The sequence below is a fragment of the Halobellus sp. genome (genome assembly GCF_042218505.1).
In the GTDB taxonomy this organism is placed as follows: Archaea; Halobacteriota; Halobacteria; order Halobacteriales; family Haloferacaceae; genus Haloquadratum.
In genome coordinates, this window is the sequence record NZ_JBDGQZ010000041.1 from 1 (window position 1) to 44,903 (window position 44,903).

54 protein-coding genes, 2 tRNA genes and 2 pseudogenes are annotated in these 44,903 nt (G+C 65.5%); 32 read left to right on the top strand and 26 right to left on the bottom strand.

Going from position 1 to position 44,903, the window contains the following annotated elements:
* From ABEI27_RS11020 to ABEI27_RS11035, 4 genes are all read right to left on the bottom strand, one after another.
* A tRNA-Gln gene (locus ABEI27_RS11020) sits at positions 1-73 on the bottom strand.
* Positions 74-146: 73 nt separating this feature from the next.
* Positions 147-350 carry a hypothetical protein gene (locus tag ABEI27_RS11025; protein ID WP_375799455.1) on the bottom strand — a complete coding sequence of 68 codons (204 nt, stop codon included), beginning with the start codon at positions 348-350 and terminating at the stop codon, positions 147-149.
* Positions 351-426: 76 nt separating this feature from the next.
* The gene (locus ABEI27_RS11030; protein ID WP_375799456.1) at positions 427-879 is read right to left on the bottom strand and encodes a metal-dependent transcriptional regulator; all 453 of its coding nucleotides are present in this window, start codon (positions 877-879) and stop codon (positions 427-429) included.
* A 31-nt stretch (positions 880-910) separates the two neighbouring features.
* The gene (locus ABEI27_RS11035) at positions 911-1,405 is read right to left on the bottom strand and encodes a ferritin-like domain-containing protein (RefSeq protein ID WP_375799457.1); all 495 of its coding nucleotides are present in this window, start codon (positions 1,403-1,405) and stop codon (positions 911-913) included.
* Between the two features lie 182 nt (positions 1,406-1,587).
* On the opposite strand from ABEI27_RS11035, the gene ABEI27_RS11040 reads away from it, so the two are divergent.
* From ABEI27_RS11040 to ABEI27_RS11055, 4 genes are all read left to right on the top strand, one after another.
* Positions 1,588-2,019: a DUF5791 family protein gene (locus ABEI27_RS11040; RefSeq protein WP_375799458.1), complete on the top strand. Its 432-nt coding sequence runs from the start codon at positions 1,588-1,590 to the stop codon at positions 2,017-2,019.
* Positions 2,019-2,930 (top strand): SDR family oxidoreductase, encoded by a 912-nt coding sequence (locus ABEI27_RS11045; RefSeq protein ID WP_375799459.1) that lies wholly within the window; start codon positions 2,019-2,021, stop codon positions 2,928-2,930. Before ABEI27_RS11040 ends, ABEI27_RS11045 begins: the two co-directional genes overlap by 1 nt.
* A gap of 76 nt (positions 2,931-3,006) precedes the next feature.
* Positions 3,007-4,197 carry a bifunctional oligoribonuclease/PAP phosphatase NrnA gene (locus tag ABEI27_RS11050; protein ID WP_375799460.1) on the top strand — a complete coding sequence of 397 codons (1,191 nt, stop codon included), beginning with the start codon at positions 3,007-3,009 and terminating at the stop codon, positions 4,195-4,197.
* A gap of 79 nt (positions 4,198-4,276) precedes the next feature.
* Complete coding sequence (locus tag ABEI27_RS11055; protein WP_375799461.1) at positions 4,277-5,371, top strand: aldo/keto reductase; 1,095 nt, start codon at positions 4,277-4,279, stop codon at positions 5,369-5,371.
* Positions 5,372-5,406: 35 nt separating this feature from the next.
* Here ABEI27_RS11055 and ABEI27_RS11060 read toward each other — a convergent pair whose 3' ends face one another.
* Positions 5,407-5,577, bottom strand: coding sequence for an HVO_0758 family zinc finger protein (locus ABEI27_RS11060; RefSeq protein ID WP_375799462.1), 171 nt, complete (start codon positions 5,575-5,577; stop codon positions 5,407-5,409).
* 125 nt (positions 5,578-5,702) lie between these two features.
* Between ABEI27_RS11060 and ABEI27_RS11065 the strand changes: the two genes are divergently transcribed.
* The 4 genes from ABEI27_RS11065 to ABEI27_RS11080 all read left to right on the top strand — a co-directional run bounded on the left by ABEI27_RS11065 (position 5,703) and on the right by ABEI27_RS11080 (position 9,586).
* A complete protein-coding gene (locus ABEI27_RS11065; RefSeq protein WP_375799463.1) occupies positions 5,703-6,830 on the top strand; it encodes an MFS transporter in 1,128 nt (375 codons plus the stop codon).
* 323 nt (positions 6,831-7,153) lie between these two features.
* Positions 7,154-8,365: a glycosyl transferase family 2 gene (locus ABEI27_RS11070; RefSeq protein WP_375799464.1), complete on the top strand. Its 1,212-nt coding sequence runs from the start codon at positions 7,154-7,156 to the stop codon at positions 8,363-8,365.
* Positions 8,362-8,910 (top strand): hypothetical protein, encoded by a 549-nt coding sequence (locus ABEI27_RS11075; protein ID WP_375799465.1) that lies wholly within the window; start codon positions 8,362-8,364, stop codon positions 8,908-8,910. Before ABEI27_RS11070 ends, ABEI27_RS11075 begins: the two co-directional genes overlap by 4 nt.
* A gap of 76 nt (positions 8,911-8,986) precedes the next feature.
* Positions 8,987-9,586 (top strand): NUDIX hydrolase, encoded by a 600-nt coding sequence (locus ABEI27_RS11080; RefSeq protein WP_375799466.1) that lies wholly within the window; start codon positions 8,987-8,989, stop codon positions 9,584-9,586.
* Between the two features lie 25 nt (positions 9,587-9,611).
* Here ABEI27_RS11080 and ABEI27_RS11085 read toward each other — a convergent pair.
* The 6 genes and pseudogenes from ABEI27_RS11085 to trpC all read right to left on the bottom strand — a co-directional run.
* Positions 9,612-10,019, bottom strand: a pseudogene (locus ABEI27_RS11085) (Hsp20/alpha crystallin family protein); the annotation flags it as partial.
* Positions 10,016-10,174, bottom strand: a complete 159-nt coding sequence (locus tag ABEI27_RS11090; protein WP_375799467.1) for a hypothetical protein — start codon at positions 10,172-10,174, stop codon at positions 10,016-10,018. The gene ABEI27_RS11090 and the pseudogene ABEI27_RS11085, both read right to left, overlap by 4 nt.
* 59 nt (positions 10,175-10,233) lie before the next feature.
* A complete protein-coding gene (locus tag ABEI27_RS11095) occupies positions 10,234-11,028 on the bottom strand; it encodes a 2-amino-3,7-dideoxy-D-threo-hept-6-ulosonate synthase (RefSeq protein ID WP_375799468.1) in 795 nt (264 codons plus the stop codon).
* A gap of 27 nt (positions 11,029-11,055) precedes the next feature.
* A complete protein-coding gene (gene trpA / locus ABEI27_RS11100) occupies positions 11,056-11,907 on the bottom strand; it encodes a tryptophan synthase subunit alpha (protein WP_375799469.1) in 852 nt (283 codons plus the stop codon).
* A gap of 1 nt (position 11,908) precedes the next feature.
* On the bottom strand, positions 11,909-13,156 hold the full coding sequence (gene trpB / locus ABEI27_RS11105; protein ID WP_375799470.1) for a tryptophan synthase subunit beta: 1,248 nt from the start codon (positions 13,154-13,156) through the stop codon (positions 11,909-11,911).
* Positions 13,153-13,983 carry an indole-3-glycerol phosphate synthase gene (gene trpC / locus ABEI27_RS11110; RefSeq protein ID WP_375799471.1) on the bottom strand — a complete coding sequence of 277 codons (831 nt, stop codon included), beginning with the start codon at positions 13,981-13,983 and terminating at the stop codon, positions 13,153-13,155. The genes trpB and trpC overlap by 4 nt, the downstream gene beginning before the upstream one ends.
* 106 nt (positions 13,984-14,089) lie before the next feature.
* Between trpC and ABEI27_RS11115 the strand changes: the two genes are divergently transcribed.
* On the top strand, positions 14,090-14,542 hold the full coding sequence (locus ABEI27_RS11115) for an MGMT family protein (RefSeq protein WP_375799472.1): 453 nt from the start codon (positions 14,090-14,092) through the stop codon (positions 14,540-14,542).
* 29 nt (positions 14,543-14,571) lie between these two features.
* Here the strand turns inward: ABEI27_RS11115 and ABEI27_RS11120 are convergent.
* The 4 genes and pseudogenes from ABEI27_RS11120 to lonB all read right to left on the bottom strand — a co-directional run.
* Positions 14,572-14,796 (bottom strand): annotated as a pseudogene (locus tag ABEI27_RS11120) (LamG-like jellyroll fold domain-containing protein); the annotation flags it as partial.
* A 12-nt stretch (positions 14,797-14,808) separates the two neighbouring features.
* Complete coding sequence (locus tag ABEI27_RS11125; protein WP_375799473.1) at positions 14,809-15,327, bottom strand: hypothetical protein; 519 nt, start codon at positions 15,325-15,327, stop codon at positions 14,809-14,811.
* A 302-nt stretch (positions 15,328-15,629) separates the two neighbouring features.
* Positions 15,630-16,514, bottom strand: coding sequence for a lysostaphin resistance A-like protein (locus ABEI27_RS11130; protein ID WP_375799474.1), 885 nt, complete (start codon positions 16,512-16,514; stop codon positions 15,630-15,632).
* A gap of 9 nt (positions 16,515-16,523) precedes the next feature.
* Complete coding sequence (lonB, locus tag ABEI27_RS11135) at positions 16,524-18,692, bottom strand: ATP-dependent protease LonB (RefSeq protein ID WP_375799475.1); 2,169 nt, start codon at positions 18,690-18,692, stop codon at positions 16,524-16,526.
* A gap of 166 nt (positions 18,693-18,858) precedes the next feature.
* On the opposite strand from lonB, the gene ABEI27_RS11140 reads away from it, so the two are divergent.
* Positions 18,859-19,422, top strand: a complete 564-nt coding sequence (locus ABEI27_RS11140) for a nicotinamide-nucleotide adenylyltransferase (RefSeq protein WP_375799476.1) — start codon at positions 18,859-18,861, stop codon at positions 19,420-19,422.
* A gap of 7 nt (positions 19,423-19,429) precedes the next feature.
* The gene (locus tag ABEI27_RS11145) at positions 19,430-20,242 is read left to right on the top strand and encodes an S-adenosyl-l-methionine hydroxide adenosyltransferase family protein (protein ID WP_375799477.1); all 813 of its coding nucleotides are present in this window, start codon (positions 19,430-19,432) and stop codon (positions 20,240-20,242) included.
* Positions 20,243-20,278: 36 nt separating this feature from the next.
* Here ABEI27_RS11145 and thsA read toward each other — a convergent pair whose 3' ends face one another.
* The gene (gene thsA / locus ABEI27_RS11150; RefSeq protein WP_375799478.1) at positions 20,279-21,835 is read right to left on the bottom strand and encodes a thermosome subunit alpha; all 1,557 of its coding nucleotides are present in this window, start codon (positions 21,833-21,835) and stop codon (positions 20,279-20,281) included.
* Between the two features lie 156 nt (positions 21,836-21,991).
* Here thsA and ABEI27_RS11155 point away from each other — a divergent pair, with 156 nt between their 5' ends.
* Positions 21,992-22,822 (top strand): amidohydrolase family protein, encoded by an 831-nt coding sequence (locus tag ABEI27_RS11155; RefSeq protein WP_375799479.1) that lies wholly within the window; start codon positions 21,992-21,994, stop codon positions 22,820-22,822.
* A gap of 29 nt (positions 22,823-22,851) precedes the next feature.
* On the opposite strand, the gene ABEI27_RS11160 is transcribed toward ABEI27_RS11155, so the two are convergent.
* Both ABEI27_RS11160 and ABEI27_RS11165 read right to left on the bottom strand, forming a co-directional pair.
* Positions 22,852-23,754 carry a glycosyltransferase family 2 protein gene (locus ABEI27_RS11160; RefSeq protein WP_375799480.1) on the bottom strand — a complete coding sequence of 301 codons (903 nt, stop codon included), beginning with the start codon at positions 23,752-23,754 and terminating at the stop codon, positions 22,852-22,854.
* A 181-nt stretch (positions 23,755-23,935) separates the two neighbouring features.
* Complete coding sequence (locus tag ABEI27_RS11165) at positions 23,936-24,667, bottom strand: class I SAM-dependent methyltransferase (RefSeq protein ID WP_375799481.1); 732 nt, start codon at positions 24,665-24,667, stop codon at positions 23,936-23,938.
* Between the two features lie 193 nt (positions 24,668-24,860).
* Between ABEI27_RS11165 and ABEI27_RS11170 the strand changes: the two genes are divergently transcribed.
* The 5 genes from ABEI27_RS11170 (at position 24,861) to ABEI27_RS11190 (ending at position 27,952) form a co-directional block, all read left to right on the top strand.
* On the top strand, positions 24,861-25,133 hold the full coding sequence (locus tag ABEI27_RS11170) for a MarR family transcriptional regulator (RefSeq protein WP_375799482.1): 273 nt from the start codon (positions 24,861-24,863) through the stop codon (positions 25,131-25,133).
* Positions 25,134-25,313: 180 nt separating this feature from the next.
* Positions 25,314-26,117, top strand: coding sequence for an MBL fold metallo-hydrolase (locus tag ABEI27_RS11175; protein WP_375799483.1), 804 nt, complete (start codon positions 25,314-25,316; stop codon positions 26,115-26,117).
* Positions 26,118-26,170: 53 nt separating this feature from the next.
* Positions 26,171-26,896, top strand: coding sequence for a YkgJ family cysteine cluster protein (locus ABEI27_RS11180; protein WP_375799484.1), 726 nt, complete (start codon positions 26,171-26,173; stop codon positions 26,894-26,896).
* 116 nt (positions 26,897-27,012) lie between these two features.
* Positions 27,013-27,399: a hypothetical protein gene (locus ABEI27_RS11185; RefSeq protein WP_375799485.1), complete on the top strand. Its 387-nt coding sequence runs from the start codon at positions 27,013-27,015 to the stop codon at positions 27,397-27,399.
* Between the two features lie 61 nt (positions 27,400-27,460).
* A complete protein-coding gene (locus ABEI27_RS11190) occupies positions 27,461-27,952 on the top strand; it encodes a TIGR00725 family protein (RefSeq protein WP_375799486.1) in 492 nt (163 codons plus the stop codon).
* 176 nt (positions 27,953-28,128) lie between these two features.
* Here ABEI27_RS11190 and ABEI27_RS11195 read toward each other — a convergent pair whose 3' ends face one another.
* Together ABEI27_RS11195 and dph2 are read right to left on the bottom strand one after the other, a co-directional pair.
* On the bottom strand, positions 28,129-28,935 hold the full coding sequence (locus tag ABEI27_RS11195; protein ID WP_375799487.1) for a glycosyltransferase: 807 nt from the start codon (positions 28,933-28,935) through the stop codon (positions 28,129-28,131).
* Between the two features lie 182 nt (positions 28,936-29,117).
* The gene (dph2, locus tag ABEI27_RS11200; protein ID WP_375799488.1) at positions 29,118-30,152 is read right to left on the bottom strand and encodes a diphthamide biosynthesis enzyme Dph2; all 1,035 of its coding nucleotides are present in this window, start codon (positions 30,150-30,152) and stop codon (positions 29,118-29,120) included.
* 155 nt (positions 30,153-30,307) lie between these two features.
* Between dph2 and ABEI27_RS11205 the strand changes: the two genes are divergently transcribed.
* The 3 genes from ABEI27_RS11205 to ABEI27_RS11215 all read left to right on the top strand — a co-directional run bounded on the left by ABEI27_RS11205 (position 30,308) and on the right by ABEI27_RS11215 (position 32,072).
* Positions 30,308-30,682, top strand: coding sequence for a YlbF family regulator (locus ABEI27_RS11205; RefSeq protein ID WP_375799489.1), 375 nt, complete (start codon positions 30,308-30,310; stop codon positions 30,680-30,682).
* Positions 30,683-30,815: 133 nt separating this feature from the next.
* Complete coding sequence (locus ABEI27_RS11210; RefSeq protein ID WP_375799490.1) at positions 30,816-31,421, top strand: MinD/ParA family protein; 606 nt, start codon at positions 30,816-30,818, stop codon at positions 31,419-31,421.
* A gap of 24 nt (positions 31,422-31,445) precedes the next feature.
* On the top strand, positions 31,446-32,072 hold the full coding sequence (locus tag ABEI27_RS11215) for an RAD55 family ATPase (protein ID WP_375799491.1): 627 nt from the start codon (positions 31,446-31,448) through the stop codon (positions 32,070-32,072).
* A gap of 33 nt (positions 32,073-32,105) precedes the next feature.
* On the opposite strand, the gene ABEI27_RS11220 is transcribed toward ABEI27_RS11215, so the two are convergent.
* Together ABEI27_RS11220 and ABEI27_RS11225 are read right to left on the bottom strand one after the other, a co-directional pair.
* On the bottom strand, positions 32,106-32,393 hold the full coding sequence (locus ABEI27_RS11220; RefSeq protein ID WP_375799492.1) for a hypothetical protein: 288 nt from the start codon (positions 32,391-32,393) through the stop codon (positions 32,106-32,108).
* Positions 32,394-32,444: 51 nt separating this feature from the next.
* A complete protein-coding gene (locus tag ABEI27_RS11225) occupies positions 32,445-33,419 on the bottom strand; it encodes a peptidylprolyl isomerase (RefSeq protein WP_375799493.1) in 975 nt (324 codons plus the stop codon).
* A gap of 134 nt (positions 33,420-33,553) precedes the next feature.
* On the opposite strand from ABEI27_RS11225, the gene cyaB reads away from it, so the two are divergent.
* From cyaB to ABEI27_RS11260, 7 genes are all read left to right on the top strand, one after another.
* Positions 33,554-34,153, top strand: a complete 600-nt coding sequence (gene cyaB, locus ABEI27_RS11230; RefSeq protein WP_375799494.1) for a class IV adenylate cyclase — start codon at positions 33,554-33,556, stop codon at positions 34,151-34,153.
* Positions 34,154-34,251: 98 nt separating this feature from the next.
* Complete coding sequence (locus ABEI27_RS11235; RefSeq protein WP_375799495.1) at positions 34,252-35,457, top strand: methionine adenosyltransferase; 1,206 nt, start codon at positions 34,252-34,254, stop codon at positions 35,455-35,457.
* Between the two features lie 133 nt (positions 35,458-35,590).
* Positions 35,591-36,748: a tRNA sulfurtransferase gene (locus ABEI27_RS11240; protein ID WP_375799496.1), complete on the top strand. Its 1,158-nt coding sequence runs from the start codon at positions 35,591-35,593 to the stop codon at positions 36,746-36,748.
* A 125-nt stretch (positions 36,749-36,873) separates the two neighbouring features.
* Complete coding sequence (locus ABEI27_RS11245) at positions 36,874-37,137, top strand: hypothetical protein (RefSeq protein ID WP_375799497.1); 264 nt, start codon at positions 36,874-36,876, stop codon at positions 37,135-37,137.
* A gap of 189 nt (positions 37,138-37,326) precedes the next feature.
* A complete protein-coding gene (locus ABEI27_RS11250; RefSeq protein WP_375799498.1) occupies positions 37,327-37,785 on the top strand; it encodes a DUF5804 family protein in 459 nt (152 codons plus the stop codon).
* A gap of 123 nt (positions 37,786-37,908) precedes the next feature.
* On the top strand, positions 37,909-38,226 hold the full coding sequence (locus tag ABEI27_RS11255; protein ID WP_375799499.1) for a PRC-barrel domain-containing protein: 318 nt from the start codon (positions 37,909-37,911) through the stop codon (positions 38,224-38,226).
* A 97-nt stretch (positions 38,227-38,323) separates the two neighbouring features.
* The gene (locus tag ABEI27_RS11260; protein ID WP_375799500.1) at positions 38,324-38,752 is read left to right on the top strand and encodes a hypothetical protein; all 429 of its coding nucleotides are present in this window, start codon (positions 38,324-38,326) and stop codon (positions 38,750-38,752) included.
* A gap of 5 nt (positions 38,753-38,757) precedes the next feature.
* Here the strand turns inward: ABEI27_RS11260 and ABEI27_RS11265 are convergent, their stop codons facing one another.
* On the bottom strand, positions 38,758-39,879 hold the full coding sequence (locus ABEI27_RS11265) for a glycosyltransferase (RefSeq protein ID WP_375799501.1): 1,122 nt from the start codon (positions 39,877-39,879) through the stop codon (positions 38,758-38,760).
* Between the two features lie 224 nt (positions 39,880-40,103).
* The gene (locus tag ABEI27_RS11270) at positions 40,104-41,210 is read right to left on the bottom strand and encodes a glycosyltransferase family 4 protein (RefSeq protein WP_375799502.1); all 1,107 of its coding nucleotides are present in this window, start codon (positions 41,208-41,210) and stop codon (positions 40,104-40,106) included.
* A gap of 209 nt (positions 41,211-41,419) precedes the next feature.
* On the opposite strand from ABEI27_RS11270, the gene ABEI27_RS11275 reads away from it, so the two are divergent.
* The 3 genes from ABEI27_RS11275 to ABEI27_RS11285 all read left to right on the top strand — a co-directional run bounded on the left by ABEI27_RS11275 (position 41,420) and on the right by ABEI27_RS11285 (position 42,960).
* Positions 41,420-41,701: a ribonuclease P protein component 4 gene (locus ABEI27_RS11275; RefSeq protein ID WP_375799503.1), complete on the top strand. Its 282-nt coding sequence runs from the start codon at positions 41,420-41,422 to the stop codon at positions 41,699-41,701.
* 102 nt (positions 41,702-41,803) lie between these two features.
* Positions 41,804-42,052, top strand: coding sequence for a YhbY family RNA-binding protein (locus ABEI27_RS11280; protein WP_375799504.1), 249 nt, complete (start codon positions 41,804-41,806; stop codon positions 42,050-42,052).
* Positions 42,049-42,960 carry a mechanosensitive ion channel family protein gene (locus ABEI27_RS11285; protein ID WP_375799505.1) on the top strand — a complete coding sequence of 304 codons (912 nt, stop codon included), beginning with the start codon at positions 42,049-42,051 and terminating at the stop codon, positions 42,958-42,960. Before ABEI27_RS11280 ends, ABEI27_RS11285 begins: the two co-directional genes overlap by 4 nt.
* A 15-nt stretch (positions 42,961-42,975) precedes the next feature.
* On the opposite strand, the gene ABEI27_RS11290 is transcribed toward ABEI27_RS11285, so the two are convergent.
* Entirely contained in the window at positions 42,976-43,794 is an 819-nt protein-coding gene (locus ABEI27_RS11290) for an HD domain-containing protein (protein ID WP_375799506.1), read from the bottom strand.
* A gap of 54 nt (positions 43,795-43,848) precedes the next feature.
* Positions 43,849-44,328: a redoxin domain-containing protein gene (locus tag ABEI27_RS11295; RefSeq protein WP_375799507.1), complete on the bottom strand. Its 480-nt coding sequence runs from the start codon at positions 44,326-44,328 to the stop codon at positions 43,849-43,851.
* Positions 44,329-44,440: 112 nt separating this feature from the next.
* On the opposite strand from ABEI27_RS11295, the gene tatA reads away from it, so the two are divergent.
* Complete coding sequence (gene tatA, locus ABEI27_RS11300) at positions 44,441-44,698, top strand: twin-arginine translocase TatA/TatE family subunit (RefSeq protein WP_375799508.1); 258 nt, start codon at positions 44,441-44,443, stop codon at positions 44,696-44,698.
* A 72-nt stretch (positions 44,699-44,770) separates the two neighbouring features.
* Positions 44,771-44,844, top strand: a tRNA-Arg gene (locus tag ABEI27_RS11305).
* The last annotated feature ends 59 nt before the right edge of the window (positions 44,845-44,903 follow it).

Genomic DNA, 44,903 nt, shown 5'->3' on the forward strand with positions numbered 1-44,903 from the left:
TAGTCCCGGGCGGATTCGAACCGCCGTCGTGGGCTCCAAAGGCCCATATGATTGGCCGCTACACCACGGGACTGCACGCGTTACTCACGCCGCAGCGCTTGAAAAGCCATCGGGTTGTACTCGCCGGCCCCACCGTCGCCTCGGCATCAGTCCGACTGGGTACCCCACCGTTCGGCCTGCGGTTCGACGCTAAACCCGCCGCACTCGGGGCAGACGTGGTGCTGCACGTCGAACGTCGCACCACAGCCGACACACGCGTACGGCGCTGATTCCTCCGTGCCTCCCAGCGAGTCGCGGGGTCCCACACCCGCGAGCGTGAGGAGACGACTAATCGCCGTTCTCCCATCCATATATGTTGAATTATTCGACACAGTCTTGAAAATGTGGGCTTCAATTCCGACCGGACGGGAATCTGTGTCGCGGTCGTCAGTCCGCCCGCTGCTCTTCAGTTTCGACGCTTTCGGTGGCGACCTCGAGGCGGCAACAGGCGTCCGTCTCGGGATCGAAACAATCGGGACAGGCTGCGTTCCGGTCGATGATCGTGTCCAGTCGCTCTGCGACCAGGTCGTCGATCACCGGTTCGAGTTCGCGCGCCTCCGCGCGGAACTCGTCGACCGAGAGGACGTTCGCGAGGAATCGCTCGATGATGCAGTACGTCTGTAGCGCGTCGCGGGCGCGGACGATCCCCTCGTCGGTCAGCGTCACACCCTTGTACTTCTCGTGTTCGGCGAGCCCGCGCGACTCGAGTTTCCCGATCATCTCGTTCGCACTCGCGGGACTGACACCCAGTCGGTCCGCGAGCGCGCCGGTCGATGCCGGGCCGTTCTCCATCTCCTGGAGCAGGTAGATCGCTTTGACGTACTGATCGGCCGTGTTCATCGTTCGTCCCCGTCGTGCGTCGTGTGTCGTCTCATGAGCGGTTGTTCATCACCTTCGTGACCTCCTCGACGCCGTCGGCCTCCTCCTCGCGGATCTCCACGAGGACGCCGATGAGGTGGTCGCGGTCGACGCCGAACGTCGCCTCAGACGCCCGCAGCGCGCCGACGAGGTCGTCGTAGAACTTGAACGCCGTCTCCTCGTTGGCGAGTTGATCGTAGAGGATATCGTCGAAGTCGTCCGGATCGGTGCTGCCGTACTGTGCTTCGACGAGCGCTTCGATCTCCTCGAACGGAATGCTCTCCGCGTCGAGTTCGTCGACGAGTTCCTCGAGGCGCTCGCGGTGCTCTGCAGACTCCGTGGCGGCGTGTTCCAGCAGCGACTCGATCTCTGGATCGAGCTCTGTCCCATCGTCGAGCGACTGGTAGTGTCGATATGACCGGGCTTCGACGACCTCCTCGAGGACGATGCCGATCTGGAGGAGCCGGGCGAGCTGGTGGTCGGAGTTGACCTGGTGGCCGACGCTCACGCGGGTACCTCCAAACTCGAACGCCACGAGCGATGCATACGAGAAGCGTTGTCGCTGACGAACTTAAGCGGTTCCCCTCGGCTGAAACGACCGCGTGGCACCCGGATCTATGGAGCCGTGACCAGCGGTACGCTCCCCCGAACGCGGGAAACCGTTTTGCCGTCGCAGTGGCGATAGGCCGTATGCTCTACGACGCAGCCTCGGACCCGGCGTCGCTGTCACCCGCGGCGCTCCGCGAGGCGTACGAGAACCAACTCCGAGCGGTCGTCGCCGACGTCGGCGTCGAGACGGCCGCGGACGAGTCCGGCGTCGACCGCGACGCCGTCGCAGCCGTCGCCGACGGTTCGGCTCCAGATCTCAGGATCACCGACGCCGCGGCGCTACTCGCACTCGACGAAGATCGTCCCGACGCCGAGACGATCGTGCTCGAACTCCGAGATCACCTCCTGATGGCGATGACGACCGGCGTCGTCGACGTCGATTCGATCGCCTCGAACGTCGACGTCGACCTCTCAGGCCAGGAGGTCCAGCAAGCCATCGAGGGGCGGACGGCGATGACGCTCGAACAGTTGGCGGCGATTCAGCAGTTCCTCGCCGAACGGAACGACCGGTAATGGCCCGGGTCGTTATCGTCGGGTGCGGCTACGTCGGACTCGAACTCGGACGACAACTCCGCGAGGCCAGCCACGAGGTGACGGGCGTTCGGCGCTCCGACGCCGGCCTCGACGCCGTCGCTGATACCGGCCTGAATCCCCAGCGCGCGGACGCGACCGATCCGGGCTCGCTCGCGGCCCTCCCGGACGCCGACTGGGTCGTCTTCGCGGCCAGTTCCGGCGGCCGCGGCGCTGCGGCTGCCCGCGAGGTCTACGTCGAGGGACTTCGGAACGTCATCGACGCCTACGCCGCGCGCGACGCTACGCCGGATCGCCTCGTATACACCTCATCGACGGGCGTCTACGGCGATCACGACGGCGCGTTCGTCGACGAGGACACGCCGATCGACCCGACGACAGAGAAGACGGCGGTCCTGGCCGAAGCCGAGCGAATCGCCATAGAAGACGCCGCTGCGGCCGGTATCGACGGCACTGTGGCCCGATTCGCAGGCCTGTACGGTCCCGATCGATATCGGCTCGACCGCTACATCGAGGGCCCCGTCACTGAGGGGTACCTGAATATGGTTCACCGCGACGACGCCGCGGGGGCGATCACTTTCCTCCTCGAATCCGATCTCGCCCGCGATTCGGTCGTCCTCGTCGCGGACGACGAACCCGCGGACAAGTGGACCTTCGCGGACTGGCTGGCCGCCGAGTGCGGCGTCGAGGCCCCACCGAAGCGCACGATTCAGGAGCGTCTCGCCGCACAGGACCTCTCTGAGGCCGCAACGCGGCGACTCCAGACGAGCAAACGTTGCGACAACGGCCGACTCCGGGACCTCGGATACGAGTTCGCGTACCCGACCTTCCGGAAGGGGTACCGGGACCCAATCGATGCGTACCGCGACGGAACGCCCGCATCAGACGTCTGAACGGCCGTTTGGGACTCACTGGTAGCCTCACTCGCCCGTGGGAATCTTCTTGAGGATGCACCCGCTGTGGGGCCGTATGGGATCCGCACGCTCCGGGCTGGTCGAGCGTGGGTTGCAGTTGCTCGACCGGACGATGGCCTTCGCCGTCGAGAACCCCGAGACGGTCGCCGCCGTCGTGGTCGGACTTCTCGCGTTCGTTGCGGGTCTGTACCTCCTCCGTCGCTTTACCCGGCCGCGTGGCGCGCGGCTTCTCGACGAACTCAAACAACTCGAGGAGGTCGCAGTGCTGTTACATCAGAACCCTGATCCGGACGCGATGGCGACCGGGATCGCCGTTGCGAGCCTCGCAAATCAGGTCGATACCGACGCCAGCGTCCAGTACACCGGCCAGGTGCGACACCAGGAGAATCGCGCGTTCCAGACCGTGCTCGACCTCGACATCGATCAGATTGCCCACGTCAGCGACCTCGCGGCCGAACACGTCGTTCTCGTCGATCACAACCGCCCCCGGGGGTTCGCCGGCGCCGACAGCGTCCTTCCCTTCGCAGTCGTCGATCACCACCCCGGTGACGGGACCGGCGAGGCGTTCACTGACGTCCGAACCGATTACGGCGCGACCTCGAGCATCGCCGCCGAGTACTTCGACGACCTGAACGCGACGCCGGTCCCGCCGTCGAAACACGAGAGCGAGGTCAATACCACCTACACAGTGCCGTCGCTCGTCGCCACGGGACTGCTCTACGGCATTCTGACGGACACGAAGCGGCTGACGTCCGGTTGTTCGGCCGCCGACTTCGGCGCGGCGGGCTTTCTGTACCCCGGGGTCGACGAGGACCGACTCGACCGGATCGCCAACCCCGAAGTCTCGACTGAGGTGTTGGAATTGAAAGCCCGCGCCATCGCCGGCCGCGACGTCCGCGGCCCATTCGCCGTCAGCGACGTGGGTTGCGTCTCGAACCCCGACGCGATTCCGCAAGCCGCCGACGAACTCATTCAATTGGAGGGCGTCACGGCGGTCGTCGTCCTCGGCGAACGCGAGGGGACGATCCACCTCTCCGGGCGCTCGCGCGACGACCGCGTCCATATGGGCCGGACGCTGGAGGCAACGCTTTCCACCCTCAAGAACGCCAGCGGCGGTGGGCACGCGCGGATGGGCGGCGGCCAGTTGTCCCTTCAAAAAGGGAGGGTCCGGACGGTCAGCGGTGAGGGCGTGAACCGGGACGCGCTCACCGAACGGCTCTTCGAGTCGCTGTCTGGCGACACCTGATCCGCTAGTCGCGGCCCCGTGCCGTGCGCGGTACGTCTGAGACGACGCCCGTTTACCTGTCCCGGCCCTACGCGTCGCTATGGCGACGAATCAGGGTACTTGGGCCTATCGCGACCGCTTCGGTGACGCGTTCGCCCGCACGTACTTCCGCCGGTTCGGTCCGGGCGTCGCATCGAGCGTCGGTCTCGGGACGTATCTCGGGGCACCGACGGGCGCAGTCGACGCCGACTACCGGGAGTCGATCACGTCGGCGCTGTCGGCCGGCATCAATCACGTCGATACGGCCATCAACTACCGGTGCCAGCGCAGCGAGCGGGCAGTCGGTGCGGCGCTATCGGAAGCCGACGTCGATCGCGAGGAAGTCGTGATCGCCTCGAAGGGCGGCTTCGTCCCGTTCGATGGGTTCCGACCCGAGGATCCCGCGGCGTACGTCCGGGAGATGTTTCTCGACACCGGCCTCCTGGCGCCCGAGGATCTCGCCGCCGGAAGCCACGCCATTACACCCGCGTTCATCGAGGCGATGCTCGACCGCTCGCTCTCGAACATCGGGATCGAGACGATCGACTGCTACTACGTGCACAACCCGGAGACGCAGTTGCAAGCCCGGAGTCGCGATGCGGTGTACGACCTGCTCGAAGCGACCTTCGAGCGGCTCGAACGGCGACGCGCCACAGGCGACATCGGGATGTACGGCGTCGCCACCTGGGAGGCGTTCCGGGTGCCGCGCGGTCACGGCTCGTACCTGTCGCTCCCCGAGGTCGTCTCACGAGCCGAGCGCGCCGCCGAAACTGTCGGTGCCGACGACGTCGGCCTGGGCGCGATTCAACTCCCGTTCAACGTCGCGATGGCCGACGCATTCACCGTTTCGGCACACCCCCACCCGGACGACGGCGAGTGCGTCAGCGCGCTCGAATACGCCCAGGCGACCGGGCTGGATGTCGTCGCGAGCGCGGCGCTCGCACAGGGCGATCTGGTGTCGTCGATTCCGACAGATATCGATGTAGAACTGCGCGGCGACACCGCGGCGCAGCGGGCGATCAACTTCGCCCGGAGCGCGCCCGGCGTCGCGACGGCGCTCGCCGGGACGAGTTCTCCGAACCACGTGCCAGAGAACGTCGCTGCCGGGACGTTTGAGCCGCTCGGTGCGCGCGCTTTCGACGCGGTTTTCGAGTAACTCTCATACCGACTGCTCGCCTGCAATCGGTGGTCTCAGCGCAGTTCCTTCCACTCGGAGTCACAGTTGGGACACCGGCGGATCGTGAACACTTCGTCGGGATCGTTTTCGGTCTTCAGCGACTCCCCGCACTCCGCGCAGTTGAGCCGACCGTAGGTGTCCTTTTCCAACTCCCCACTTCGGAGGCCCTTCCGTGTCGACTTCATACCTCGAATCTGGATGCCGGTCGGTAAAAAGATCCGTATCTCAGCAGGGGAATCGTAAGGGTTGATTAGGCCCGCGGCGAAGCCGGACCGTGTCTCGGGGTCGTCTCTTTGGTACGCTCTGTTCGATGATTCTTCTCGTCAACCTCGGGCGAGTCGTCTTCGCGCCGCTCCTGCAGGAGTTCATCGCGGTGTTCGGGATCGGCGAGGGGACCGCCGGACTGATCGCCACGATGGCGTGGCTGGGAAGCGCGCTACTGCGGCTTCCCACCGGCTTGATTCTCACTCGCGTGGCCCGCCACCGGGTAATCCTCGCGACCGGCGGCGTGTTGACCGTCGCCGCAGCGTTCACCGCGAGCGCGACGACGGTTCCAATGCTCGGCGCGGGCGCGCTCCTGATGGGACTTTCCTCGGGGACGTATCTCGTCGCCGCCAACCCGCTGGTCAGTGAACTCTACCCTGACCGGGTCGGCTGGGCCCTGGGCGTCCACGGGATGTCGAGTCAGATCGCGGCCGTCGCGGCCGCGCCGCTCGTCACACTCGCCTTGAGCCTCTTTTTCGAGTGGCGGGTCGTTTTTGTGGGTATCTCCGTCGCGGCCGCGGTCGTGACGCTCGCACTGTACGTCGCCGCGCGGCAGACACCGCTCCCCGAGGCGGGTGCCGACGACCGAGATCTGCTCGGTGCGATCCGCTCGGAGTGGCGCGTCGTCGGCCTCGGTGTCGTCGTTGTCGGGACGACCGGGTTCGTCTGGCAGGGGCTGTTCAATTTCTACGAACTGTATATGGGCACCAAGGGGATCCCCGACACCGTGGCGAAGAACCTCCTGACGGTGATCTTCGGCGCTGGTGTCCCGGCGTTTTTCATTTCCGGGCGGCTCGCGGACCGGCTGCCCCGGGTGCCTTACATTCTCGCGATCATCGGCGCGTTCACCGGCAGCGTGCTCGTCTTGACCGTGACCCGCGGCACCGTCGCGGTCGTGGCGCTCACGGCGGTGATCGGGTACGTCATCCACAGTCTCTTCCCCGCGATCGACACGCTCCTTCTGGATACGCTCCCCAGCGACGCGCGAGCCAGTGCGTACGCGTGGTACTCCGCAGGGATGATGATCCTCCAGGCCACCGGCTCCTCGGTAGTCGGGGCGCTCCGCGACGCTGGCCTCGCTTACGACGTCATCTTCACGCGCCTCGCACTCGCGCTCGGCGTCGTCGTCGTCGGGCTGATCACCCTACAGCGGATCGACAGGCTGCCGACGTAGCAGTCGCCCCCACCGACTGCCATATCTGTGTTCCGCACGCGGAGCACAGTACGTTCGTCCGCGATTGTGCCTTTGAGGGGGCTGTGGACGCACAGCTCCAACGGTACTCATCTGTGGGCAAACAGTCGGCACGGGCTGCCTCGCTCCCACCGTCGTCGTGCCGAGCGACCGCTGCCGACGCGGGGGTGCTCTCAGCACATACTCTGTCTGGCCGCGGTTTCGTATATAAACCTGCGCCCACGACGGCTTTCGCTGACGATTGCGTCGGGTCACGCCCTCCGGAACCCCCGGGCTTTTGCTCGTGCCGCCCTGAGAGGGCCTCGATGGAATACGTGCAAGCGAGGGTGACGACGCTTCACGACCTCGCTGACCCGGTCCCGACCGCTCCGACCGATCGGACAGCGGTCGTGGTGCCAATGAGCGAACGTGACAGCGAAACTGCTGCCGCCGACCGAGTGTTCTCGACGCTCGAAGGGCTGAACCCCGCGCGGGTCATCGTCCCGCTGCGTGCCGACGCGACGCGCGTCGCCGCGATCAGCGAGTGGCTTTCGACCTATGACCTCCGGACGGAACTGCTGTGGTGTGACGGCCCCCGGATCGCCGATCTCCTCTCGGACGCTCATCTCGACGGCGCTCGCGGAAAGGGCCGCGACGTCTGGCTCGGCCTCGGTCGCGCGACGACCGAGGAGTTCGTCGTCGTCCACGACGCCGACACGACGACGTACGACGAGTCGTTCGTCTCGCGCCTGTTGTTCCCCCTGGCCAACGGCTACGACTTCTCGAAGGGCTACTACGCTCGCGTCGAGAACGACCGCCTCTACGGCCGGCTCTTTCGGCTCTTTTACGCCCCGCTGGTCCGTGTGCTGCTCGACGAGCGTCCCGATCCGTTCCTGAAGTATCTCGACGCGTTCCGCTACGCGCTCGCCGGGGAGTTCGGGGCCACTGCACGCGCTGCCAGGCAGATCCGGACGCCGCGTCGGTGGGGGCTCGAAGTCGGCACGCTCGGGGACGCCTTCGACGTCGCTGGATTCGACGGAACCGCACAGGTCGATCTGGGCAAGTACGAACACGATCACCGCTCGGTCGACGGGTCGGCGGGACTCTCCGAAATGAGCCGCTCCGTCGGCGAAACGCTGTTGCGGACAGTCGTCGAACACGGCGTCGAGATCGACTTCGACACGCTCGAATCGCGCTATTGCGGGGCGGCCCGCACGCTCGTCGACCAGTACGCACAGGATGCGGCGTTCAACGGCTTCGAGTTCGACCGCGAGCACGAACGAACGCAGATCGACCGATACGCCGATGCCGTTCGAGCACCCGACTCCCCCGACGACCGACTTCCGGCTTGGGAGACCACGTCGCTCTCGCCGGGCGCGGTGGCCGACGCGGCGACCGCCGACCTCGCCGACGTCGTCGGCGCCGGAGACCCCAGCGAGCGGCGACGGCTGAACCGCTCCAGCGACGCGGAGTCGCCCCTGCAGTCGGAGTCGGAGCCGACGCCCTCCGGCGCGACACACCGGGAGGTGGGCGAGTGACGACGGCCATCGACTCACCGTTCGACCCCGACGGACTCGCCGGTATCGTGGATCTCTTCGGGGCGTTGACTCCGGCGGAACTCGAGCAAGCCCTCTCGGAGTTGGCGTTCAAGCGCGGAACCGACCTCGACGAGAGCGCGGTTGCCACCGCGATCGACGAGGCGGTTCGCTCCTACGCACTCGTCCGATATGCGACGGGCGCCGCCGACAGCGAGAACGGGGCCGGTGGCACTGCTGATGACGACGCTCCCGGCGACCAGACGCTCCTCGCCCCCGGGCCGGCAGCGTTCCCAACGCTCCCCCCGAACGCGGAGGACCTCCCACGCATCCTCGACGTCGACCCGCGTGACGTCAACCGCGACACCGCCGCCGAAGCGCTGGCCGAACGATTCCGCGCGGACGCCGCGCGGGCGGTGTCGGCCGGTGACGGCGCCGAGATCCGCCGGCTGCTCGATCTGACGTACGACGTCGCGGTCTGGGCGGAGTCGATCGACGTCGACGACGTTCGCGACCGACTGGACGCCGCCCTCGAAGACGGAGCGTGATCGCGAACCCGCGGCGATCCCTCACGGATGCTCAGCGGACAGTATAAGCCCCCGCAGCGTGTATCCATTACCGAGTATGCATCTCCCGAGGGTGTCGGCCCACACGCCGTCGACAGTCGACGACGCGGGCAAACAGGCGGCGGTGCTCGCACCCATCCTCGTCCGTGACGGGACAGAACACATCCTGTTCACCAAGCGCGCAGATCACCTCGGCGAGCACCCTGGACAGATGAGTTTTCCCGGCGGGTCGCTGGAACCGGAGGACGCGGATCTTCAGGCGACCGCGCTGCGCGAGGCCGACGAAGAGATCGGTTTGCTAGCGGCCGAAACCACGATATTCGGCCGTATCGACGACATCCGGACGGTGACCGACTACGCCGTCCGACCGTTCGTCGGAGGCGTTCCCGACCGCCAGTACGATCCCGACGAGCGGGAGGTTGCCGAAGTGGTCGCCCTCCCGGTCCCGGAACTGATCGATCTCGACAACTACGAATCAGAGCGCCGCGAACACCCGATCTACGGCGATCACCGGGTTCACTACTTCCACGTCGACGACTACACTGTCTGGGGGGCGACGGGGCGGATGCTCGTTCAGCTGCTCGAACTCACGACAGAGTGGGTTATGCCCGAGGAGCCGGATCGAGTTGTCGACGCTGACGCGGAACTTCCGGTCTAAATCTGTTCTACGCGCCCGGCGTCAGTTTGGGCAGTCGCACCTGAAGCGTCCCGGCGTCGGTGACTGTCGCCGAGGCCGCCTCGGGGTCGATCGCTGCCTCCGCTGGAATCGGCGCTGCGCCGTCCAGCGAGAGCCCGCGACCGGGGAACCGCATCTCGAACCCTTCGCGGAAGTCGCGGAACCGGTCGAGTCGGACCTGCACTTCGCCTTCGCGGAACTGCACTTGTACGTCCTTCTCGCGGATTCCCGGCGCGTCGAAGACGACGAGGTAGGCCTCGTCGCTCTCGAGGAGGTCGTACGGCAGGGGCCTGCCCTCCTGGACGCGGGCGATGCTCCGACCGACTCGTTCGAGGGCGTTCTCCGCAATCGACGCACCGATCTCGCGGAGGCGCTCAGGGTCGCCAAGGCGGCCGATGTCGTCGAGGCCGCTCATAGTTCGATCGCCTCCAGCGGCTCGTTTGCTTTGCAGTACGGGCAGACGAAGTCGGAGACACCGACCTCGTCAGGCATCTCGTAGGTGTAGTGGAGTTCAAACATATCCATCTCGCACGTGTCGGCTGTACAGCGGACTTCGAGCGTTGCAGGCATAGGTGCAAATAGGCCCGCCACGATGATAAACGCGCGGGCTCGCGCCCGCCGGTCGTGCCTCAGGCCTCGATCCCGAGTCCCGCAACGTCGATGGCTGCGTCGACGTCGGCGTCGTCGTGGATAATCGCGCTGACTGCTCGCGTAATCGACTCCGGTTCGTCGTGCTGGAAAATCGAGCGGCCCATCGAGACGCCCGCCGCGCCGGCGTCCATTGCGCCGCGGACCATCTCGGCGGTCTCCCGATCAGTGCCGCGACTGCCGCCGGCGATGACGACGGGCAGTCGGGTGGCTTCACACACCCGCTTGAAGGAGTCTGCCTCTCCGGAGTAGGCGGTCTTCACTACGTCTGCATCGAGTTCTTCGGCGATCCGGACCGCGTGTGCGAGGCTCTCGGCGTCGTGTTCGTCGACGCCCGGGCCACGGGCATAACTCATCGCAAGTACGGGGACCCCGAGCCGGTGAGCGGTCTCTGTTACCTCGCTGAGTTCGGCCAGTTGATCCGGCTCGTAGTTGCTGCCGACGTTGATGTGAAACGAGACGGCGTCGGCGCCTGCCCGGAGTGCCTGTTCGACGCTTCCGGTCCGTCGTTTATCCTCCTCGTCGGGACCGATCACGCTCGATCCGTTGAGGTGGACGATGTACCCTTTGTCGTTCTTGTTCGGATGGACGCGCGGGGCGACCCCTTTCTGGGTGAGGACGGCGTCTGCGCCGCCGCGCGTGATCGCATCGACGGTCGATTCGAGGTCAATGAGCCCCTTTACCGGGCCCATAGTGATGCCGTGATCCATTGGGACGATGAGGTACCGCCCCCCTGTCGATATCCGGTCGAGTCGCGCGGAAAGTCCTGTATTCATCGTGTGTGAGACTGTGGCAACCGTTGGTTATTTGCCTTCCGCTTGGGGCACACGTTGTTCGTATCCGCGCAGTGCCCCCTGTTTGAGTTCGCGGGCCTTCGATTCGAGCTGGTCCGCGATCGCCTCGGCCGAATCATCGCGCTCGACGCCGTCACCCACGATATCGACCAGCACGCTCCCGACGATGATGCCGTCCGCGCCCCCACTGACGATCCGCTCGGCGTGCTCGCCCGTTTTGATCCCAAAGCCGACCGCCTTCGGGACGTCGTACTCGGCGATGCGTTCGAGACTCTCCGCGGTCTGCCCGGAGACGTCCTCTTTTGCGCCCGTGACGCCCAGTCGCGCCTGCACGTACACGTAGCCAGAGACCTGCGACATAATCTGCTCGAGGCGGTCCCCACGAGTTGTCGGCGCGACGATGAACACCAGATCCAGGCCGAACTCGTCGCAGGCCTCACGGAGGGGATCAGCCTCTTCGGCAGGGAGGTCGGGGACGACGAAGCCCGAGATTCCGGCCCTCGCGGCGCGCTCGACGAACGGCCGCGGCCCCGATTCCGCCCCGTACTGGTAGATCAGGTTGTAGTACGTCATACAGACCAGCGGCACGTCGACGGTGAGGTCGTCCACGAACTCGAAGAACCGATTAGGTGTCATCCCACCCTCCAGCGAGCGGACGATCGCGCTCTGGATCGTCGATCCTTCCGCGATCGGTTCCGAGAAGGGGAGTCCGAGTTCGATCACGTCCGCCCCCCCACGCGCTAGGGCCTCGACGTACTCGAGCGAGGACTCGTAGTCGGGGTCGCCTGCGGCGAGGTACGGCACGAACGCCGGTCCGTCGGCGAAGGCTTCCACGAGGTCGGGGTTGGCGTCCCCACCCATCTCAGATTCCTCCCGAGAACTCTGCCATCGACGGTGCGCCCTCGATGTCGCGCTTCTCGGTCTCTTCGATTACGGTTTGGAGGTCCTTGTCGCCCCGGCCAGAGACGTTGATAACGATCGTCTCGCCGAGTTCCTCGTGGTGCTCCTCGAGGTAGCCGAACGCGTGGGCTGTCTCCAGCGCGGGGATGATCCCTTCGAGTTGCGAGAGTCGGTGGAACCCTTCGAGCGCACTGACGTCGTCGACGTTGACTGCCTGCACGCGATCGTCGTCGACGAGTCGAGCGAGTTGCGGGCCGACGCCTGCGTAGTCGAGGCCCGCAGAGACGCTGTGGCTCTCCATAATCTGGCCGTCGGAGTCCTGCAGGATCTTGGTTCGCGCGCCGTGGAGCACGCCTTCCTCGCCAGTCGATAGCGACGCCGAGTTCGGCGCGACGCCTTCCTCCTCGTCGACGTCGAGGCTCGATCCGCCCGCCTCCACGGCGTAGAGTTCGACGCCCTCGTCGTCGATGAAGTTCGCGAACGCACCCATCGTGTTCGAACCGCCGCCCGCACACGCGAGAACAGCGTCCGGGAGGCCGCCGGTCTGTTCGTCGAGTTGCCGACGTGCCTCTTCGGAGATCACGCTGTGGAAGTCCCGCACCATCGCCGGGAAGGGATGCGGGCCGACGACCGATCCGATGACGTAGTGGGTGTCCTCCACGTTGGTCGCCCAGTCGCGCATCGTCTCGGAGATGGCTTCCTTGAGCGTGCCGCGCCCCGTGGTGACCGGGTTCACCGCCGAGCCGTTGAGTCGCATCCGGAAGACGTTCGGCCGCTGGCGGTTGATGTCGCGTTCGCCCATATAGATCTCACAGGGCATATCCAGGTGCGCTGCCGCCATCGCCGTTGCCGTGCCGTGCTGGCCCGCGCCGGTCTCGGCGACGATCCGCTCTTTGCCCATATACTTCGCCAGGAGGACTTGCCCGAGCGCGTTGTTGAGTTTGTGTGCGCCGCCGTGGAGGAGGTCCTCGCGCTTGAGGTATACCTCACGATCGTAGCGCTTCGAGAGCCGCTCAGCGTACTGCGTAGGCGTCGGTCGGCCGCCGAAGTCCCGGAGTCGAGCCCGGAACTCGTCCATAAATCCGTCTTCGTTCTCCAGCACGTAGCGCTCGTAGGCGTCTGTCAATTCCTCGATTGCCGGCATCAGCACCTCTGGCACGTACTGTCCACCGTACTCTCCAAACTTGCCGTCTGCGTACTTCTGTGTCATTGTGTCTCAGTCTCCGTGTCTGTCGCTGTCTCGCTCGCTCTATTACCCCTCTGGGCGTCCACCCCTGTCAGCCGTTCGGTGTTCGCCCGCACGTCGCCGTCCATAATCGCCGTGCCGATCAGCAGGGCGTCCGCACCCGCCTCGCGCATCCGTCGGACGTCTGCGACCTCCGAAATACCGCTTTCGGCCAGCAGCGTCACGTCGTTGGGCACGTCCGGCGCGAGACGTTCGAACGTACCCAGATCGACCACCAATTGGCCGAGATCGCGGTTGTTGACGCCGATGATCTTCGCACCGACGTCGAGTGCGCGCTCGAGTTCCTCGCGGGTGTGGACTTCTACGAGGGGCTGGAATCCTCGCTCACGCGCCGCCTCGTACAGCGTCGCGAGCGAGTCAGTTCCCGGTTCGTCGAGGAACCGCGCGATGAGCAGGAGGAGGTCGGCCTCGACGGCGTCCAGTTGCGCCTCGCGAACGACGAAGTCCTTCCGGAGAACCGGCACGTCGACGGCCTCGCGCACCCGCCGGAGGTTCTCCACCGACCCGCCGAAGTGCTCGGGTTCGGTCAGGACCGATAGCGCGCTCGCGCCGCCGCCCTCCATTGCCGTTGCGAGATCGACGGGGTCGTCGGCCCGCTCGCCGTCGGTCGTCGGGCTCGTCGGCTTCACCTCGGCGACAACCGGGATGCGTCCCGCATCCTCGGTCGCTCGGACTGCCTCGGGAAACGGCCGGGCGTCGACGTCGACAGTTCCGCCACCGTCGGATCGCTCCCGAGCCGACGCAAGTATCGACCGGACTTCTGGAGCAAGTTTGTCCTCACTAGCGTTCATCTATGTTCATTAACGGACTTTTCTGCACATAAGGTTTGCGTGTCGATGGCCGCCGATCTCGATCGACTCGTCAAGGTTCAAGCCTGCGGACGCATTATTCTGCGGTATGGATGTTGGTGTCTTCGCTCGCGACTCTGATCGACTGACGCACGCGGTCGAGATCGGAATCGCGAGCGGCCGCGTGATTAGCGTCTCGTTCCCCGAAACGCCACCCGCGGACGCCGAAGCGGACCACCCGCTGCTCGATCGGGTGTTCGCCTACCTCGCTGGCGAGAACGATCACTTCAACGACGTCGACGTCGCCCTCACGGTCCCGACCGACCAGCGGAGCGTTCTCGAGGCGACGCGTAACGTCCCGCACGGTGAGACAGTATCGCTCGACCGGGTCGTCCGGATGGCCGGCCTCGACTCCGACGAGAGCGCGGATCTCGACGCCGCCCGGACGGCGCTCTCGGGGAATCCCGTTCCGCTCTTCGTTCCGGATCACCGTGTGCGCAACGCGCCCGGCGGCCCGCCGGCGTCGGTGGCAGAGCGGCTGCGTGAGATCGAGTCGGCCTGACGGTCAGGCGCCGTCCGGACGACGGCTCGCTATCGCTCGGCGATGTCGCTGATCTCTGCGGCACTCAACGCCCGGCGGTAAAACCGGTAATCGTCGACGCCGCCGTCGTACTCTTTCCAGCCGTCCGAGCCGTTGTTCCCGAACATCAGTACCGTCGTGTCCATCCCGGTCAGGTCGTCGGTGTACTCGATATCGTACTCTTCGCTCCCGTCCAGATACAACCGCATCCGGTCTTCGGACTGCTCGTAGACGAACGCGACGTGGTGCTACTGCCCGTCGAGGACGTCCGTCTCGCTCTCGTTCATCGTATTGTCGCCCGCCGTGAAGAGGAAGACCTCCCCGTCGGTGGTGCAGAACGTGCCGACCTGATCGCCGTTCTTGGAGGTGATCTTCCAGATGAGGTCGTCGTTCCACGTCGAACTCGTGCCGTCGTCTTGGATCCAATAGCAGAACGTCAGCGGTTCGTCGTCGGCGATCGCCGCGATGTCCGCGGAGGCGAAGCCAGGCCAGAACGCGCCCTGTGACCCCTCCGACCCGGAATCGTACGTGACGCCCGACCCCGAGAGATCGTAATCGCCGGTGGTGTCCGTCAGATCGCCCTCGAACCGATATCGCGCCAGGAGCGCGTCGTCCCCCTCCGGAGTCGGCGTTGCAGTCGACGTGGGCGTGGCAGTGGTCGTTGCGGTGGCAGTCGTTGTCGGCGCCGCAGTGGTCGTTGCGGTGGTAGTCGCCGTCGCTGTCGGTGCGCCCGTCTCGGCCGCGGTGTCCGCGGTTCCAGTCTCCACTCCGAGGGCGACGGGGGGGCCGTCTCCGCGGGCGTCTCGGTCGCTGCCGGCGTCGCTGTCGGTTCCTGTGTCCGTTCGGACTCCTCGGCCGGGTCGCCCATCTCGACCCGGACCGGGGGAATCTCGGCGGTGCAACCCGCCAATCCTGTCAAGGCACTAGCATCGACATCGAACCCATCGTACGAAGCAACGTCCGCCGCTGTCTGTCGACCATCTCAACTAACCGTCACGCCCCTGCTATTTTTGTCCTTTGAATGACACAGATACCGACGCGTGTTCGCACACGAACCCCTGCTCGACGCTCACGCCCCTTCGGGCGTCCACTCGACCCCCAATCCCTCGTGGACGACGAACTCTAAGGCGTTGATGAGGTAGTGCGCGACGACCACGGCGAGGAGGCTTCCGGTCACGACGAACGCCGCCGCGAGCACGAACCCGAGCACGCCAGTAACGAGTACGCCGAGTCGACCCTGCGCTCCGTGCCCAAGTGCGAACGCGGCCGAGGAGACGGCCGCCATCACCCACGGTGAGACTCCGTATCCCGCGGCGACGACGCCGATGAGCGCTCCCCTGAAGAGCAGTTCCTCGAAGCCGGCGATTATGGGCAACACGACGAGCAGGAGCACGACCCACCCGCCGCGTGTCTCCGGTGCGAGCGCGCTCCGCAGCCGTTCACCGTCGCCGACACCGAGTCCCACGCGCGCGCCGACGGCCGCGCCGGCCTCGTTGGCGACGTAGAGCGCGACGCCTAGTCCGACACCGACCGCGACGACTCGCAGGTCGAGCGGTCCGACGCCGAACGCCCACGCGGGGATCTCGGCGTACCAGGCACCGACGAGCAACAGTAGCGCGAACAACCCCTGTGAGAACGCGACGTTCGCGAGAAGTGAGGCCGTCGAGAAATCAGCGACGTCGCGTCCGTCTTCAGGGTCGGGCTGGACTTGATCCGGGTGGAACTTCACGCCCGACTTCGGGAGCGCGATCGTCTCTCCGTCGGCCCCGTCGTCGGGGGGGTGGACGGTGTCGCTGGTCGGTTCACCGAGTTCATCCGCGGTGGGCGGGGATTGCTCGGCGTCGTACTCACGCGTGGTAGATCCCGAGAGGATGCTACTAGAAGCGTATGAAAGCAAGAGTAGTGCCGCGGTGGCGACGAACGCGAACCCGGCGAACGTCGCCCACTCGGGCATTCGGATCGACTACTGCGGGCTCGGACTCGACGGTCCGGAGACGTTCTCGCCCTGCGTCTGTGAGAGCGCCGAACCGGTGATGCTCTTGAGGCGGGCGACGAGCGAGTCCTTCTCGGGTTCGCCCTCCAGCGCGATGTCGAGGACCTCGCTGATGTGCGAGACGGGGATGATCTCTACCATCTCCTCGTACTCCTCTTCGATCATCACGTCCTGGGTGTTCGCGGCCGGGATGATGATCCGGTCACACCCGGATTTCGCAGCGGCCTCGATCTTGTGAGTGACGCCGCCGACGGGCAGGACGTCGCCGCGGACCGAAAGACTCCCAGTCATCGCGAGCGACTGATCGACGCCGACGTCCTCCAGCGCGGAGATCACGGCGGTCGCGACCGTGATCGAGGCGGAGTCGCCGTCGACGCCCTGCTGGCCGGCCTGGACGAACTGGATGTGGATGTCCTTCTCGGAGATGTTCTCGTCAGAGAACTTCTTGATGATCGCCGAGACGTTCGAGACGGCCTCCTGGGCCATCTCCTTCAGTTGTCCGGTGGCGATGACCTCGCCGGGGCCCTGCGAGGGCGTGACCTCGGCCATCACGGGCAGCATAATACCGGAGTCTTCGCCCATCACGGCCAGGCCGTTGACGCGGCCGGCCTGGTAGCCCTCCGAGACCTGCAGTTCGTAGTCCTTGCGGCGCTCGATGTAGTCGTCGGCGAGCTGTTGCTCGATCGACCGGCTCCGGCCCTTCGCCTGGAGCACGTGATCGCGCGTGACGAAGTCAGCGTCGTCGGCACGGGCGATGTCGCCTGCGACCCGGACCAGGCCGCCCAAGTTACGCAGTTTGAGCGTGAGGTGACCCTTCCGACCGGCGCGCCGCCGCGCTTCGAGGATGACTTCTTCCATCGCCTCCGCGGAGTACTCCGGTAGCCGGCCATCTTTCGCGACCTCTTGGGCCACGAAGCGGCAGTACTTCCGGCGCATCTCGGGGGTGTCCTCGATGGTGTCGTCCATGTACACCTCGTACCCGTAGCCCTTGATCCGCGAGCGCAGGGCGGGGTGCATATTCTCCATCGCGTCGAGGTTCCCCGCAGCGATCATAATGAAGTCTGTCGGGACGGGTTCGGTCTGGACCATCGCGCCCGAGGAGCGCTCGGACTGACCGGTGATGTGGAACTCACCTTCCTGGATCGCCGTCATCAGGTGCTGCTGGCTGCGGATGTCGAGCGTGTTGATCTCGTCGATGAACAGCACGCCCTTGTTCGCCTTGTGGATCGCACCGGGCTCGACGCGGTCGTGGCTCGGCGTCTCCATCCCGCCGGACTGGAACGGGTCGTGGCGGACGTCGCCGAGCAGCGCACCGGCGTGAGCGCCCGTTGCGTCCTCGAACGGCGCCGTCGTCGTGTCGGCGTTGTTGACGATGAGGTTCGGCACCATCGCGTCGCCGCCGCGGGAGCCGTAGCGGAACGCGAGGTAGATGACCCCGGCCGCGAGGATCCCGAGCAGAATCTGGCCGGCGATGATGAACGAGTACCCGATGACGATCGCGATGATGATCCACATCAGGAACGATCGCATCTGGTTCCGCTTTCGGGCTTCTTCTTTGTGTGCGTCGACGATCTGATCGCCTTTGCCAGCGGGAACGGTCCGGACCTTCGGGTTGTTCCCGTCGTCGGGGTTGTGATAGACCAGAACGTCTTGGAGCTCTTCGGGCGGCAGCAACTCGGACATCGCCTTCGCCAGCATCGACTTGCCGGTCCCGGGCGAACCGATCATCATCACGTGCCGCCGTTGCTTTGCGGCCTTCATCACGACATCACGGGCGTGTTCCTGGCCGATCACCTGATCGACCAGTCGGTCTGGGACGTCGATTTCGGCGGTAGAGCCGATCTTGAGACCGCCGAGGAGGTCGTCCTCGTTGACGTCGTCAGCGACCTCGGCATCGACTTCAACGTCGCTCCCGAGGTCGTCAATCGTTCCGTTAGTGTCGCCGTCGGAGCCGGGGTGTCCGTTCCGTGAACCGGACCGGTCGCCGCGCTCCTCGGGGCCGACGATATCGGACGGATCGTCTGGGATCCCCTCTGGGGTCCCGACGTCGTCGTCAACCGGGGGCGAATCGGGCCGCTCGTCGGTGACGTCGCCCTCCTCTTCGGGGGCGTTGTCGTCGGTTTCCGTGTCGTTACTCATAGGATTCTTCGCTATTTACTCTCAAGGTCGGGCGACTGATATACTTTCTCCCCAAATTCTCACACCCTGAAACACGGATATCGGTACTCTGAGGTGTTTTATACGCTGTATTTCGACATCATCACATCTCGGGGTATTTATAAATGAAGAAGCCGACAGGGGAGGTATGCGGGGGTTCTACATCGGTCGGTTTCAGCCCTACCACAACGGGCACCACCGGATGGTCGCAGAGATCGCGAGCGAGGTCGACGAACTCGTCCTCGGGATCGGGTCAGCGAACGACTCACACAGCCCGCGGAACCCGTTTACCGCTGGCGAGCGGGTGATGATGGTCACGAAATCGGTGGCGGAACTCGATGTCACCACCTACGCAGTGCCGATCGAGGACCTCGACCGCAACTCTGTGTGGGTGAGCCACGTTCAGAGTATGTCTCCGGCGTTCGACGTCGCCTACTCGAACAACCCGCTCGTCATCCAACTGTTCTCCGAGGCGGGCGTCGACGTCCGCCAATCGCCGATGTTCAACCGCGACGTGCTGGAGGGCGCGGAACTCCGAGAGCGGATGATCAGCGGCGACGACTGGCGGGGTCTCGTTCCGGAACCGGTCGTCGAGGTGATCGAGGAGGTCGATGGAATCGAGCGGATCCAGCGCGTCAGCGACACCGACGCCAACGGCGGGGAACTGAACCGCGCGCACGCCGGCAGCGACGAAACCAGCGACCCCGAGTGACACCGAGATGATCACGCTCGCATCGGATTTCGGCTCACCCTACCCTGCGGCGATGAAGGGCGTCGTCCTCCAGCGGTCCGACGCGCGCCTCGTCGACGTCGCTCACGACCTCCCCCGTCAGGACGTCCGCGCTGCGGCCTTCTGGTGCCGCGAGACGCTCCCGTACTTCCCCCCCGCCGTCCACCTCGTCGTCGTCGATCCCGGCGTCGGAACCGACCGCGACGCCCTCGTCGTCCGCGTGGGCGAGCACGCTCTGGTAGCCCCCGACAACGGGGTGGTGGTACCGGCCGCGCGCCGTCTCGCCGAGCGTGCGGCCGCGGATTCGGACGACGACGCCCCAATCGAATGTTTCTGCTACGACTACCAAGACCCCGCGTCGGCGACGTTCCACGGCCGCGACGTGTTTGCCCCCGCGGCCGCAGCGGTCCACGAGGTCGGCGTTACAAATCTAGGGACGCTGGAGCCGATCGACCGCATCGAATCGATGGCACCTGGAGCGTCGCCAGAGACAGTCGTCGACTGTCGCTTCCCCGATCCCGCGGTGGATTCGACGGAAGCCCGCGGCGAAGTCCTCGTCGTCGACGACTTCGGCAACGCGATCACCAACGTCCCGGGTTCGTTCCTCGACGGCCGCGTCGGTGAGGCGGTCGCGGTGAACGGCACGTCGGCGACGGCTGTCGCTGCCTTCGACGACGTCGACGTCGGCGACCGACTGGTGACTGTGGGTAGCCACGGATACGTCGAGTGCGACGTCAACCGGGGCCGCGGCGACGCGGCGTTCGAACTCGATCCCGGCGACGACGTCGTGCTCTCTCTTTGATTCTCGAAAATCTACGGTCAACCGCCGTCTCGACCGTCAGTTCGCAGCGATGACGTCGTCGACGCGGACGATCATCGTCGCGGCCTCGGTCGCTGCGGTGATCGCCTCGCGTTTCACTGCGGCGGGGTCGAAGACGCCGGCCTCGATGGGATCAGCGACTTCGCCGGTTCGACCGTCCGAGATGACGCCTGCGACGCCCTCGCGATCGAACGTCGCGCGGAGTTCGACAATGGCGTTGATGGGGTCCATTCCGGCGTTCGCCGCGAGCGTCCGGGGAAGCGCCTCGACAGCGTCGGCGAAAGCCTCGACGGCGAGTTGTCGGCGCCCGCTCACGCTGCTCGCGGCCGAGCGGACACGCTCTGCGATCGCGACCTCGGTCGCGCCCGCACCGGGGACGACGCCCCCGGACGCGATTGCCGCCACCGTCACGTCGATGGCGTCCGATATTGCCCGCTCCAACTCGTCGACGACGTGTTCGGTGCCGCCGCGGAGCAGGAGCGTGACCGTCTTCGCGGCGTCACCGCCCTTGACGAACGCGAGGTCGTCATCGCCGCCCCGATCGACAGCGACCCGGTCCGCGTGGCCGAAGTCTGCCGTATCGGGATCACCCACGCTTCCCAACTGCCTCGCTCCGGTGGCGCGAGCCACCGCCCGCGCGTCCTCGGTAGTGAGGCTCTCGAATGCGACGATTCCGCGTCGTTCGAGGTGGTCGGCCACACGATCGGCGATCGACTTCGTACAGAAGACCACGTCGACGCCGGCGTCGTCGAGCGCCGCCGCGTATCCGGCGAGTTCGGCGTCTTCGGCCTCGACCGCGGCAGCGAGTTGCTCGACGGACGAGATCCGATACTGCGCGTCGCTCTCGCCCTCACGAACGTCGAGTTCAGTGGTCACGACGGCGACCGTCGCGTCCTCGACCTCCCTGGGCATCCCGTCGCGAAGTGGGGCCTCGTCGACGACGACCCCCTCGATCAGTTCCGTCGCCGAGGCGGCGCCCCCGACACGAGTGAGTAGTCGGACGTCGCCGGGATCGAACCGGCTCTCGCCGTCGTAGACGGCACGGACGGCATCGACGACGTACTCGGCGAGGACCGCCGCGGACACGTCGCCCGTGCCTTTGCCCGTCATCGAGGACACCGCTACCGCCGTCAGCAGGTCGTCGTCGAGTGGGCGGTCGAGCACCTGGCTCCCGATCGCCTCTCGTGCGATCCGCGCGGCCTCGGTGTATCCCTCGACGATCACCGTCGGGTGGAGGTCGTCGTCGAGGAGGTCCTCCGCTCGGACGAGGAGTTCGCCGGCCAGCACTGACGCCGTCGTCGTGCCGTCGCCGACGCTGTCCTCCTGTGACCCGGCGACTTCGACGATCATCTGGGCCGCGGGGTGTTCGATGTCCATTTTATCCAGGATAGCCGCCCCGTCGTTGGTGACGACGACGCTACCGCTCGTATCGACGAGCATCTTGTCCATTCCGCGCGGGCCGAGCGTCGTTCGGACCGCGTTCGCTACGGCCTTCCCCGCTCGAATATTCGACTGCTGGGCGTCGCCGCCGCGAGTCCGCCGACTGGTCCCCGAGAGGACTGACAGGGACTGCATACGTGTAGACATACTTATGTAAACCTCACAAGCTGGGAGGACAGCAGTTCTATATATACGTATCGACAGTGCCCGACTCGTGTGCCGACCCAAAAGCCGATGCCTCCCGGCGACGGTCGCCAAGGTATATTGGGGTCGCCGAGACAACGTTGGACGATGCTGGAGTTGAACCACGGGTTCAGGGTCGTCGACTTCCGCGCGCGATTGGACCCGAGCGACGAGGCGGAGGTGGCGACCCGCGGCCGAGAGACGACTCCCGACGCCCTCGAACGCGAACTGCACCAAGCCGGCGTGGTCCGGGCAGTCGTTACGCCCGGGAGTCGCCCGCCGGGCGAGGGGTACCTTCGCGCCAACAACGCCGTGGCACGCCTGAGTGTCGACCGTCCCTTTCTCGCGGTCGCGCGGATCGACGGCCCGCGTGATCCGGGGTCCCGTGCGTCGGTCCGCCTGCGCAACCTCACTGCGTCCCGCGAGCCACATCACGCCAGTCCCGAAGACATCGAGCAGTACGCGTACGACGACCGCTTCCACGGGTTCTCGCTGGATCCGACGACGGACGGTCTCCCGGACGACGCGACGCTCGACCGACTCGAAGACGTCGAACTGCCGCTCGTCGTCCACGGCGGGCAGGACTTCCCACCGGACGCGGTCGCCGAGGCGGTGCTCGACCGGGATCTGCCGGTCGTCCTCGGCGGCTTCGGCGGCTACCCCCTCAATCGGGAGTGGATGAACGCGGCGATCGACCTCCTCGACGACCACGACCGTCTGTATCTCGACACGCATCAGGTCAGGTTTCGCAGCGTGCTCGAGCGCGCGTTGCTCGAACACCCCGACCGCGTCCTGTTCGGCAGCGGTGCGCCGGAGATCCACCCGAGCGTGGGCGTGATGGAGATCCTGACGCTCGACGTTTCGGAAGACGCGATGCGACGCGCGTTCTCCGCCAACGCCTCACGAGTGGTTCCCGGACTGGCGCCCGGCGAATCGTAGGTGGCCCGTTCGTGGGCCCGGGTGGCGCGTTAGCGGCGGTCGTACTTCGCGACGGCCCGGTCGGCGCGCTTCGAGCACCCGTGTGGGTTTCGCGACGGCGACCGGTCGCGAGCCCGTGCCACGAGTCCGTCGGAGCAGCCTGTCGCAACGCCGATCAGGACGTCTCGGCCGTTACCGATCCAGGCTGTCGGAGTTCCCTCTCCGGCGAGAACGTCACGGGCGGCTGACAGCCCGTCGGAACCGGCGTGGCTGGCGATCCGCCGGACGATCGTGGGGCGGACGCCGTAGTTCTTCACCAGCCGATAGGCGAGCGCGCGGTACTTCTGCCCGAGGTCGCGGTCGGTGACACCGCCGTCGGCCTCGTACTCGGTCCGGACGCACATCTCGGTTTCCCACGCGACTTCGTAGTCGAGGCCGGCCAGTCGGTGGGCGGCGTCTTGGGCACCGCCCGTTTCGAGATACTCGTCGAAGCCGTCGAGTTCGTCGAGCACCGGCGCTCGGAACGCGACGTTCCCGCCGTTGAAGTACGTCACTTCGCGTCCACGGACCTGTCGAGCCTCCCGTTCCGTCGTCGTCATCCCCGCCGGAAGCGTCTCGTGGACCGGCCCGGTCACGACCGGCGCGCGGGAGAGACTCGCCCTGACGGCGTCGATCCACGTCTCCTCGATCGCGAGGTCGTGCCGGAGAAACGCGATGGCATCCCCGGAGGCCGCTCGAAGCCCGGCGTTTCGGGAGACGTTCAGCGTGCGGTCGGACACTTCGACGAGGACGTCGACGTCGTCTCTGTCGCGGACCATTCCGGTGGTCCCGTCCGCGGAGGGACCGTTGACTACCACAGTCTCGGCGTCGGGGGCGTTCGCAGCCAGTACGTCCAGCGTGGCCGCGAGGCGGTCCCGACCGTTGAGCGTCGGGACGACGACCGAGAGTTCCATACCCGTCGGTTGCGACACGAGAACTTAAATGTCGCACCTCGGCGCGACCGCCTCGTCGGGGGGCTCGGGTCCGTTCTGCGGGAGTTATCAGGTGAACTATAGTAGCGTTTGCACGTCTTCGCTCACTCGATCGGACGACTGCGTGCGATCGGCTGTGTAATCAGTTGCACACGCTACTATACTATTCTGCGCCGTCGACGGTCGCGGTCCAGTACGAAACCGACGCGAGGGCGTCGCCGACGTCCCACGGCCCGACCGCCGCCTCGCCGAGCGACGTGTCGACGTCGCGGAACTGCTCGGCGACGCCGTTCGGGATCTTTCGGTAGAATCCGTAGGGCAGCAGGAAGTCGTGTTCGTCGCTCACCAGTCGCAGACCCGCATTGTCGAGCAATCGGTCGACCTGCTCGGTGGAGTAGAGGTGCGATCCCATCGGGAGCAGCCAGTTGTACGCGACCCGCGTACTCCGTTCGTTGAACGTGTCGAAGAAGACGAGATTCTTGGAAACGCGCGCCATCTCGGTCATAAACTTCGCCGGAGTCTCAGCGAGGTGGAAGAACCGCATCGCGAAGACGACGTCGAAGTGATCGTCGGGAAACGGCAGTCGAGCGGCGTCGCCGCGGAGGAACTCGATATGGTCGGCGACGCCCACGCTCCGGGCCTTTTCCCGACCCTGAGCCAGCATCGCTGCAGAGATGTCGAGACCGACGATGTTCGCTCCACGTTCGGCTAACAGCGCCGTGAACCGTCCCGTCCCGCAGGCGATTTCGAGGATTTTTTTGCCGCCGACTGGACCCAATGCTTCGAGAACGGCTCGCTTCTCACGGTCGTCGATGAGTCGCCCGCCCCGGGAGAATCGTTTCGAGTCGTACTCTCGGGCCACGTCGTCGGCCTGGTACCACTCCTTTCCTTTCACGGTATCTTTCCGTCCTCACTCCCAGACTAAAACCGTACTGGAAGCGCGCTGGTCTGTGTCTCGGCGTCAGTCCCTGTCCCGTCCGCAGATTGGACCGCCAGTGGGAGCCGTCCTTATATGGATATATATTGTACTGACTGTATTCACACACTTGTAGCCAACCTTTACCACGAAAACGTCTTTGTATTCGGGTATGAGCACCAGTACCGCAGACCTCGATGATGACGATCTCCTCTCGGAGTCGGAGTACCGCGACCGCCTCCGCGAACTCCCCCCAAGTGCGAAACTCGTCGCGAAGGTACTCGAGGGTGACGCACCGCTCTCGCAAGGACAACTGGCCGAGGAGTCGCTCCTCCCGGATCGGACGGTCCGCTACGCGCTCAACCGTCTCGAGGATGCCGACCTCGTTGGCTCCCGGTACAGTTTCAAGGACGCCCGGAAGCAGGTCTACTACCTCAACACGTAGACACTCACGTCTGCCAGCTTCCCGACGTCCGCGTCGTCAGCCGTGACTCACCCCCGCGGAAGACAGCGACCTGTGGCGCCGAGTACGGACTCGTCTCCCCGATGAATCCCGTGACTGCTTTACCAGTGATTCCGCCTGCCGAGAGCAACTGTTGCTCTGTTGTTCAGAGGTGTATTTACCGTGACAACTAATCTCGACGGCGCACTCCCGGTCCGGCGTGTGGCCGTCTCCGTCGATGCCCCGGTCCCGACGGGATCGGTCAACGCCTACCTCGTCGGCGACGACCCCGCGTTGCTCGTCGATCCACAGCGGCGAACCGAGGCGCTTGACGATGCTGTCGCCGACGTATCTGTCGAACATATCGCCGTCACCCACGCGCATCCCGACCACGTCGGCGCAGTCGAAGCCTACGCCGAAGCGACGGGCGCGACCGTCTGGTGTCGTTGCGGTCGCGAGGGTCGCTTCACCGACCAGACCGGGATCGAGCCTGACCGAACGTTCGTCGAGGGCTCCGAACTGCCCGTCGGCGACGGTGTCGGTGTCATCGACACTCCCGGGCACGCGCCTGACCACGTCGCCTTCGAGACTGCGGCCGGAACGCTCTGCGGTGACGTCGCCATCGAGGAGGGAAGCGTCGCCGTCGCGGCGCCTGAGGGCGACGTCCGGGCGTATCTCGTCGCGCTTCGGCGACTCCACGCGCGGGACCCACCCGCGCTGTTCCCGGGACACGGCCCAACTATCGAGAATCCCCGCGCAACCTGCGAGCGACTGCTCCGCCGGCGGCTCGACCGCGAACGGAAGGCGCTCGCCGCCATCGAGGCCGGCGCTCACGACGTTGACGCCGTCGTCGACGCCGTCTACGATCGGGACCTCTCCGGCATCCGTGGGTTCGCACGGGCGACAATCGTTGCCCACCTAGAGAAACTCGACGCTGCGCGTCGCGTGCGCTTCGACCGCGAGGCGAAAACGGTCGAACTCCTGTGACCACAGTTTCTGCGACCGAGAGGACTTAGTCCGCGCCGCTCTGACTTCGACGCGTGACCGACGCACCGTCGCTTGAGACCGAACTTGAGCGCGCCCGCGACCTGTCGGTGTCGTCACTCGCTGACGCCATCGAGTCGATCGGTTTCGAGTGTACCCGCTGCGGCGCGTGCTGTAAGGGCCACGAACGCGAGGACGGCGGAGGCACGGAGCCACACACCGCGACCGTCTTCCCCGACGAAGTCCGCGAACTACAGTCTGGGGCGGGTGAGACGGCCGATGCCGCGTCGGACTACGACTGGCGCGACGTGGCCCGGCCGATGCCGTACGGCCTCGTCGACGGCGACGACGGCCCCAAGGGCGAGACGTTCGAGTGGGCGCTCCAGACGGACGCTTGCGGCGACTGCGTCTTCTACGAGGAGGTCGGCGAGCGCGCAGACGGCACCGCGAAAGGAGCCTGTCAGGTCCACGAGGACCGCCCCCTCATCTGTGAAACGTACCCGTTCAGCGTCGCGCTCGGTGGGACCAGCCAGCCGATGGGCGAGGCGATCGATGAGGCGGGGATGGTCCGCGCTCACGAGTGTGAGGGTCTCGGCCGCGACATCTCTCGCGCGGACGCCGAGGAACTGGCCGCGGCGCTCAGAACGCGAGCGATCCGGGAACTCGAGGAGGCGATCGGTGTCCGGGACAACTACGCGCCGGCCGACGCAGACGGCGTGGTCGTCTACGACTCCGAGGGGCCGAAGCGTCCCGACGGCACGCCGGTGTCGGACGACGCGTAATCCGACGGCATCGCCTCCGTCCACAACATCGCTTCTGTCCGCCGTCTTCGACCGGAATTCGCGCCCCCACAGCCGTCTCCCGTGTCTTCTTGTCCCACCCGCACATAGCCCGGCATATGACTGCTGATCTCATCGGGACGCTGGCGGCGGCGTCAGAGGGCGACGAGGTGCGGATCACGCTGGTGACGGACGGCACGACTGTCCGTGGCGTGACCTTCGAGTCCCCGATCGTCACGCGCGTGGCGGCCGTCAGCGAGGAGACGGTCGATGCGCGGGAGAAGGACGTCGACATCGAGGGCATCGTCGATCGGCGTACTCTCCGTCTGGTCCCGCTGGACGACGATGCTCACACCGCCTACGTCCTGGAGACACGGAGCCCCGTCGTGGGTACAGATTCAATCGAGCCGCTGCGCGCACAGCCCCGCGACGGCTGTGGACCCGACGATCCGGTGACCTCGTATCCGGAAGTCGGCGCGGTCGATTCTGTCACGGTCCGCTCGTAGGTCGTCGGAGTGCCCGGACGCGGAGGCGAAAGGACTTCCCACGCGACCGACGAGAGCCGGTATGCGAGTCAGCGTTATCGGCGGCAGTACAAGCAGCGAGCACGAAGCGACGACGGCAGCAGATTTGGGTCGACTGCTGGCCCAGCGCGGTCACACGATCGTTTGCGGCGGCCTCGGCGGCGTGATGGAAGCGGTCTGCCGGGGCGCGGCAGACGTTGGCGGCCGCTCTATCGGGATTCTCCCTACTGACCGCCGGGCGGACGCAAACGAGTACGTCGACGAGGTGATCGCGACCGGACTGGGACACGCTCGCAACGCGCTCGTGGTGATGAACGGCGACGCCGTCGTCGCGGTTGACGGCAGTGGCGGCACGCTCTCGGAACTGGGCTACGCGGCAGTATACGACCGACCCACGGCCGGGTTGGGAACACACGACGCCGCTCACGTCGAGGCCGTCGAATCGGCGGAAGCAGCGGTCACGTACGTCGAATCGGCCGCAGACGTATGCCGGGACGACCCCACGGGCGAGAGCGACGGGGCCGACGAGTCGTAACCACCCGCGCCGGTGTCGCCGCACTTCTCCCGGCTACACCGTCCCCGCCGTAGCCACGTTTCACGAACCACCGTAGCGTTTGCAAGTCTTCGCTCACTCGATCGCACGACTGCGTGTGATCGGCTGTGTAATCAGTTGTAAACGCCACTATGTGACCCGCTCGGCCCGTCGGTCCATCACTTCCACGTCGAACAGCGAGCGCCAGCGGTAGCGACGACCCCGCAGACGAAGGTCTGCCGCACGAGTCCGTAGCCGAAGAGCGGCAGCGTAGCCAGCACTGCCGGAAACCCAAACACGGCGGTCCAGCGCCGAACGCCGAGGAACTCGTTGATCGCGGCGTGCATACACGCCACTCCGACGAACGCCACGAGCGGAAACGCCAGTCCGACGGCGGCGAACCCTGCGGTCACGACGATACCGGTCAGTGCCTCAAACGGTTCGTGTCGATAGACGATCCTTATGAACCGGAGGTGGCGTTCGAGGGTTTCCCGGATCGTCCCACTGACGGGAACCGTACGCGTCCGCCGCAGCGGCTTGACGTCGAGGGACTCCGAGAGAAGTCCATCGTCGCTCGCCGTCTGACGGAGTTCACGAACAAACGCATCACAGTCGATGTCCGATCGGTCGAAGATGACCGCTCCCGCCCACGATTTGTCGTTCGCGTAGATGCCGAGCGTTCCGCCTGACGCGTAGATCGGGTCCAGAGGCCTCGAGAGCGGATCCTGTCCGACGAAGTAGGGCAGTTCCGAGACCGGGCCGTGGCGGTCGTCGTCGGCGTGTAACTGTGCGAGCCAGTCTGCGGGGTAATGAAAGTCGTCGTCCATCTCGACGAGTCGATCGTGCTGGAGCGCTTCTACTCCGGCGGCGATGGCGTTGGCTTTCCCCGAACAGCCCACCGGATCGCCGGCGGCGACCACTTGCGCACTCTCGGGGAGGTCGCCGTCCCGACGCGCGATCGGATCGGTCTCGGTACCGCAGATCACGGGTCGTTCGTCCTCGTCGTTGAGTTGATCGCGAAGTTGCTCACAGACCGGCGTCCACTCGCGCGTTGGGAGGTGTACGCTGGTCGGTGGCGTAGAATCTATACTGACGGCTTCAGTCAGCGAGGATAAAAAACGACTTTCGGGTCCGCTTTTATCGACGACCGAATCGCCGCTGCGTCGAACTACCAGGTCCCGTGGAACGTGTCGAACGAGAGCGAGTCGAGCGGTTTGTCGCCGACGGCGATCCGGTACTCACCGGGCGTCAGCATCGGCTTGTGGAACTGTGGGCCGTCGTCGGTCGTGATACGCGGACAACCCGTGTTCACGAATGCGTCCATATCGAAGTTCCGCAGGCGATCGGGGGTCACCTCGTCCATCGTGATGAGGTAAGCGTCGTCGTTGTCCTCGATGATCTCCTCGGCGATCTTCATCCGCCCTTGGCCGATCTTCGTACAGAAGATGACGCCCCACTTTTTCGCGTCCATCGCGCGGTGGACCGCCCCGTAGCGCTGCTTCAGGAACTTCTCCGTGTCGGCGACGGTCACGACGTTGTTGACCGGGTCGGCGATGAGCACCTTCTTTTCGGGATGCTCCATCGCCAGCCCCAGCGGGTGGAACTTTCCGCCGCCGACGTAGAGTACTTGATCGGCGTCGATGTCGGCGGAGGCGTAGTTACAGCCGAGGACTTGCCCCTCGTGTGTCAGTCGGTCGTCGCCGCGACGGGTGTGGACGTCGTAATCGCGCTCTTCGAGCCACTCGACCATCTCGTCGAAGCGGTTCATATGCTGGGCGGTCGTGACCAGTCCGACGTCCTCCTCGGGTAACTCCTCGACGGCGTCCTCCATAATCGGGAAAGGATCGACGTTCGAGAACAGGGGGACGTAGATGATCTTCTCGGACTCCTTCATCGGTGAGTGGCCGAAGTGGACGAACACGTCCGTTCGCCGCATCAGGTACGTATCGAGGTCACAGGCCCCATAGCAGGGCTGTCCCGAGAGCAAGAACGTCACGTCGTCGTCGCACAGTTCGCGGAGGTCGTCGGCGACGGCCGGGCCCCGACGCTTCAGTCCCTCGGGGAATTGCAGACCGACCCGGGTAGCGTCCCGTTCTTCGACCGCTTCGACGATTCGGTCCAGTTCGTAGTCCCACTCTCGATCGTGCTTCAGCGACATTCCGGTGTTCCGGAGGTCGCCGTCCGTGGACGCGTCTTGGCTCATTGCAACGGCATAACCCGCCGACGCCCATAACCCCGGCGGTTCCGAGACACCAGAAAACGACCGTGAGAGACGCGTTCGATCGGAATATCGGCCGCTCACGGCCACTTTCCCTACCGTCCGGTAAGTTGAAACGCACAGCGTTCAGTACAGCAACTATGAGCATCCAGACGGACCCACTCGAAGAACTCGGTCACGAACTCGGTGACGCGATTGCCTCGACACCCGAGTACGAGGCGTTCGAGGAGGCCAAAGCAGCGGTCGAGGCCGACGACGGCGTCCAAGAACAGATTTCGGAGTTCAGACAGCTCCGCGATCAGTATATGCAGGCGCGACAGATGGGTTCCGCGTCCGAAGAGGCGCTTCAGAACGTCCAGGCAGCCCAGGAGGAACTCCACTCGATGCCGAAGATGGCGGCGTACCTCGATGCACAGGAGGAACTCACTGACCGACTCGAAGCCATCAACGAGGCTATCTCCGAACCGCTGGAGATCGACTTCGGCGGCGAGGCCGGCGGCTGCTGTCACGACTGAGCGGGAGTCCGATCCGAGATCACGACCGGGCGACACCCCGATCCGAGATACTAACCGGTCCGTATCCAGCACGGTTTTCCGATTACTCCTCTGCGCACTCAGATTCATATAGGAAGCCGCAGCCACAGCCGGTATGCTCGCGATCGCCGGCGGTAAGGGCGGCAGCGGAAAGACGACGACGACGCTCGGCCTGGCCCGGGCCATCGACGACCGGGCGCTCGCAGTCGATGCCGACGCCGACCTCCCGAATCTCCACGCGTTGGCGGGTGTCCCGCGTGATCCGTCGCCCGGCGACGACCCCGGCCATCCCGACCCGCTGGCCGATTCCGGGGAAACCTACGTCGCACCCGCGGTCCGCGCCCCGCCCGACGGCGTCGGCTGTCGGCTCCGACGACTCGCCGGATACGATGGAATCGTCCTCGTCGATTGCCCGGCGGGGGCGGGTCCGGATGCAACGGTCCCGCTCCGCGTCGCCGACGCGGTCCTCCTCGTCGCGACGCCCTGTATCGCCGCGTTGCGTGACGCCGCGAAAACAGCAGCGATGGCGCGAGCGGTGGGTACGCCCGTGACGGGTGCGGTTCTCACGCGGGCCCGCCTCACTCCCCCGGGCGTCGACGACCTGCTCGGCTGTCCGGTCCTCGCGACGGTCCCGCCGTCGACCGAGCCGCTCGCCGATCCCGCCGTCGAACGCGCGTATGACAAACTGGCGCGGACGCTCGAAAATCGACAGAAAGCCTAAGACACTCGATGAGTAACTCAGTTTGTGGCAAACCGGCTCTCGACCGGCGTCAGCGTCCTCGACCGCGAACTCGACGGCGGGATCCCGCCGGGGAGTATCGTGTTCCTCGCGGCGGACCCCGCCAGCCAGTCGGAGCTGTTTCTCTACGAACTGACCGCGGTCCGCGCGACGCTGTATCTCACCACTATCCGCTCGGATCAAGCCATCCGCGACGCACTCGATCGGACGCCCGGCCGTGTCGGCGATCCCACGATCCGAGACGTCGGCGGTAACGCGCCGCTGGACACCGCAAATCGATTCATCCGGGACCTCCCCGAGGGGGCGAATCTGGTGATCGACGTCGTCGACGCGCTCGAAGCACCCGAGCCCGCGCGCTACCGGCAGTTCCTCAACGAACTCCAGACGCATATGGTCAACACCGGCGGATTGGCGGTCCTCCACGGAATGAAGCGCGAGTCGGATCCGCGGAACCGCGGCTTGACAGAGCATATGGCCGACGTGGTTTTCCATCTCCAGACCAACATCGACGGCTCGGAGATCGAAAACCGCCTCGCGGTTCCGAAGTTCCGCGGCGGTAGTCCGCCCACGGACACGATCAAACTCCAACTCGCCGACCGCGTCACGGTCGACACGAGTCGGGACATCGCGTGAACGCTGCCCCGGATACGCCGGTACTGACGCCGCTCAGACGACGAACCCCAGATAGCCGAACGAAATGAGCGTAACGAAGACGGTCAACGCCGACCAGTTTCGCGGCGTGTCGAGCGCGCCGAGCGGGAGTTGCTTCGTGAACAGCGATAGAAAGTAGGGCGCAAGCGGCACTAATCGCCAGACGAACGGCGGGTTTCGACCCAGGCCGTACCGGAGTCCGAGCGTCAACGCGACGGTACAGGCCGCGGCGACGACCGCGACCCGCAGGTCGTCCGTCCCGGCGAGCGCGTCGTCTGACAGGTCAGGACTCTCTTCGGACATTGTGCGAGGCGGGGCGCGCCGGTCGCAACTCGAAGAACGGACTCGGGTGCGTTACTCCTCGACGTCGTCGAGTTCTGCGGCGAGTTCGTCAGCGTCGACGTCGACGTCTTCGATTGCGTCTTCGATGTCTTCGGGGGCTGCACCGGCGCCGCCAGCACCGCCCATCATTCCGCCGAGGCCGCCCATCATCCCGCCCATCCCGTCGATGGTCTCCTGAACGATGACCCGATCGAGATCCAGTCTGTCGATCACGTCCTGGGCGATCTGCTGCTTCGAGAACATCCACTGCTGGTTCATCGTCATCTGCTGCGTCGCCTCGATGTACAGCGTCTCCTTCTCGACCTCAACCGTCTCGGTCTCGGGTTCGGATGGTTCGTCTTTGTCGTCGGCTTCGTCCTCGTCGGATTCGACGACCTGCTCCTCTTCGACGGTGTCGGTCTCGATCCAGATCTCGGGGGCCTCCTGAAGATACATCTGCAGCATACTGGCGGCCTGTTCCTCGCGGTCGTCGACGAGGTCGAGGATCTCGTACTCGTATTCGAGGTCCTCACCCGCGAGCGGGTGATTGAAATCGACGCGGGCGCGGCCGCCGACCATCGTGATGACCTGACCCTGCTCGCCGTCGATCTGGACCTGCGCGCCGGGGTAGCGGTCGTCCTCGTCGATTTTGTTGGCGCTGACCGTGCGGACCTCTTCGTCCTCGTACTCGCCGAAGGCTTCGGCGGCCGCGATGTCGACGGTGCCGGTGTCACCGACCTCCGCGCCGACGAGTTCCTCGTCGACGCTCTCGAAGACGTGTCCGGCGCCGACGGTGATCACGCGAGGCTCGAAGTCGTACTCCTCGGTGTCGATGTCGGCCTCCTCGGCGGTTTCTTCATCTGTCGTGTCGACGACCGTGTCGTCGTCGACGGTGCGGAGCGTGTAGGCGAGACGAACGAAGTCGCCATCCTGGATGGCGTCCTCGGGGACGTCTTCGTCGGCGTCTGCCTGCGATTCATCGGCGTTCGCCTGCTGTTCGTCACTCATACGCTGATCATCTCCCGTGCGACCCTTAAGAATCACGTTTCGCCCCCACGGCCGAATCACCCTGTCGAACGCCGCGTTCACGGCTCTCGGCCACAAGCGAGCAGTTTTTGACGACTCCGCGTCACCGACCCGATATGTTCGAGGTCGAACTCAAACTGCGCGCGTCACACGAGACCGTTCGCCCGGCAATCGAAGCGGCAGGCGCGACGCGCTTGACCAGTGTGTCGCAGGTCGATACTTACTACGACGCGCCCCACCGCGACTTCGCTGAGACCGACGAAGCGCTCCGGATCCGTCAGGAGGAGCAGCAAGAGTCGTCCGACGCGGACGACTCTGCCGACAGCGGTGCATCCGATGAGACCGAGACGGAACCGACGACGAAACTCACCTACAAGGGACCGCTCGTCGACGCCAACTCGAAAACGCGCGAGGAGCACGAGACCGGTGTCGACGACGCCGACACGACGCGATCGATCTTCGAGGACCTCGGCTTTGAGCCCGCAGCCGTCGTGGAAAAGCATCGCACGTTCTTCGAACTCGATAGGTACACAGTCACGCTCGATCGCGTCGAGAGCCTCGGCGAGTTCGTTGAGGTCGAAGCCGAAGCGGACTCCGAAGACGACATCGATGCCGTCCGCGAGGGTGCGTTCGACGTGCTCGACCGTCTCGGCCTCGATCCGGACGAGCAGATTCGGACCTCCTACCTCAGTATGCTGCTGGATCAGGAGGTGTAACCGGCATCACACCGCGGATCTGTAATATCTACAAGTAATATTCTCGACTTCGAAGTTTTCCGCAAGTTATAGATCCGCCCGGGTCGAAGCGGGCGGCAATGAGCGAGCGGAATATCTCTATCGAAGCGGCCGAGCGCGCGGCAGTTGAGGACCAAGCGATCGAGATCGTGGAGCGAAAGGGGATCGGACACCCCGACTCAATCAGCGACGGTATCGCGGAGAGCGTCTCGCGGGCGCTCTCGAATTTGTATCTGGACCGCGTCGGCCGAGTCCTGCACTACAACACCGACGAGACGCAGTTGGTGGCAGGCGAGTCTGCACCCCAGTACGGTGGCGGCGAGATCATCGAACCGATCTATCTCCTGATCGTCGGCCGCGCAACGAAAGAGTACAACGGCCGGCGGCTCCCCGTCGACGCGACGGCTATCGGGGCCGCGCGGGACTACCTCAACGAGCATATCCCGGAACTCGAAGTCGGCACAGACGCCATCGTCGACGTGCGGCTCGGCGAGGGCTCGGGCGATCTGCAGGACGTTTTCAGCGAGGACGGCGCAGAGGTCCCGATGTCGAACGACACCTCCTTCGGCGTCGGGCACGCTCCGCTCACCGAGACCGAAGAGATCGTTCTCTCCGTCGAGCAGGAGCTCAACGGCTCCTACGCCGACACGCACCCCGAACTGGGTCCCGACGTGAAGGTGATGGGCAAGCGCGAGGGCGACCACATCGACATCACCGTGGCCGCCGCGATGGTCGACGCCTACATCGCCGACCTCGAGGCGTACGACGACGCGGTCGAGAGCGTCCGCGAGCACGCCGCTTCGGTCGCCCGCGACCTCACCGCCCGCGACGTCGCAGTCGATGTCAACACCGCCGACGACTACGAGGAGGGCTCGGTCTATCTCACCGTCACGGGGACCAGCGCCGAGATGGGCGACGACGGGTCCGTCGGCCGGGGCAACCGCGCCAACGGCCTCATCACGCCGAACCGACCGATGAGTATGGAGGCGACCTCCGGAAAGAACCCCGTCAACCACATCGGGAAGATCTACAACCTCCTCTCGACCGACATCGCCGAGAGCGTCGTCGAGGAGGTCGATGGCATTCGCGACCTTCAGGTCCGGCTACTCTCGCAGATCGGCCGGCCCATCGACCAACCGCACGTCGCGGACGCGAAGGTCGTCACCGATCCCGACGCCGACCTCACGACGCTCGAACCGGAGATCCGCGCCATCTTCGACGACCGCCTGGCGAACGTCACCGACATCACCCGGCGGGTCATCGACGGCGAACTCACGACGTTCTGACCGCGAGGTTCCCCGACTGCGATCGGACCTCGCGCTGATCCCGCTCGCGTTCTCCCTGCCCGCATCCGTCCGACCCCGTCTTGACGCCCCCTGCCACCGAGACGCTGATACGCACCCGCGACGAACGCCGACCGTGAACGCCATCGATGCGGTGCTCATCGGCCACGGCGACTTCGGCGCGAAGAGCAGCGCTGTCCGCGCGAAGATGGCCGAGCGGGTCGCCCGCGACGTCGAGACCGCGCTCGATTCGGCCGGCGTCGACGGCGATGTCGAGCGCCTCTGGTCACGGATTGTTGTCCGCACCACCGCTCCCACCGCTGCTGCCCGCGTCGCAGCGACCATTCCGGGCGTGTCCTTCGCCCGCCCCGCCGCCGCGGTCGCGCCGGAACTCGATACGATCTGCGAGGTCGCCCGCCAACTCGCTACAGATCACGAGGACCCGACGTACGCGGTCGATAGCGATCGGATCGGCCCCGACGACGCTCACGACTTCTCGAACCGCGACATCAAAGAGGGGGTCGGCCGCGCCATCGGCGAGCAGACTGGCGCTCGCGTAGACCTCGACAATCCGGACTGCACCTACCGAATCGAAGTCCGGGGGGGAGAAGCGTTCGTCGCCGCCGAGCGGTTCGACGGTCCGGGCGGCCTCCCGGTCGGTTCGCAGGGCCGTGTCGCCGTCCTCATCAGCGGCGGCCTCGACTCCCCGGTGGCCCTCTGGCGGCTGCTTCGCCGCGGCTGTGAGGCGATCCCCGTCTACGTCGACCTCGGACGTTACGGTGGTGCGGATCACCGCGCCAGGGCCTTCGAGGTGATCCGGACGGTCGCCGAGCGCGCTCCGCGGGCGGACCTCCGCCCCCGCGTTGTCGACGGCGAACCGTTCGTCGAGCGGGTCGTCGAGACCATCGACGAGACTCGAATGCTCTCGCTTCGACGGGCGATGCTGGCTGCCGCCGAAGGAGTCGCCGAACGCGACGGTGCTCACAGCGTGGCCACCGGCGAAGCGCTCGGGCAGAAGTCGAGTCAGACCGGGGCGAACCTCGCAGTCACCGACGCCGCGATCTCGCTCCCCGTTCACCGGCCGCTGCTCACGACCGACAAGCCGCAGATCGTCGCTGAGGCGCGCGACCTCGGGACGTACACGAACGCGACGCTCCCAGCAGGCTGTGACCGGGTCGCGCCCACCCATCCGGAGACAAACGCGAGCCTCGGGGTAGTCGTCGCCACCGAACCGCCGGACCTCCTCGATATGGCTCGCGAGGCTGGGGACAGCGCTTCGACCCGATCCCTGTGAACGTCCGCCCTACCCGACTGTGCGGCTACGTGTGAATATACGTGTGGAAATTGATCACATACCGGTCCGGTATGAATAATCGGTCAAAAATGGGTTTACGTATCCAGGGACCGTACAGTTTGTTAATGTCACAAGCGTCACGACCCACCCGGTCGGCCCCGGATCCCGAGTGGACGGTTCGGCAGGTCGTCGAGCGAAGCGACTGGGACACCACGACGGAACCGTGCCCGGCGTGTGGCGAGACGGTCGATCTGCACGGGCCGCACTACCAGATCGAACTTGACCGCCCCCTAGCTCCCGGGAGTGCCACGAAAATCACCCGCGAACGTCGACTGCTTTCTTTCTGCGACGAGGCGTGCGCGACGGCCTGGCTCGGCGGCGACGACTGACGCGTTGGAGTCCCTCGCGTTTTATTTCGCTCGACGTTCGCACCGCAACGGATTTATGACCGCCTTCGGAACCTATAGGTAACCCCTCCCACCGACTCGGGACTGCAGACCGATGATCTACGCGCGTTCACGAACTGTTTCCGAACTGCCTTCCGAGCGGCCGCCAGGCGTGAGTTGGTTCTCACGACGATGACGCGGGTCTGTCTCATCGGCGCTGAGGACGTCGACATCCAGTACGAACTCATCTCGCGAGAGACCGCCCGGGAGGCGCTCTCGACGTACGAACGCCACCAGCCGTTCGCGAACTCGCTGGCAGTCGATACCGTGAGCCTCGGCGCGGCCGTCTCGCTGTGCAACGATCTGAACTGGTATCTCGTCCGATTTGCGGATCTCGCGCTCGTTCGGGAACCGAGCGTCTCGACCGACGAGTGGCTGAGCCGCTCGCTCGCGACGGCGATCCGCGACGGCGGGGTCCGACCAACCGAGACGGGCGAGCGACTCGCCATATACGGCCTCACCGAGGGCTCGCTGGTGGAGCCGATGTACGTCACCCGACGGCCGGACGGGACCGTCCCGGCCTACGACCTCCGCCCGGTCGAAGAAACCGTCGTCGTCCGGGTCGCCGCCGACGAATTCGACCGCGCGTGAGTCCGCAGCCCCGTATCGGCCCGACAGTCCGTCCGACGTCCGTCTGCCGCGTTTCCGCGTCGTCGGCCCGCTCCGGGTGTCTCTCTGCGAACTATTAAGACGAACGCTCACGACCACAGGCGTATGGACGAGACACCCGAGAAGATCACGACACTCGTCGGCCGCGAGGTGTACTCGAACGAAGGCGTCTTCGTTGGTGAGGTCGCAGACGTCCGCCTCGATCTCGAGGACCGACAGGCCGTGACCGGACTGGCACTCAGACAACTCAACGAGGAACTGTTCGCCGACCTCGTGAGCGGGCAAAAGGGCGTCATCCTCCCGTATCGCTGGGTCCGTGCCGTCGGCGACGTCATTCTCATCAACGACGTCACCCTCCACGACGTCATCGAACAGATGACGCAGCCGAACGGCGACGACAAGGAAGACTCTGCGGTCGCCTGATACAGTTCGGTGCGAGCTGTCGCTTTCGGACTCGTTCTGTCCCCGACTCCCGTGAGCGATCAACAGTCATTTGCGGGGTGAGGCTGTATCGAGTCGTATGTCGGACGAACCAGACGATCACGCCGAGAACGAGGCCGAGGACACCCCGGACGACGAGGGCGAAGAGAAGTCCTTCCGCGAGCGCGTCGAGGAGATCCGCGAGCGGCGCGCCGAGGAGCGTGAGGAGGGCGAGCGCCCCGACCCCGACGAGATGATGGGCGGTGGCGGCCCCGGCGGTGGCGGCGGCGGCGGCAACCCCTTCGCACAAATGATGAGTGGGATGATGGGCGGCGGCGGCGGTCCCGGCGGAATGGGCGGCGGTCCGCCCGGAATGGGTGGCGGCGGCCCCGGTGGCCGCGGCGAGGAGAGTGACGCAGCGGGTAACGAAGAACTCGTTCGCGAGGTTCGACAACTCCGCGACGAGGTCCGCGACGCGACTCGACAACTCCAGCGCATCGCGCAGGCCGTCGAAGACCTCGACGACTGAGCCCGTCAGGCGCGTTTTTTGCCGACGACTCGTTCGTAGAGCGACGCAAGCCGGTCGACGGCGTGCTCGACGCTCAACTGCTCGCGACGCGCTAGACACGACGCCGCGAGCGACGCCGACTCGTCGAGCACTTGCTCGATGGTGGCCCGGCAGTCCGAAACGTCGCCAGGGGTGTAGTGATAGCCGGTAACGCCGTCCTCGACCGTGTTTGCGAGTGCACCCGCATCGATGGCGACCACGGGCGTTCCGCAAGCGTTGGCTTCCAGCGCGACCAACCCCTGCGTCTCGACGGGGCTCGGAAAGACGAACGCATCGAGCGCAGTATAGAACGCGGGCAACTCCTCGCGCGGGAGAAACCCCAGAAAGTGGGCATCGAGGTCTAGGTCAGCCGCCAGCGCCTCCAGTTCCGCGCGGGCCGGGCCGTCACCGCCGAGAACGATCGTCGCATCGAGTCCCTCCGCCGCCCTGAGGAACTCCGAGAGGTTCTTCTCGTAGCCGTGCCGGCCGGTGTACCCGAGCAGCGGCCCGGTCGGGAGGTCGTATCGATTGTGGAACGCCTCGACATCAGTCGGCGCAAAGAACTCCACGTCGACTCCGTTCGAGAGCACCACTGTCGGGGCATCGATGTCGGTCTCGGAGACGGCGCGGTCTCTCGCGTCCTCGCTGGGGAAGACGACCGCGTCCGATCGGGAGAGGAACCACCGCTCGTACCGCTCGGCGACGCGTTCGATACCCCGCTCTACCCGGGGTCGCGACGTGAGGTAGTCGGCGTACTCCGCAGTCGGCGTGTGGTAGGACGTGATAAGCGGGATGTCCTCCCGGCGCGCGAGGCGTACCCCGCCGAGGCCGACCGCGAATGGCGTGTGCGCGTGCACGACGTCGACGTCGTTGACGGCGCTCGGGATCTTCGGCGTCCCGAGTCGGAACCCCTCGTACATCGGGAACGGGAGGCTCCCGACGGGGTACTCCTCGGAGGTGGGGTCGTACTCGTCGCTCCCGGGATAGACGATCGACATCCGTCCGCCGCGGTCCCGCCAGCGGTCGCGCCACGTCTGGATCGTGTAGGAGACGCCGTTGACCGTCGGCAGGTAGGTATCGGTGAATGCGGCGACCGAGGGGGGAGCCATCGGCGACGATTCACAGACGTGGGCTTAATCAGTTGCGAATCCGCCACGGCGAGCCGCGGACGAGCAGACGCCTCCTATTGAGACTCCCCCCGTCGCTTCTGAAGAGCACCGAATTCGGTGTCGCAGTCGCTATCAGCAAGATACGCATCGCCGTCGTGCCGGTGGTAATCGCTCCCGTCGCCGTCGGGACGGGGCTACCCGACGCCGTCGCCGTCGCGCCGGTGTTACTGGCTCCCGTCGCTCTCGCTGACCTCGATCGGACGATCCGCTCGCTTCGCCCGGCGGACGTCCCGGTAGATTCCAGCCAGTCGGTCACCGACACGGTCGAGGCTGTGTTCCATCGCCGTCTTATGAGCGTTCTCACCCAATCGCTGCCTGAGGTCGTTGTCCTCGGCGAGGCGTTCGACCGCCGCGACAAATTCGGCTGTCGTCTCACACTTGAGGCAGTCGTGGCCGTCGGTGTAGAACTCCTCGAACACCGGGATGTCGCGGAGCACGACCGCCTTCTCGCAGGCCATCGCTTCCAGGACGGCGATCCCCTGATTCTCGTTCTTGGTCGGGAAGAGGTAGATGTCACCAGCGCCGTACGCGCCCCGTATATCGTCGATCCAGCCGGTGAAGGTGACGTTCTCGGGCGGGTTCGACGTCCACCGACGGACCGCACTCGAGGCGTGCGGGCCGGTGTCGTACGGGCCGAACCACGCGAAGTCGTAGGGGGTTTCGTCCGCCACCTCGCAGAACGTCGTCAGCCCCTTCCGCTCGAAGACGTTGCCGACGAGGAAGACGACCGTGCTCTTGAGGTCGTAGCGCTCGCGATACTCCGCGCGAAAGTCCTCGAACCCCTCCAGGGCCCCGACGTCGACGCCGTTGGTTATCGGCTGAATCGGGGCGTCGACGGGGTACGACTCGAGTACACGCTTCGTATACTCGGAGGGGCAGAGGACGAGGTCTGCCTGCGAGTAGAACCACTTGAGATATCGGCCGAGCGCGGGCGCAACCGTCGTCGACCCCCGGAAGGATTCGGCGAAGTCCTCGCGCGTGACGTGCGTGTGCAACACGAGTGGGATATCGTTCCGCGTCGCGTGGCGGGCGACGGCGAGCGATCCCGGCCCCACCAGGTTGCAATGTGCGACGTCGTACTCGCGGAAGAGCCCCCGACCGGCAGCGACCGACCGGAGCCCCGAGAGCGGATCGCCGCCGCACCACGGCGAGGTCACCACTTCGACGTCCGTCCGTTCGAGCGCGGCGCGCTGCTGGTCGGCGGCCGTTCCGATCCCGCTGCGGTCGAGTCTGGACTCGATTTCGAGGTAGTTGAGCGCGCGGAGTGCCACGTCTCCTGCCAGTTTACCGCGGGGTCATTTATACTGTCTGCTCGGCCGCGGAGCGTCTGTAAACTCGGTTTCGCCGTGCTCCACGTGCAGGAGATCAGTTATCTGTGTGGCACCCTGGAGCGTCGGGAGATACTCGAGGCCTGCCGGGGGCTCTCCAGGAAGTCCGACCGACTCGGAACGCTTTTTCGCCCCGCCGTCGGCCTTTCAGTATGGGCATTCCGGCCGAGCGTATCGACCGCCTGCACAATCTCGCGCGGGAGGCGATGGCCGACGGCGACACTGACCGCGCCCGCGAGTACGTTCGTCTCGCCCGGCGGATCGCAGAGCGACACCGAACCGGCGTTCCCCGACGCTTCCGGCGGTTCACCTGTGACGAGTGCGACGCGTATCTCCGGCCGGGCGCGACCGCGCGAGTTCGCCTCCAGTCGGGCCACGTGAGCGTCCGGTGCCTGTCCTGTGGCGCAACCAAGCGCTATCGGTATGAAGACTAGACGATCGGCACCCGCGGCGCCGCCAGAGGCGCCAGCTCGTACTTTCTTTACTGACTCTGAAACCCTCAAGTTTCAAACGGGGTGCCCTCGTTGTGGACCCATATGGACGAACAGGAACTGCGGAGTCGGGCTCACGACCTCGACATCACCGTCTGGGTCGGCAAGGGGGGACTCGACCCGGTCGTCGAGGAAGCGTCGGACCAACTGGCGGATCGGGATCTGATCAAGGTGAAGTTTCTCCGGGCGGCCCGGGGTGGGACGACCGTCGAGGAGTTGGCCGCGGAGTTAGCCGATCGGACAGGCGCTGCCGTCGTCGAGACGCGTGGGAACACGGGGGTACTGCACCGATGAGCGCGGTCGCGCTGCAGACTGGGGTCGGCCTGAGCGGATCGATCGCCCGATTTCTGGCCGATCTGGGCCTTCCAGACAGCATCGCGGGACTCGCTGGACAGGCGATTGCGTTCCTCTTGGTCTTCGTCGTCCTGTTCTACGTCGGCCGGGCCGTACTGCTCCCGCTGGTCGAGCGGGTGATGGACTCGCGGGGGCTCGAACCGCACGCGCGGAAGCCGCTTCGGCGACTCAGCGCCGTCGTTCTCGGGTTCGTCGCTATCACCATCGCCTTCGGTGCGGCGGGCTACGGCGACCTTCTGCAGTCGCTGGCGACGGTCGCGGCCGCCGCCACGCTGGCCATCGGGTTCGCGCTGCAGGACGTGCTCAAGAACTTCGTGTCGGGGATCTTCATCTACACCGACAAGCCGTTCAAGATCGGCGACTGGATCGAGTGGGACGGCAACTCCGGCATTGTCGAGGACATCAGTTTCCGTGTCTCGCGGGTCCGGACCTTCGATAACGAACTGCTCACTGTGCCTAACTCCGCGCTGACCGACGGCGTCATCAAGAACCCCGTCGCCAAGGAGAAACTCCGCCTGCAGGTCCCGTTCGGCATCGGCTACGACGACGACATCGAGCAGGCCACGGAGATCATCGTCGAGGAGGCGGACAGCCACGAGGGAATTCTCGACGACCCCGCGCCGACGGTGCGACTCACTGAACTCGGGGACTCCTCGGTGACGCTCAAATCGCGCATCTGGATCGACGATCCGAGCCGAGCGGACTTCGTGAAGACCCGCGCGGACTACGTCCAGACAGTGAAAGAGCGCTTCGACGAGGAGGGGATCGATATTCCCTACCCCAACCGGACGCTCGGCGGCGATCTCACCGTTGCGGGCCTCGAAGAGGTCGCGCCCGCCGACGACTGACGCCGGGAGTCGGTCTTATAGTTCGATCCGCTCGACCAACTGATCGCCGGCGTCGGCCTTCGTGTTGATCGCAACGATGCGGACGTACTCCTCGAGACCCGAGTTCTTGAGTTTCGCCTTGAGGAGATTATCGACCTGATAGACGCCGGCGGCGTTGATCATCTCGATCTCGACCAACACCGGCCGCGCGTCGCCCGGTTGGAGGCTCACGTTCTCGATGGCCTGGCTGGACAGCGTGTTGATCCCCCGTCCGCCCTTCTCGTACGGGATGCGCGAGCGGCCTCGCTCCATATCCAGCGCGTCGGCGACGCGGATCACGCCCGCTTCGGTCGTCAGCGGATCCTCCGGGGTGTGGTGACAGAGGATCGCGTGGAGGACCTCGGCCTTCACCCGGACCGCCTCCCGGGTGTCATAAAACGTGAACTCTGCGAGCAGTCGATCGAGGATGTCGGCGGCCAGTGGGATCGAATAGTAGGCGTGTTCGTCGCGATGGACCACGTGGCCGATGTCGTGCAGCGTCGCCGCCAGCGCGACGATCACTGCCTCGTCGGCCTCATCGAGTCCCTGATCGGCCGCGCCGTTGAACGCGACGTCGCCGCCTTTCAGCAGATCGTAGAGATTCAGCGCGCGGTTTCGAACGATCTCGATGTGCTTGGGCCCGTGATCGTTGTACCCCTTTCTCGTGACGGCGTTGACGTTCTGCGCTTCGAGGTAGGTCTCGATCTCGGGGTCAGAGAGGATCTCGGGGAGGATCGTATTCAGCCGCTCGTCGGGGAAGTTGTGCTCCACGTCAGGATCGTATTCGTACCCGCGGGTCGCGGTGGGCTCTGCCATACGCCGAAATACCCAATCGATCCCAAAGTACCTGCGGGTACCACTGGACCCGTCTTACGTGTCCGCTGCTTCAACCGCCTCGGCGACCTCGTCGTAGTCGGGCTCGACGCCAGGATCGTCGCTCACCCAGGTGTAGGTAACTGTCCCGGATGCGTCCACGACGAAGACCGCGCGCTTTGCGACGTTGCGGACGCCGAGCGCTGTGAAGTCCATCGAGATGTCGTAGGCGTCGACGATCTCGCGGTTGGTGTCGCTGACGAGGTCGAAGTTCAGGTCGTTCTGCTCGCGGAATTCGTTGAGCGTGAACGGCGTGTCGATGCTGATTCCGTAGATTGTTGCGCCGACGTCCTCGAAGTTGACCATCCGGTCGCGGAAGGTGCACATTTCCGCTGTACAGGTGCCAGTGAACGCCGCCGGAAAGAACGCGAGCACGATCGGCGCGTCGTCGAGATGTTCGGAGAGCGTAAAAGACCCTACGTCGCCGTCTGCAAGCGGTGCGGTGAAGTCGGGGGCCTCGTCGCCGATTGAAACCATACCCCTGCTGTGCCGCCCGTTCTGTTGAATGTTGCTGTCCAGTCTGGGCGGTATTGCAAGTGATAGACGAGCAAAAAGCCTATAATTACCACTGGGTTACGTTCAGGCAGTGATGACGCCAAGTGTAATCCCTCTGTTCCCGGGACTGCCGGGTGGCCCGGAAGTGCTCGTTGTCTTGCTCATACTGGTACTGCTGTTCGGGGCGAACAAGATCCCGAAACTCGCCCGTTCCACGGGGCAAGCGATGGGAGAGTTCAGGCGCGGTCGCGAGGAGATCGAAGAGGAACTGAGCCAGATGGACGACGACGAGGAAGAGGAATCCGATGCGTCCACCTCCACCTCGACCGAAACGTCCACCGAGACGAACTGAGTCACGGCCCCACCCGGTCTTTTCTGCGAAACCACCCCTGTTTAAGCAACCGCTGTTGTACACTTGACTATCGGACGTGTGGCCTAGTGGATCAGGGCGAGGGGTTCCTAACCCCTAGATCGCGGGTTCGAATCCCGCCACGTCCGCTTTCCGCCGAGCGAAAGCGAGGCGTGAAATCGACATCGCGGGAGTCCCCTCACGTCCG

Coding starts and splice junctions, on each gene's coding strand:
- ABEI27_RS11025 (WP_375799455.1), bottom strand. CDS start 350: ATGGATGGGAGAACGGCGATTAGTCGTCTCCTCACGCTCGCGGGTGTG.
- ABEI27_RS11030 (WP_375799456.1), bottom strand. CDS start 879: ATGAACACGGCCGATCAGTACGTCAAAGCGATCTACCTGCTCCAGGAG.
- ABEI27_RS11040 (WP_375799458.1), top strand. CDS start 1,588: ATGCTCTACGACGCAGCCTCGGACCCGGCGTCGCTGTCACCCGCGGCG.
- ABEI27_RS11045 (WP_375799459.1), top strand. CDS start 2,019: ATGGCCCGGGTCGTTATCGTCGGGTGCGGCTACGTCGGACTCGAACTC.
- ABEI27_RS11050 (WP_375799460.1), top strand. CDS start 3,007: ATGGGATCCGCACGCTCCGGGCTGGTCGAGCGTGGGTTGCAGTTGCTC.
- ABEI27_RS11055 (WP_375799461.1), top strand. CDS start 4,277: ATGGCGACGAATCAGGGTACTTGGGCCTATCGCGACCGCTTCGGTGAC.
- ABEI27_RS11060 (WP_375799462.1), bottom strand. CDS start 5,577: ATGAAGTCGACACGGAAGGGCCTCCGAAGTGGGGAGTTGGAAAAGGAC.
- ABEI27_RS11065 (WP_375799463.1), top strand. CDS start 5,703: ATGATTCTTCTCGTCAACCTCGGGCGAGTCGTCTTCGCGCCGCTCCTG.
- ABEI27_RS11070 (WP_375799464.1), top strand. CDS start 7,154: ATGGAATACGTGCAAGCGAGGGTGACGACGCTTCACGACCTCGCTGAC.
- ABEI27_RS11080 (WP_375799466.1), top strand. CDS start 8,987: ATGCATCTCCCGAGGGTGTCGGCCCACACGCCGTCGACAGTCGACGAC.
- ABEI27_RS11090 (WP_375799467.1), bottom strand. CDS start 10,174: ATGCCTGCAACGCTCGAAGTCCGCTGTACAGCCGACACGTGCGAGATG.
- ABEI27_RS11095 (WP_375799468.1), bottom strand. CDS start 11,028: ATGAATACAGGACTTTCCGCGCGACTCGACCGGATATCGACAGGGGGG.
- trpA (WP_375799469.1), bottom strand. CDS start 11,907: ATGGGTGGGGACGCCAACCCCGACCTCGTGGAAGCCTTCGCCGACGGA.
- trpB (WP_375799470.1), bottom strand. CDS start 13,156: ATGACACAGAAGTACGCAGACGGCAAGTTTGGAGAGTACGGTGGACAG.
- trpC (WP_375799471.1), bottom strand. CDS start 13,983: ATGAACGCTAGTGAGGACAAACTTGCTCCAGAAGTCCGGTCGATACTT.
- ABEI27_RS11115 (WP_375799472.1), top strand. CDS start 14,090: ATGGATGTTGGTGTCTTCGCTCGCGACTCTGATCGACTGACGCACGCG.
- ABEI27_RS11130 (WP_375799474.1), bottom strand. CDS start 16,514: ATGCCCGAGTGGGCGACGTTCGCCGGGTTCGCGTTCGTCGCCACCGCG.
- lonB (WP_375799475.1), bottom strand. CDS start 18,692: ATGAGTAACGACACGGAAACCGACGACAACGCCCCCGAAGAGGAGGGC.
- ABEI27_RS11140 (WP_375799476.1), top strand. CDS start 18,859: ATGCGGGGGTTCTACATCGGTCGGTTTCAGCCCTACCACAACGGGCAC.
- ABEI27_RS11145 (WP_375799477.1), top strand. CDS start 19,430: ATGATCACGCTCGCATCGGATTTCGGCTCACCCTACCCTGCGGCGATG.
- thsA (WP_375799478.1), bottom strand. CDS start 21,835: ATGCAGTCCCTGTCAGTCCTCTCGGGGACCAGTCGGCGGACTCGCGGC.
- ABEI27_RS11155 (WP_375799479.1), top strand. CDS start 21,992: ATGCTGGAGTTGAACCACGGGTTCAGGGTCGTCGACTTCCGCGCGCGA.
- ABEI27_RS11160 (WP_375799480.1), bottom strand. CDS start 23,754: ATGGAACTCTCGGTCGTCGTCCCGACGCTCAACGGTCGGGACCGCCTC.
- ABEI27_RS11170 (WP_375799482.1), top strand. CDS start 24,861: ATGAGCACCAGTACCGCAGACCTCGATGATGACGATCTCCTCTCGGAG.
- ABEI27_RS11185 (WP_375799485.1), top strand. CDS start 27,013: ATGACTGCTGATCTCATCGGGACGCTGGCGGCGGCGTCAGAGGGCGAC.
- ABEI27_RS11190 (WP_375799486.1), top strand. CDS start 27,461: ATGCGAGTCAGCGTTATCGGCGGCAGTACAAGCAGCGAGCACGAAGCG.
- dph2 (WP_375799488.1), bottom strand. CDS start 30,152: ATGAGCCAAGACGCGTCCACGGACGGCGACCTCCGGAACACCGGAATG.
- ABEI27_RS11205 (WP_375799489.1), top strand. CDS start 30,308: ATGAGCATCCAGACGGACCCACTCGAAGAACTCGGTCACGAACTCGGT.
- ABEI27_RS11210 (WP_375799490.1), top strand. CDS start 30,816: ATGCTCGCGATCGCCGGCGGTAAGGGCGGCAGCGGAAAGACGACGACG.
- ABEI27_RS11220 (WP_375799492.1), bottom strand. CDS start 32,393: ATGTCCGAAGAGAGTCCTGACCTGTCAGACGACGCGCTCGCCGGGACG.
- ABEI27_RS11225 (WP_375799493.1), bottom strand. CDS start 33,419: ATGAGTGACGAACAGCAGGCGAACGCCGATGAATCGCAGGCAGACGCC.
- cyaB (WP_375799494.1), top strand. CDS start 33,554: ATGTTCGAGGTCGAACTCAAACTGCGCGCGTCACACGAGACCGTTCGC.
- ABEI27_RS11235 (WP_375799495.1), top strand. CDS start 34,252: ATGAGCGAGCGGAATATCTCTATCGAAGCGGCCGAGCGCGCGGCAGTT.
- ABEI27_RS11245 (WP_375799497.1), top strand. CDS start 36,874: ATGTCACAAGCGTCACGACCCACCCGGTCGGCCCCGGATCCCGAGTGG.
- ABEI27_RS11250 (WP_375799498.1), top strand. CDS start 37,327: ATGACGCGGGTCTGTCTCATCGGCGCTGAGGACGTCGACATCCAGTAC.
- ABEI27_RS11255 (WP_375799499.1), top strand. CDS start 37,909: ATGGACGAGACACCCGAGAAGATCACGACACTCGTCGGCCGCGAGGTG.
- ABEI27_RS11260 (WP_375799500.1), top strand. CDS start 38,324: ATGTCGGACGAACCAGACGATCACGCCGAGAACGAGGCCGAGGACACC.
- ABEI27_RS11265 (WP_375799501.1), bottom strand. CDS start 39,879: ATGGCTCCCCCCTCGGTCGCCGCATTCACCGATACCTACCTGCCGACG.
- ABEI27_RS11275 (WP_375799503.1), top strand. CDS start 41,420: ATGGGCATTCCGGCCGAGCGTATCGACCGCCTGCACAATCTCGCGCGG.
- ABEI27_RS11280 (WP_375799504.1), top strand. CDS start 41,804: ATGGACGAACAGGAACTGCGGAGTCGGGCTCACGACCTCGACATCACC.
- ABEI27_RS11285 (WP_375799505.1), top strand. CDS start 42,049: ATGAGCGCGGTCGCGCTGCAGACTGGGGTCGGCCTGAGCGGATCGATC.
- ABEI27_RS11290 (WP_375799506.1), bottom strand. CDS start 43,794: ATGGCAGAGCCCACCGCGACCCGCGGGTACGAATACGATCCTGACGTG.
- ABEI27_RS11295 (WP_375799507.1), bottom strand. CDS start 44,328: ATGGTTTCAATCGGCGACGAGGCCCCCGACTTCACCGCACCGCTTGCA.
- tatA (WP_375799508.1), top strand. CDS start 44,441: ATGACGCCAAGTGTAATCCCTCTGTTCCCGGGACTGCCGGGTGGCCCG.